Genomic DNA, 54,828 nt, shown 5'->3' on the forward strand with positions numbered 1-54,828 from the left:
CCCCCCCCCCCCCCCCCCCCCGGCCACCCCCCCGCGCCCCACAGGCAAACACACCCCCCGGGGCCCCATTCCACCCCCGCGGGGGCCCCCACCACCCTTTGGGGGGCCGCCTATTGTGTTGGTGCGGGCTCAAAGTCCGCCGCGAGGGAGGTGCGGCGTGACGAAGGTGGTGGAGGAGCGGGTCGCGACGGGGGTGCCGGCTCGGTACGCGTCGTCGGTCGGGCTCGGGACGTTGTTGCAGCCGCTGAACTCCTCGATGATCGCGGTCGCGCTGGTGGCGATCGGCGCGGACTTCCACGCCGGGACGGAGACGCAGTGGCTGGTCTCCGGGCTCTATCTCGCGACTGCAGTGTCGGCGCCGACCGCCGGACGGCTGGCTGATCTGCTCGGGGCCCGGCGCGTGTTCCTCGCTGGGTTGGTGCTGGTCGCGCTGGTGTCCGCGCTGGCGCCGCTGTCGCCGAGCCTCGGCTGGCTGATCGCCGCGCGCGTTCTGCTCGGCATCGGCACCGGCGCGCAGTTCCCGTCCGGCGTTGCGATGATCCGTCGCATCGCCGACCGCCGAAAGGCCTCCGCGGTCGGTGCCCTCGGGCTGCTGTCCGTCTTCGCTCAGACCTCGGCGGCGCTCGGCCCCAGCGTCGGTGGCTTCCTGGTCGGCGCGTTCGACTGGCAGGCGATCTTCCTCGTGAACCTCCCGGTCGCCGCGATCGCAGGCATCGCCGTACTGCGCCTCGTCCCCAAGGATCCGCCGCGGCCCGCGGATGACGACCGGAAGCTCTGGCGTGAGATCGACCTTCTCGGGCTGGTCCTCTTCACACTCGCGATGACCGCGCTGATGCTCGTCCTGCTCTCGCTGACCACGCGTCCGATCTGGTGGTTGCTCGCGCTGGCAGTCCCGCTGACGGCCGTCTTCATCATCTGGGAGCGACGCTCCAGCAGCCCGTTCGTCGACGTACGACTGCTCGCCCGCAGCGCACCACTCTCCCTCGGCTACCTGCGCACGATGCTCACGTACGTCGCCTTCTATGCGATCTTCTACGGTCTGCCCGGGTGGCTCGAGCAGGGCCGTGGTCTCGATCCGACGCAGGTCGGCCTGATCGTCCTCCCGATCGCGACTCTGGGAGCGATCACCGTCGCGATCGCGACCCGGCTCGCCCGCAATCACGGTCCCCGACTGCTCCTCGTCATCGGTTCGGCCGGTCTGTTGATCGGCGGCGCCGCCCTCGCCTTCGGAGTCCACGCCGGTACGCCGATCGTGGTCCTGGTGCTGATCAGCGCGATCCTCGGCGTACCCAACGGATTCAACGGGCTCGGCAACCAACTGGCCGTGTACCGCGCCGCGCCGCCCGAGGTCGCCGGCGCCGCGGCGGGCCTGTTCCGAACCTCGCAGTACGTCGGGGCAAACCTGGCCGCCGCGGCGATCGCGCTCGTGTTCGCCGGGCCTGCGACCGACGGCGGACTGCACCGGCTCGGGCTGCTCGTCGGCGGGATTGCAACGATTCTGCTTCTGGATGTGATCTTCGTGAGAAAATCACAGTGATTCTCTATACGTAACCATCGTTCGGTGATAATTTCACCGGCATGCCCGCAGCCCTGAACCTCCTTGACCTGCGTGAGCTGGCCGTTCGGCTGGCGACCGCAGCGGGTGCGGAGCTCCTGGCTCGTCAACAGAGTCTGTCGATCGATGCGGCCGGTGTCGAAACCAAAAGTTCTGTCAGCGATCCGGTCAGCGCGGCCGATCGTGCATCGGAGAAGCTGATCACCGACGGCATCACCGCGGAACGCCCCGGCGACGGACTGCTCGGCGAGGAAGGTGCTTCCCGCCCCTCGACCACCGGCCTGACCTGGGTGATCGACCCCCTCGACGGCACGGTCAACTATCTGTACGGCCGGCTCGACTGGTGCGTCTCGATCGCCGTCGAGGACGCGGACGGCGCTCTCGCCGGCGTGGTCCACCAACCGCGCACCGGGACGACCTGGTCCGCTACCCGCGACGCCGGCGCCTACCGCGACGGCGAACGGCTGGGTCCGCCGCGGCAGTCCCAGCTGGACACGGCTCTCGTCGGTACGGGCTTCTCGTACCTGCCCCATCGCCGCGCCGAACAGGCCGAGATCCTCTGCCGGCTGCTGCCCTCCGTCCGCGACATCCGCCGCGGTGGATCCGCCGCCCTCGATCTCTGCGCGGTCGCCGACGGTACGGCGGACGCGTATTACGAGCACGTCATCCAGCCGTGGGACGTCGCCGCCGGCGCCCTGATCGCCCGCGAGTCCGGCGCGACCGTCGTCCGCGGACCCGGAACGGCTTTCGAACAAGGCATTCTGGCTGCCGCCCCTTCGGTGGCAGCCCCGCTTCTGGAACTACTGAGGAGGTCGGTGTGACGGTAGTTGACCTGCCGGCCCGGACCCATCCGGACGAACAAAAAATTGCCCAAGGCAATGATCAGCTCAAACGCCGAAGGCGTCGTGAGTACGGGCTGTTCGCGCTGCTGGTGGCGCCGAACCTGCTGGTGATCGCAGTCTTCGCGTACTGGCCGATCATCTACAACGCGTTCCTCAGTCTGACCGACTGGAACATGATCGCCGCACGCCCGAAATTCGTCGGGCTCGCGAACTACGGCCGTACCCTGACCGACCCGGCGTTCCACAAGACGCTGTGGGTGACGGTCGTGTTCACCGGCCTGATCGTGGTCGGCAGTCTGGTGATCGGGCTGGCGCTCGCGTTCCTCTTCAACCTGCCGCTGAAGGGCCGCGGGGCGGTCCGGACGATCGCGTTCGCGCCGCACATCCTGTCCGGCGCGGCGGTCGCGACCATCTGGGCGTTCATCTTCGACCCCGGGTACGGCCTGATGCGGGCGCTGATCGAACCGTTCGGCGCCGAACCGCCGGACTGGATGAACAACTCCGACTGGGCACTGCCGGGTCTCGTCATCGTCTACCTGTGGAAGAACGTCGGCTTCGCCGCGCTGATCTACCTCGCCGGCCTGCAGGGCCTGCCGAAGGAGCTCGACGAGGCGGCGGCGATCGACGGCGCGTCGACCTGGACCCGGTTCCGGTCGATCAAGCTGCCGCTGCTTGCCCCGATCACCTTCTTCCTGTTGATCACCACGGTGATCGGTACGTTCCAGGCGTTCGACGTGATCGCGGTGATGACCGGTGGTGGCCCTGGTGACGCCACCACCACGCTCAGCTGGTCGATCTACAACGAAGGTTTCCAGGCGTTCAACGCGGGCCGCGCGGCGACGCTGTCGATCATCATGTTCGTCATCCTGCTGGTCGTCACCACGGTGCAGGCCCGGGTAATGGAGAGGCGGGTGCACTACCGATGAAGACACGCGCGATCCAGTACGTCGTACTGATCGGTGTGGCGGCCGTGTTCCTCGGACCGCTCTACTGGTTGCTGTCGACGGCGGTCAAACAGCCGACCGAGATCTACCAGTGGCCGCCGGCCTGGTGGCCGCATTTCACCTGGGAGAACTTCAGCCTGGCGTGGAAGGCCGCGCCGTTCGACCGGTTCTTCCTGAACTCCACGATCATCACCGTCGTCGGTACGGCGCTGAAGGTGGTGAACGCGGTCCTGACGGCGTACGCCTTCGCGTACCTGCGGTTCCCGTTCAAGAAGATCCTGTTCTTCCTGGTGCTCGGCGCGATGATGGTGCCCGGTCACGTGACCCTGCTGCCGAACTACCTGACGGTGGCGTCGCTCGGCTGGATCAACACGTACGCCGGGCTGATCATCCCGGGCATCGGGTCCGCGTTCGCGACGTTCCTGATGCGGCAGCACTTCCTGACGCTGCCGACCGAGGTGACGGACGCGGCCGCTGTCGACGGCGCGGGACACCTGCGCACGCTGTGGCGCGTCGTACTGCCGATGTCGCAGCCGATGCTGATCACCGTCGTCGTGATCACCGCGGTGGAGGAGTGGAACAACTTCGTCTGGCCGCTGATCGTCACCAACACCGCGTCGATGCGGACCCTGCCCGTCGGGCTGCTGATCCTCAAGGACGAGGAGGGTCTCGCCGCCTGGGGCACGATCATGGCCGGAACGCTGCTCGTACTGGCGCCGATGCTGCTGATCTTCCTGATCGCCCAGCGCTACATCGTCGGCGGCATCACGGCCGGAGCTCTGAAGGGATGAGCATGCGACGTCGTACTTTCCTCGGAGTCACCGCAGGACTCTCGCTGGCCGGATGTGGCTACCGTTCGGTCGACGCGATCTACTCGCAGCCGGCCGGATCCGTGCCGAAGCAGTACGCGAACCGCACCCGGGTGGTGCTGTGGTCGTCGTACGGCGGCGTGAACGGCAAGGCGGTCGGCAAACTCGTTGACAAGTTCAACGAATCGCAACAGGACGTGTACGCCGAGGTGCAGTTCCAAGGCAGTTACGACGACGTGGCGCAGAAGGTCGCGGCCGCGCTGGTCGCGAAGCAGGCGCCGGATCTCGCCGTACTGTCCGATGTCACCTGGGAACGGTTCTTCCTGAACGACGCGCTCGAGCCGCTCAACGACCACTTCACCGACGGCTTCGGTCCGGGGGTCTACCAGGAGAAGCTGTTCGGCGAGTACGTCGTGAAGGGGCAGAGCTGGGCGGTGCCGTTCGCCCGCAGTACGCCGATCCTCTACTACAACCGCGACGCGTTCGCGAAGGCCGGGCTGCCGGATCGCGCACCGCGGACCTGGAGCGAACTGCGCTCGTGGGTACCCGAGCTCGCGAAGGTGCAGTCGGGTGGACGGTCGATGCGGACGATCGCGTTCGCGAAGATCGACGGCGACTGGCAGTTCCAGGGGAACGTGTGGCAGTTCGGTGGCGCGTACTCCAAGGGGCTGGACGTCACGATCGACGAGGCCGGTGCGGTCGCGGCCGGCGAGTGGCAGCGGTCGATGGTGCACGATCTCGGGGCGGCGTACATGGCGAGCAGCCCGAGCACGGACTTCGCGAACGGGCTGGTCGGCGTGATCCAGGAGTCGACCGGTGGCATGAAGACCATCACCAGCAAGGCGAAGTTCAAGGTCGGCGCCGGGTTCATCCCGTCGGAGGTCGCGGCCGGGATCGCCACCGGTGGCGGCGGGATCGGCATGCTGCGGAACATCTCGACCGAACGCAAGCAGGCCGCGGCGAAGTTCCTGGCGTTCCTCGCGCTGCCCGAGAACTCGGCGTGGTGGACCACGCAGACCGGTTACCTGCCGGTGGTGAACAAGGCCCGCGAGGACGCCGAGCTGAAGAAGCTGATCGCCGAGCAGCCGAACTACGGTGTGGCGATCGCCCAGCTGGCCAACGCGCGCCAGCAGGACGGGATCCGGCTGTACGGGCGGAACGCGAACGTGTCGATCTACACCGGGCTGCAGCAGATCTACGCGGACAACGCAAAGCCCCAGAAGGTCTTCGGTTCGGTCGCGAAGCGGCTCGAGGCGATCGGCGACGAGGTCAAACGGCTCTACGAGGAGAAGGTTCTGTGATCATCACCGGCCACCGGGGCGCACTCGGGACGGCACCGGAGAACACGCTGCGATCGTTCCGGAAGGCGGTCGCCGACGGCTGCGACGAGATCGAGCTCGACCTGCGGGTCAGCGCCGACGGCGAGCTCGTGATCATGCACGACGCGACCGTCGACCGGACGACGTCCGGAACCGGCGAGATCGCGGCGCTGACGCTCGCCGAGATCCGGGCGCTCGACGCGGGCGAGGGCGAGCAGGTGCCGACCTGGTCGGAGGTGGTCGCCGCGGTGGACATCCGGATCCAGGCGGAGGTCAAGGCGGAGGCCGCCGTACCGCTGCTCGCGCAGTCCCTGAAGTCCGACCCGGCTTTGGCCGCGCGGACCGTGGTGACGTCGTTCCACCCGGAGATCCTGGTGGCTGTGCGCGAGCTGTTCCCGGAGGTCGAGACCGGGCACATCTTCGGCCGTACGCCGGAGATCCGCGAGGTGATCGCCCGAACCCGGGCGGCCGGGGCGACCTGGTCGATGTGCGGCCTCGCGGGCCTCACCGCCGAGGGGATCGCGGAGCTGCACACCGCCGGCCTGAGAGCCACCGCCTGGCCGGTCCCCGACGCCGCAACCCTCGCCGAAGCCACCGCCCTAGGCGTCGACGGCGTCACGACCGACAACCCGCATCTGCTCGGCGCGAGCTGACCCCGGATCTCCAGGCCATCACAATCCCGTCTTTCGGACGTCCTCCCGCGGAGCCGACGCCGCGGAGCCCGATGGTGATGGCCTGGCGGTCCGCCGTGTCCTGTGTCACACGAATCAACGTCCGAATATGTTCTTCCGTGGAACATAAATGTGTGATTGCCTTGGCGTCATGGGAATCAGCATCGGTGTGGTCGGAGCCGGCCAGTTCGCCCCCTCCTTCCTGCGGCTGTGGTCCGCGCATCCTGACGTCTCCGAGGTCCGCCTGACCGACGTCGTCCCGGAGCGGACCGCCGAGATGGCCGCCAAGCAAGGCATCACGGTCACGCACGCGTCGTTCGAGGAGATGCTCGAGTCGGACGTGGACGCGGTCGCGATCTTCACCCAGCGCTGGCTGCACGGTGAGATGGCGATCAAGGCCCTCGAGGCCGGGAAGCACGTCTACTCGACGGTCCCGATGGCGATCGAGGCCGACCAGATCGCCCGGATCATCGAGCTCGTCAAGGAGACCGGGCTCACTTACATGATGGGTGAGACCAGCTTCTACTACCCGTCCTCGGTGTACTGCCGGCAGAAGCTCGCCGACGGCGCCTTCGGCCGGGTGTTCTACTCCGAGGGCGACTACGTCCACGACATGGACCTCGGGTTCTACGCGGCGTACCAGTACTCCGGTGGCGAGGACTGGAAGAAGACCGCCTCGTTCCCGCCGCTGCTCTACCCGACGCATGCCGTCGGCAACGTTCTGTCGGTGACCGGTCAGCACGCCACCCACGTGTCGGCGATCGGCGTCAAGGACGACCGCGGCGACGGTGTGTTCGACAAGGACGTCAGCCAGTTCGACAACGACTTCTCGAACGCGACCGCGTTGTTCAAGCTCGCCGACGGCAGCATCATGCGGACCAACGAGATGCGCCGGGTCGGGTACCCGTCGCACATCCGCGAGTCGCGGCTGCGGGTGTTCGGTACCGAGGGCAGCTTCGAGCAGCTCGCGACCACGACCCTGTGGCAGAACAAGGAAGGCGTCGAGGACGTCTCCAACCTGATGGAGACCAAGCCGAGCGGCTCGCACGACGACGCCGACCTGGCGAACGTCGACCCGGCGCTGCGCGACGCGTTCCGGTCCGGCCTGTCGCCGGTCCACGACCGCTCGCGGCTCCCGAAGGAGTTCGCCGGCCTGCACAACGGCCACGAGGGCTCGCACCACTTCCTCGCCGACGACTTCGTCCGCGCGGTCGCCGACAAGGCCCTGCCGCCGATCAACGCCTGGGTCTCGGCCCGCTACACGCTGCCCGGCATCTACGCGCACCAGTCCGCGCTCCAGGGCGGCGTACAGCTGGAGATCCCCGACCACGGCGACGCCCCGGCCTGAACATAAGAACGGGTAGTGGTCGGCTTCGCCGTGACTCGCCGAGCGTGAGCGCCCGCCGAATCCGGCCGAACAGCCGACCACTACCCGTCCTTCGGTACACCTCCTCTGTTTGCCGGGGTTTCTGTCAGCGACTACGACGTGGCGGGGCGCCGTTGGAGTGATGTTCAGGTCCGCGACGCTCACTCGGGTTGCGGCGTACCCGGCGGGACCGTAGGAACGACCTATGACCCTGCGACGCCTGGGCCTGCCCGCCCTCTGTCTGTCCCTGACCCTTGGTGGCACCACCGCGATCGCCACCCCGCCGACCGACCATCTCCCGCTCGGGCCGGCCAACCTCACCGAGACCCGTGACACCCGGACGCTGCAGCCGGGTGTCACGCTCACGACGATCGTCCGCGGCCAGAGCGACAGCTCCGCCGGCTGGACGGTCGAGATCTCGATCCCGTCGTCCTCGCCCGACCCGGACGCACCGGCTGCCGCGTTGTCCGATCGGGTCGGTGCCGACAAGGCCGCCGACAAGCTGCGCGCGGCCGGTCTGGAGCCGCGCGTCGAGGACGTGCCGACACCGAAGCTCGCCGACGCCGGCGGGAACAGCCTGGGGTACCGCGTGCGTGTCGGGCTGTTCGCGACCAAGGCGGAAGCCGACGCACTGCGGACCAAGGTGATCGCGGCCGGGCTGAACGGTTCGAGCCTCTACACGGGCTGGGACGGCGAGCCGGACGACGTGGCGGGTTCGACCGGGCCGTGGCATGTGCAGGTGCTGACGATCGACCCGAAGACGTTCCGCGGCACGCTCGACGCGACGTACGGCCCCGACATCGAGCAGCGCGAGACGACCAGCACCCTCGCGACGCTGACCGGCGCGACGGCCGCGATCAACGCCGGCTTCTTCGTCCTCGACCCGAAGTCCGGTGCGCCTGGTGATCCGGCAGGCGTCGGGGTGTACGACGGCCGACTGGTCAGCGAGCCGACGAACGGCCGGCCCGCACTCGTCCTCGGTCCGAGTGGTACGTCGGTCGACCGCTTCACCTGGCGCGGGACCGTCGGCAAAGACCTGCCGCTCGACGGGCTCAACCGCGTACCGGGCCTGATCCGCAACTGCGGCGGTACGGCGGACGACCTGCCGACCGCGAAGCCGCTGCACGACACCACCTGCACCGACCCCGACGAACTGATCGCGTTCGACCCGTCGTACGGCGTCTCCACCCCGAACGGACCCGGCGCCGAGGCGATCCTCAACCGCCGGGGCATCGTCACCGCCATCCGGACCACTCGCGGTGGCGCGATCCCCGAGGGCGGCCGGACCGTTCAGGCGACCGGGAACCTGGTCGCTCCGCTGCTCGCCGCGGCCACGGTCGGGAAGCCGCTGTCGATCCGGTCGACCCTGCTCAACGATCACGGTCGCCCGGTCCCGCTGACCCGGCGTACGACGATCGTCAACGGCGGACCGGAGTTGGTTCGCGACGGACGGATCCACGCGACCGCGGCGGCGGACGGGATGGTCCAGGCCACCCCGAGCTTCTACTACGGCTGGGTCCACAAGCGGAACCCGCGCACGATCGCCGGCGTCGACGACCACGGCCGCACCGTCCTGATCACCGCCGACGGCCGCAACGTGAACAGCCTCGGCCTGTCCATCTCCGAGGCCGCCGCGGTCGCCAAGTCCTTCCACCTCCGCGAAGCCATCAACCTGGACGGCGGCGGCTCCACCACCATGGTCGCCGACGGCAAAGTCCTCAACACCCCGTCCGACGCCGCCGGCGAACGCCCGGTCGGCGACGCGCTGGTGATCACGAAGTAGGTACCGCGATCAGGTCCAGGTCACGCCACGGGAGCAGACGGACGGCAACCGCGGATCGGTTCTCGAGTTCGGCGTGCAGCAATCGATGGACGCCATCGAGGATCGTGACGCGGTTGTCGAGGCGGGCGAGGGCGTCGAGCGGATGGATCAGATCGGCGGCCAGGGTTCGGTCGTACTGCTCCCGATAGGTCACCGGGTCCGCCGCGACCTGGCGTGGCGTGACCTGGAACGGCTTCCCGGCGTACGCCCAGAACGGGAGGTCGAGATGGTGCCTGAGGGCTTCGACGGGCATCGACACCACGGGCAGATCGAGTGCGTGCAGAAGCTCGAGATCCCACTGGAAGTCGAGGATGTACGCCGACAGTTCCTCGGGCACCGCGAGGGGGAACGGGCGCCGGTTCACTCGTAGATTCGGCGGAGCCGGAGCGTCATCGAGTTCTCGATGTGGTGGGTCATCGCGGCTTCCGCGGCCGTCGGGTCGCCTGAGGTGATGGCGTCGACCAGGGTGCGGTGTTCGGTGAGGACCTCGGGGCCGATGTCGCGGTCGTAGTGCAGACGGAAGATGTGCAGGTGGCAGTGGGTGCGCTCGAACGCGAGCCGGACCTGCTCGCTGCCGGACAACGACGCGATCAGCGAGTGGAACCGGTTGTCGTGGGCGGTCAGTGACTTGTAGCCGGCGTAGTCGATCGACGTGGGCTCGACGGCGTTCGCGAGCTCGGCGCGCAGCCGGGTCTCGCCCTCGGCATCGATGCGTTCGGCGGCGCGGTGCGCGGCCCAGGGCTCGAGCAGCAGCCGGAAGCGGTACAGGTCGTCGAACTCCGCCAGCGTGAGCAGCGGCGTCGCGCGGTACCCCTTCAGCGGCTCCTTGACGGCGAGCCCCTCGGACTCCAGCCGCGCGAGCGCCTCGCGGACGGGCGTCGACGAGACCTGGAACTCTCGCGCCAGCCCGTCGATGGAGATCCGGGCGCCGGGGCGGATGACGTGGTCCATCAGCATTGTCTTGATGGCCTCGTACACGTCGTCGGCCAGCATCTGCCGTCGCAGCAGCCGCCGGTCCACGGGTGCGATCGGCTCCTGCCCCGCCGTCTCAGCCATCAGCTGTCTCCGGATCTGGTCGCGGTCTTGACCCCACCGGTCAGGTTTCGGCAGGGTAACACTGGTAATCATGCATCATGCACGATTCTGGGCCGAGTGAGCTACGGGAAGGCGCGAACGATGGTGAGGTTCGAACAGATCGGCGTCCTGCCCGAGCCGGGTGACAACGTCGCGATCGCGTCCCGCCGGCTGGACGCCGGGACGCAGGTCGAGCTCGACGGTACGACGGTCACGCTGCCGCACACCGTGCTCGAAGGGCACCGCTTCGTGGTCACCCCGGTCGCGACCGGCAACGCCCTGACCTCGTGGAACACCGCATTCGCGCGCGCGTCCCGCGACCTGGTTCCGGGCGACTACGTCTGTACGCCGACCAGCCTCGCCGCGGTCACCGCCCGTGGTGTCGACGGCCTCCCGGAGGAACCGTCCGCGACCAACGAGCCGCTCGACCCGTACGAGCTCGACGAGTCCGCGCTGACCTTCGGTGCCCAGGTGACGAGCGTCGAGCAGCCCGGAACGTTCCTCGGCTACCCGCGTGAGCAGGGCCCGGCGGGCACCCGGAACCACGTCGTACTGCTGGCGACCAGTTCGCGGAGCAGTGGGTTCGTCACCGAGCTCGCGCGGCGCTTCGACGGTGCGGCCGCGGGCGATGGCGTCGTACCGGTGGCGCACACCGAGGGTGGCGAGGACGAAGTACCGAACAACCTGCACTTCCTGCTCGCGACGCTGGCCGGCTTCACGCTGAACCCGAACGTCGGCGCCGTCCTGATCGTCGACACCGAGGGCGACGTGGTCTCGGGCGACGCGATCAAGGAGTTCATGGTCGAGCACGGGTACCCGTCGCTCAAGGTGCCGCACGCGTATTTCACCCGGGAGCACGGTTTCGAGACCGACCTCACGGCCGCCGGCGCGCAGATCGAGCCGTGGCTGCCGATCGTCGACGCGCAGCAGCGCCAGGAAGTCCCGCTCGCGGACCTGAAGATCGCTCTGCAGTGTGGCGGCTCCGACGCGTTCTCCGGTATCTCGGCCAACCCGCTCGCCGGTCAGGTCAGCGCCGAGGTCATCCGGCACGGCGGTACGGCGGTGCTCGCGGAGACCGACGAACTGATCGGTGCCGAGCCGTACGTCCTGCAGAACGTCCGCGACCTCTCGACCGCGAAACGCTTCCTCGCCACCATCAAGTCGTTCAAGGAACGCGTCGGCTGGCACGGCCACACCGCCGAGGGCAACCCGTCCGGCGGCAACGTGTACCGCGGCCTCTACAACATCGTGCTGAAGTCGATCGGCGCCGCGCGCAAACTGCCCCGCGAAGTACGCCTCGACCACGTGATCGATTACGGCGAACCGCTGCCCGGCGACGGCTACATCTTCATGGACAGCCCCGGCAACGACCTGGAGTCGGTGGCCGGCCAGATCGGCAGCGGCTGCAACCTGATCTTCTTCACCACCGGGAACGGCTCGATCACCAACTTCCCGTTCGTCCCGACGCTGAAGTTCGTCACCACCAGCGCGCGGTACAAGCGCCTGCAGGCCGAGATGGACGTCGACGCGGGCAAGTACCTGACCGGTACGTCGATGCCCGATCTGACCGCGGAGACCTTCGACCTCGTGGTCCGGGTCGCGTCCGGCGAGAAGAGCGCAGGCGAACGCGCCGGCCACAGCCAGGTGTCGATCTGGCGGAACTGGAAGCAGACCGGCCCGGTCGAAGGCGTCTCGATCACCACCGACGGCCGGATGAGCCGCAAGCTCGCCGACCTGCCGGCCGAGGACCGCGACGCTCCGCTCGACGGTCGGCCGCACGCGGGTCTGACCTCCGACGGCCGCACTCTCACCGAACTCCTCAGGGTCGACGACCGACTGGTCCCCGAGGCCGTCGGCCTGATCCTGCCGACCAGCCTCTGCTCCGGCCAGATCGCGCTGCGAATCGCGGCCCAGGCGGAGCTGGAGAGGTGGGCCGGCGACTCGGTCACCCGGATGGTCGCCCTGCCGCACACCGAGGGCTGTGGAAGCAGCGGCGGCGCCTCCGAGGAGACGTTCGCGCGGATCATGCTCGGGTACCTGCTGCACCCGAACACCCGGATGGCGCTGCTCCTCGAGCACGGCTGCGAGAAGACGCACAACGACTACTTCCGCTCGCGCCTGGTCGAGGCCGGCGCCGACCCGTCCCGCTTCGGCTGGGCGAGTATCCAGGCCGACGGTGGTCTGGACGCGGTCGGCGGCCGGGTCAAGGACTGGTTCAGCAGCTTCGACATCCCCGCACCGGCCGACGAGGACGGCAACCTCGGCGCGCTGACGATCGGTCTCGAAGCCCGCGGTCCGTTCTCGGACGCGACCGCCGAAGCGCTCGCGCTGATCGGCCGTGAGATCGTCGGCTCCGGCGGTTCGGTCGTCCTCTCGTCACGCGGCGCACTCCTCGCCCACGACGCCTTCCGTACGGCGGCCTTCGGGTCGACCGACCCGGTGGGTCCGACCGTCGCGCACGGGCAGCGCCTCGCCGCACCGGGCTGGCACGTGATGCGGATGCCCGGCACGGACTGGATGGAGACCGCGACCGGGTTCGGCGCGACCGGCGTCCAGCAGATCCTCGCGCATGTGGCCGGCGGTACCTTGTCGGCGCAGCGGTTCGTCCCGGTCGTTGAATTCAGCAACGATCCCGAGACGGTGGCGACGTACGGCGACGACCTGGACGCGGTGGCCACCGGTGACGCGGCCGAACAGGCCCGGATCGGTCTGGACACGATCGCCGCCGTCGCCAGTCGCCGGCTCGTCCCCAAAGCGGTTGCGTCCGGCAACGTTGGTTTCCAGATCACCCGTGGTCTGCTCGGTACCTCGATGTGAAAGGTTCGTCCATGCACCTGGTCCGTTATCTCTCCCCGGTCGACGGTCGCCCTGTCCCTGGTTTGCGCACCGGGGACACGGTGGCTCCACTCGTGGGCGTCAACAGCTTCGCGGAAGTGCTCCAGTTGCCGCTCGACGAGCTGAAGGCCGCCGTCGCCAAGGTCGGCGGCGAGCTGCCGGTCGAGGGGCTGAAATTCCTGCCGCCGCTCGACGGCCGGGGCGAGGTGTGGTGCTCGGGTGTCACGTACGAGCGGTCGCGCGGCGCGCGGATGGAAGAGAGCACCGAGCAGTCGGTGTACGACAAGGTCTACACCGCCGAGCGGCCGGAGCTGTTCCAGAAGGCGCCGGCCTGGCGGGTCGTCGTCGACGGCGAGCCGGTGGGTATCCGCACCGACTCCGGTCACGACGTACCCGAGCCGGAGCTCGCGGTGGTCGCCAACAGTCACGGTGAGATCGTCGGCTTCACGGTCTGCAACGACATGAGCTCGCGATCGATCGAGGGCGTGAACCCGCTGTACGTGCCGCAGGCGAAGCTGTTCGCCGGCGGCTGTGCGCTGGCGTCCGGGATCCGGCCGGCCTGGGAGGTCGCCGATCCGAAGAACCTCGGCATCAAGCTGGTGATCGAGCGCGACGGCGAAGAGGTGTTCGCGGACACCACGTCCACCGCCAAGCTGGTGCGGGAGCTCCAGGACCTGATCGACGTACTGTTCCTGCCGAACGACTTCCCGGACGGCGTGATCCTCGCGACCGGTACGGGCATCGTTCCGGAGCTGGACTTCGCGCTCGCCGAGGGAGACGTGATCACGATCACCATCGACGAGCTCGGCACGCTGACCAACACCGTGGCCACCGGCCGGGAGCCGTTCGCGTTCCTGGCCACCGACAACCTGGAAGGAACGCGATGACGCAGGACACCACCCCCGCCGAGCTGGAGCAGGCACTCGCCGCGGCGGCCGCGGCGGCACCCGCCTTCGGCGCCGCCGAGCCCGTCGTCCGCGCCGGGTGGATCCGCGCCGTCGCGGACGCGCTGGACGCCGCGGCGGGCGAGCTGGTGCCGATCGCGATGCGCGAATCGTCGCTGCCCGAGGCGCGGCTGACGGGCGAGGTCGCCCGCAGTACCGGCCAGCTGCGGATGTTCGCCGACGCGCTCGAAGAAGGCTCGCTGCTCGAGGTCACCATCGACACCAAGGACGCCCAGGCCAAGCCGGTCCCGCGTCCGGATCTTCGGCGCGTACTCGTGCCGCTCGGTCCGGTCCTGGTGTTTGCCGCCAGCAACTTCCCGTTCGCGTTCAGCGTGTGTGGTGGCGACACCGCGTCCGCGCTCGCGGCCGGCTGCCCGGTGATCGTCAAGGCGCACCCGGGCCACCCGGAGCTGTCCGCCCGGACCGCCGAGGTGATGATCGAGGCCCTGAAGGCGGCCGGTGCACCGGACGGAACGTTCGGTCTGATCGCGGGCTTCGACGTCGGCGTCACGGCGCTGAAGGACCCGCGGATCACCGCGGCCGGCTTCACCGGTTCGGTCCCGGCCGGCAAGGCGCTGCACGAGATCGCGGTGACCCGCCCGGAGCCGATCCCGTTCTACGGCGAGCTCGGCAGCCTGAACCCAGTGTTCGTCACGCAGGCCGCGATCGATGCCCGTGGCAACGAGATCGCGAGCGGGTACGTCGGCTCGTTCACGCTCGGCGTCGGTCAGTTCTGCACGAAGCCCGGACTGCTTTTCCTCCCCGCCGGTCACGGTCTGCAGGAGCAGCTCGTGGAGGCGACCGCTGGTGTCGCCGAGGCCCCGATGCTGAACGACCGGATCAGGGACGGTTTCAGCTCCGGTCTCGACCGGCTGGAGAAGGTGGAGGGCGTCCGCGTCTGGTCCGCCGGCCCGGCCACGCTGCTGCAGACCACGGTGAGCGAACTGCTGGCGCGTCGCGACGAGATCCTCGAGGAGTGCTTCGGCCCGGTCTCGATCGTCGTCGAGTACTCCTCGCCCGAGGAACTGAGCGCGGCCATCGAGGCCTTCGAAGGCAACCTCACGGCGACCCTGCACGCGGAGGACTCGGACGCCGAGCTCGCGCGTGAACTGCTCCCGCTGCTGACCGCCCGCGCTGGTCGGGTGCTGTGGAACGGCTGGCCGACCGGCGTCGCCGTGTCCTGGGCCCAGCACCACGGCGGCCCGTTCCCGTCGACGGTCGGCTCGATCCACACCAGCGTAGGGGTGACGGCGGCGCGGCGGTTCCAGCGCCCGGTCGCGTACCAGGACGCTCCCGATGCGGTGCTGCCCGACGTACTCAAGGACTCGAACCCGGCCGGGATCACCCGTCGGGTGAACGGAACCGTGACCACAGGTGAGGTGTCGCGATGACTGACGAACCGACCGTTGACGAACCGGACGAGCCGATCGGCCTGCGGAGTTTCGACCACTGGTTCGGCGAGAAGGGCCGCAACGGGTTCATCCACCGGTCCTGGATGAAGTCGCAGGGCTTCTCCGAGGAGGCCTTCGACGGCCGCCCGGTGATCGGGATCTGCAACACCTGGTCCGAGCTCACGCCGTGCAACGCGCACCTGCGCCGGCTCGCCGACTCGGTCAAGCGCGGCGTGTGGCAGGCCGGCGGGTTCCCGCTGGAGTTCCCGGTGATGTCGCTCGGCGAGACACTGCTGCGGCCGACCGCGATGCTGTTCCGCAACCTGCTCAGCATGGACGTCGAGGAGTCGCTGCGCGGAAACCCGCTCGACGGTGTGGTGCTGCTGACCGGCTGCGACAAGACGACGCCCGGCTCGATCATGGGCGCCGCGAGTGTCGACCTGCCGACGATCGTCGTCACCGGCGGTCCCATGTTGAACGGTAAATTCCGCGGCTGCGACATCGGCTCCGGTACGGCGGTCTGGCGCTTCACGCAGGACCTCAACGCCGGCCGGATGTCGGCCGAGGACTTCGCCGCCGCCGAGGCCGGCCAGTCGCGCAGCAACGGGCACTGCATGACCATGGGCACGGCGTCCACGATGGCTTGTATGGCCGAGGCACTCGGTCTGCAGCTGACCGGGTCCGCGGCGATCCCCGCCGTCGACTCCCGCCGGTACGTCGTCGCGCAGAAGTCCGGGCAGCGGATCGTCGAGATGGTCAAGGAAGACCTGAAGATCAGCGACATCCTCACCCGCGACGCCTTCGCGAACGCGGTCCGGTCGAACGCCGCGATCGGTGGTTCGACCAACTTCGTCATCCACCTGCTCGCAATCGCCGGTCGCGTCGGCGTCGACGTGACGCTGGACGACATCGACCAGTGGGCGCGCGGCGTGCCGTGGCTCGTCGACCTGCAGCCGTCGGGCAAGTACCTGATGGAGGACTTCTACTACGCCGGCGGTTTGCCCGCGGTGCTGAAGGAGATCCTGCCGCTGCTCAAGACCGACGCGATCACGGTCACCGGCAAGACACTCGGCGAGAACGTCGCCAACGCCGAGCGCATCGAGGCGACGTACCCTGGTGCGCCCGCGGGCAGTGAGACGTACGCCGTGATCCGGCCCGTCGGCGACCCGCTGGGCAGTGGCGCGGGAACCGCCGTACTGAAGGGGAATCTCGCGCCGGACGGTGCGGTCATCAAACAGTCGGCCGCGTCCGAGCGGCTGTCGCGGCACCGGGGCAAGGCGCTGGTGTTCAGCAGCATCGAGGACTACGACAAGGCGGTCGAGGACCCGGATCTCGACGTCGACGAGGACACCGTGCTGGTGCTGCAGAACGCGGGTCCGCGCGGGTATCCGGGGATGCCGGAGGTCGGCAACATGACGATCCCGCGGAAGCTCGCGGAGATCGGTGTCGACGACATGGTGCGGATCTCGGACGCGCGGATGAGTGGTACGGCGTACGGGACCGTCGTCCTGCACGTCACGCCGGAGGCCGCTGTGGGTGGGCCGTTGGCGCTGGTGCGGACGGGGGACTGGATCGAGCTCGACGTACCGGCTCGTCGGTTGCATCTGGACGTCTCCGACGAGGAGCTCGAGAAGCGCCGCGCCGACTGGCAGCCACCGACCCCACCGACCGACCGCGGCTGGGCCCGCCTGTACGTCGACCACGTGACCCAGGCGAACCAGGGCTGCGACCTCGACTTCCTGGTAGGCCGCACCGGCTCCGCCGTCGCACGCCAGAGCCACTGATGTCCTGGGGCCCCTTCGAAGCCATCCGTGGGTTGCGGCCCGCGGGTGTGCTTCCGCAGGTCACGCCGATCCGGCGGATCCTCACGGATCTGCCGGTGTCGGCCGACCCGTACGCCGAAGCACAAGCCGTACTCGAACCGCTCCGCTCCCGCATCGTCCCCGACGCCCGGATCGCCGTCACCGCCGGCAGCCGCGGGATCCACGACCTCGTGCCGGTGGTGAAAGCCGTCGTGGACTGGCTCAAGGCAGCCGGCGCGGCGCCGTTCGTGATCCCCGCGATGGGCTCGCACGGCGGCGCCACCGCCGACGGTCAACGCGAGATGCTCGAGGGCCTCGGCATCACTCCGGAGTCCATCGGTTGCCCGATCGAGGCGACGATGGAGACCGTGGTCGTCGGCACGCTGCCCGACGGCACCGAGGTCCACCACGACGCGATCGCCGCCAAAGCAGACGGCGTACTGCTGGTGAACCGCGTCAAACCACACACCGACTTCCGCGGCCCGATCGAGAGCGGGATCGCGAAGATTCTCGCGATCGGTCTCGGCAACCACGCCGGTGCCGCGTCGCTGCACGCCGGTGGCATCCCGGCACTCGGTGGCAACATCGAAGCGGCCGCCCGCATGGTCGTTGCACAAGGCAAGATCCTCGGCGGTCTCGCGATCCTGGAGAACGCCCGCGAGCAGACCGCCGCGGTCGAACTGCTCGAAGCCGACGGGATCGCCGAAGCCGCCGAGAACGGCTTGCTGCAAAGGGCATCCAGCCTGCTCGGGCGGCTGCCGTTCGATCAGCTCGACGTCCTGGTGATCGACGAGCTCGGCAAGGACAAGTCCGGCGCCGGCATGGACACCAACGTGATCGGCCGCTGCTGGGTGCACGGGATCCCGGAGTTCGAGTCGCCGTCGATCGCCGCGATCAGCGTGCACTCGCTGTCGCCGGCGTCGCACGGGAACGCGTCCGGGCTCGGCCTCGCCGATGTCATCCCCGCTCGGTTGCTCGAGCAGATCGACCTGCACGCGAGTTACGTGAACGCGCTGACCTCCGGCGCCGGCGGAGCGCGCCGCTCGCGGCTCCCGATGGTGATGGAGGACGACGCGGCCGCCGTACTCGCGGCCGTGACGATGTCCGGACGGCGGCACTGGTCCGAGCTCCGGCTCGCGCGGATCAAGGACACGCTGTCGCCGAACGAACTGATGGTGACCCCCGCCCTGCTGACCGAGGCGGCCGAACGATTCGACCTGGAGATCACCGGTACGGCGCGGGATCTGGCGCCGACCGGGACGCTCGGAGGATGGAGCGAGAGATGAACCTTCGCGAAGCACGTGCCCTGCTCGCCGACCGCGGTTTCGGTCCCGGGGAGGCGTCCACGAAGACGTTCCCGGACGGATCGCCGTACAAGGTGGAGATCCCGTCGTGTGAGGGGCCGCGGGTGATGACCGCGGTGCTCGAGGAAGCCAAGGAGCGCGGCGTCACTATCGACCGCGTGTCGCAGGGCAGCGGCGTGATGATGCTGACCGACGGCGAGATCGAGGAGATGCTGTCGCTCGGCTCCTCCGCGGGCGTCGAGGTGTGCCTGTTCCTCGGGCCGCGCGGCTCCTGGGACATCGGTGGTCAGGCCAAGGTCTCGGCCGCCGTCGGTGGTGTTGCCCGGGGCAATGACCAGGTCGCGGCGTCGCTGTGTGACGCGTTCCGCGCGGTCGAGCTCGGCGTACGGAGTCTGCTGGTCGGCGACATCGGCGTACTGGAGTTGCTCGGGCAGCTGAAGGTGGACGGCTCGTTGCCGTCGGACCTGGTGCTGAAGACGTCGGTGCTGATGCCGTTGCCGAACGCGCCGACCGCGCACCTGTACGAGCGGCTCGGCGCGACCAGCCTGAACGTGTCGACGGACCTTCCGGTGCCGGTGCTCGCGGAGATCCGCTCGGTGACGACGGTCCCGATCGACATGTACATCGAGGTTCCCGACGACCAGGGCGGGCACGTCAGGTTCTACGACGTACCGGAGATCGTGCGGGTCGCGGCGCCGGTGTACCTGAAGATGGGGCTGCGGAACGCGCCGAACATCTACCCGGTCGGTGCCCACCTCGCCGGTACGGCGGAAGCTCTCGGGCGTGAGCGTGTTCGGCGGGCGGAGTTGATCCTCCGGCTGCTCGCCGAACAGGATGAGGGATGACCGATTCCCTGATCGCGCGGCTGCGGTCCGACCTCGGGGACGCGGCGGTCGTCGACGATCCCGACGTACTGGACAGTCATCGGAACGACCACGCGACGTTCTGCACCGCTGGTCGGCCGCGGGTGCTGGTGCGGCCGTCCAGCACGGCCGAGGTCCAGGCGGTGATGAGGGCGGCATCTGAGTTCCGGGTGCCGGTCGTCACGCAGGGCGCTCGGACCGGACTGTCCGGGGCGGCGAACGCGGTCGACGGCTGCGTGCTGCTGTCGACCTCCCGGCTCGCGCGGATCCTCGAGGTGTCGGTCGAGGACCAGGTCGCTGTCGTGCAGCCGGGAGTGGTGAACGCGGAGCTGTCCCGCGCTGTCCTCGACCAGGGGCTGTTCTACCCGCCTGACCCGTCGTCGTGGGAGATGTCGACGATCGGCGGCAACATCGCGACGAACGCGGGCGGGCTGTGCTGTGTGAAGTACGGCGTGACCTCGGACTTCGTACGCGGGCTGGAAGTGGTGCTCGCCTCCGGTGAGGTCGTCCGGACCGGTCGGCGCGCGGCAAAAGGTGTCGCCGGCTACGACCTGACCCGGTTGATCGTCGGATCCGAAGGAACGCTGGGCGTCGTCACCGAGGCGACGCTCGCGTTGCGGCCCGCGCCCGAAGCGGCGCTGACCGCGGCGGCGACTTTCCTGTCGATCGAGGACGGCATCGCAGCCGCCGCGGCGGTGATGGCCTCGGGACTCCGGCCTTCGTTGCTGGAGTTCCTGGACAAGCCGACGGTGCAGGCGATTCAGAACTACCGCGACATGGGGCTGCCGGCCGAGGCCGCCGCGATGCTGATCGCGCAGTCCGACCGCGGCCCACGGGCGGCAGCGGACGTCGCCCGCATCGCCGAGATCTGTACGGCGCACGGCGCGGTCGACGTCGCCGAGGCGTCGGACGCCGAAGAGTCCCGGATGCTGCTCGAAGCGCGGCGGCTGGTGAACCCCGCGCTGGAGCCGCTCGGCGTGACCTTGATCGACGACGTCTCCGTACCGCGGTCGCAGCTGGTCGCGCTCGTGCGCGGCGTCGCGGAGATCGGTGCGAAGTACCAGGTGCTGATTTGTTGCCCAGGGCACGTAGGTGACGGCAACATGCACCCGACCGTGGTCTTCGACCGCAACGACGCGGCCGCCGAGGTGCGGGCGCTGGAAGCGTTCAGTGCCGTGATGGAACTGGGGCTCCGGCTCGGCGGGACGATCACCGGCGAGCACGGGATCGGCACCCTGAAGGCACGCTGGCTGGAGACCGAACTCGGACCGGTCGGGCTCGAACTGCACCGGCGGATCAAGCAGGCCTTCGACCCCGACAACTTGCTCAACCCTGGAAAGGTACTGCTGTGATCGACGACGTACGGCGGTCCGCATCAGAGGTCCGCCCCTCGCCGCGGCAGGTCGCGTGGCAACGGCAGGAATTGACCGCGTTCGTGCACTTCGGGCCGAACACGTTCACGGACCTGGAATGGGGGACCGGCGTCGACGATCCGGCGGTCTTCGATCCCTCGGCGCTGGACTGCTCGCAGTGGGTGTCGTCGTTGGTGTCCGCCGGGTTCAAGAGCGTGATCCTGACGGCCAAGCATCACGACGGGTTCTGTTTGTGGCCGAGCAAGTTCCTCCCGCATACCGTTGCCGCGTCGCCCTATGAGGGAGACGTGGTCGCTGAGTTGTCGGCTGCTTGCGCGGCGGGCGGACTCGGGTTCGGGGTGTATTTGTCGCCGGCGGATCTCTATCAGGAGAAGGCGCCTGGTGGGTACTACGGGAACGGTAGCCCTGCTGTGCCGTCTGATGTCGGCGGTTCTACCTATGTCGTCGACGAATACAACCGGTTCTATCTGAATCAGTTGCACGAACTTTTGACGGGCTACGGGCCGATCGCCGAGGTGTGGCTGGACGGGGCAAATCCCACTGGCGGTGGGCAGACGTATGCCTATGACGCGTGGTTCGACCTGATCCGGCGGCTGGCTCCGGACGCGACGATCGCGATCGGCGGGCCCGATGTGCGGTGGGTCGGCAACGAGGACGGGTTCGCGCGGGAGACCGAGTGGAGCGTCATTCCCTTTGCGGACGGGCAGATGCTGGCGCAGCAGACCGCCGTTGACGTCGCCGGGCCGGAGCTGCTGGCGCAGGCGGACGAGTTGCGGTGGTACCCGGCGGAGGTCGACGTGTCGATCCGGCCGGGGTGGTTCTACCACTTGAACGAGGACGCCTCGGTGAAGTCGTTGCCGGAGCTACTGGACATTTATCGCCGATCGGTCGGGCGGAACGCCGTACTGCTGCTGAACATCCCGCCGGACCGGCGCGGGCTGTTCGCCGATCCGGACGTCGAGGCGCTGGCCACGTTTGGTGCGGCGGTGCGGTCGTACTACGACGCTGCCGTCGAGCTGCCCGGTGAGATCAACGTGCTCGATCTGCGGGAGGACATCGAAGCGGGTCAGCAGGTAGAGGCGTTCGCGGTCGACGGGTTGATCGACGGGACGTGGACCGAGGTCGCACGCGGTACGACGATCGGCCACCGGCGGTTGCTCACGGTGGATCCGGTCACGCCTGACGACGTCCGTGTCCGAGTGTTGGCTGCTCGGGGCGAAGCGACCGTATCGCTCGCCGTGCACTTCGATCCGACGCTGTAAGTCCCCCTGCCTGGAGTCGAACCAGGGACCGAGCCTTCGGAGGGCCCGGCGAGATTCCGTCACCAGAGGGTCGCCGTACCGAAGGACGGGTAGTGCACCGGCGAAACGCCGTACGCGCTGTCGTGCCCACGCTCAGGTGCTACGCGGCGCGTTGGTACTACCCGTCCTTCTGCACGCTTACTCCTGGACCGAGACCACGCGGATCCAGTCGGAGCATTCCGCGTCGCACCACACGTGATCCCCACGGTGAGCGATCCGGTCGCGCTGCATGTGCCCGCAGGCGAGCAGCACGCGACGCATCGAGTGACCTTGCTGGACCGGAGCACCGGTCCTGCCGCCAGGCACTCGCTTTCTGTTCCTGAGGTCGGCCATGGCCGGTCCTCCTCTCTGTTCCAATCTGTTGTGTCCTACGTGCAGAAGGCAGGATTCGAACCTGCTCAGCCCGAAGGCAACGGATTTACAGCCCGCCCCGCCTCTCCCACGACGGTGCTTCTGCGTACCCCGTACCGGATTCGAACCGGTGATCTCCTGGCTGAGAACCAGGCGTCCTGACCGCTGGACGAACGGGGCGTGGCAGGGTGGCCGGTCGATCCCGGCCACCCAGCGGTGAGAGTGAGATTCGAACTCACGGGCCGACATGTCAGCCGACCGACGGTTTAGCAAACCGCTGCCCCTACCGACAGGCGGATCCCACCTCGCACCGCCCGCCGTCTCCCCTGCCGACGACGGGCGGCTGTGGATAACTTCCGCGCCGACACCCCTGACACTTGTACGCTTAGTGAAAAGGAAGAAGGCGCACGACGGGCAGGCACCTACACGCTCCGCCCGCCGCCTCAACCCTTGACGCAGATGACCTGCTTGAGGTGCGCGACAACCTCGACCAGGTCGGACTGCGCCGCGATGACCGAGTCGATGTCCTTGTACGCCGCCGGGATCTCGTCGACCACGCCCGCGTCCTTGCGAGACTCGACGCCCGCGGTCTGCGCGACCAGGTCGTCGACCGTGAAGCGGCGCTTCGCCTCGTTGCGGCTCATCCGCCGGCCTGCCCCGTGCGAGGCCGAGTAGAACGAACGCTCCGAGCCGAGCCCGCGGACGACGTACGAACCCGTCCCCATCGAGCCCGGGATCAGCCCGAGGTCACCGGCACCCGCCCGGATCGCGCCCTTGCGGGTGACGAGCAGGTCGAGATCGTCGATGTGCTCCTCGGCCACGTAGTTGTGGTGGCACGAGATCGGCTGCTCGAACCGTACGTCGACCTCGAACGAGTCCCGCACCGCCTGCATCACCAGCGCGAGCATCACCGCGCGGTTCCGGGCCGCGTACTCCTGCGCCCACGTGAGGTCCCGGCGGTAGGCGTCCATCTCCGGCGTACCGGACAGGAACACCGCCAGGTCACGGTCCGGGAGGTCCGCGTTGTGCGGCAGGTCCCGGGCGATCCGCATGTGCCGCTCCGCGAGCTCCTTGCCGATGTTCCGGCTGCCGGAGTGCAGCATGAGCCACACGCGGTCCTCGTCGTCGAGGCAGACCTCGATGAAGTGGTTACCACCACCGAGCGACCCCATCTGCTGCTTCGCCTTGCGCTCGCGGTCCTGCACGCCGTCGTGCAGGCTCGAGAACACGCCCCACAGCCGGTCCCACGGACGCGGGTCGAGCCCGAGCCGACGTACCCCGACCGGGTCCTCGTGCGCCCGGAAGCCCACCGGTACGGCGGCCTCGATCCGCGACCGGATCGCCGACAGGTCGTCCGGCAGGTCCGCGGCGGTCAGCGAGGTCAGGACACCTTCCATCCCGCACCCGATGTCGACCCCGACCGCGGCCGGCGACACCGCCTGGTACATCGCGATCACGGACCCGACGGTCGCACCCTTGCCGAGGTGCACGTCCGGCATCACCCGGACCCCGTGCACCCACGGCAGCGCCGCGATGTTCCGCAGCTGCTGGAGCGCCTTGGCGTCCACGTCGTACTCCTGCGCCCACATGAGCGTGGAGCTCTTCGCCCCACTCAGCTCAACCGGAAGCCCCACGTTCATCTCCTCACCTTCCTCGATCATGTGCATGCGGCGGAAGCAGGTCTCGAACCTGCACGCCCGTTGAAGGGCTGACCGTTTTCGAAACGGCTGCCGTTAGGCCGAAACTCGGCTTATTCCGCCAGTGGACAAGCTGCCAGGGCAGGGCTCGAACCTGCGGGACCTCGGGTCAGAACCGAGGGTGGGTCACCGTCGCCCACCTGGCACCGCGCTCGTCGGCGGCACCGGTGGGTGTCGCGTCAGAGCGCCAACTCGGCACGGGAAGGGATCCACGGCTGCCACAGCAGTGGCATGCCGGCCTCTTCCGGTGTGCGCGAGCCCTTCTTCTCGTTGCACCGCGCATGCGCGGCGACAGCGTTCAGCCACTCACCGCGACCACCGCGCGACCGTGGAACCACGTGGTCCATCGTGGTGGCGCCCGGCTGACCGCAGTACGCGCAGGTGTACTTGTCGCGCTTCAGTACGCCGGCCCGCGTGTACTGCAGCCGCCCACCGGCATACCGCCACTTCATCACGACGTAGCGGACCAGTCGCAGCACGCGAGGGAGAGGGAACGGTCCGATGCTGGCGCCGTCGTGGGCCTCCTCGACGACGGCGACCTCGCGGACGAGCATCCGGATGGCGTGCGGGATCGACACGACATGCAGCTGCTCGTACGAGGCATTCAGGACGATCACACCGCTCATGTGGTTCCTCCTCCCTTCCAGTGTGCCCGACCCGCGCTCGGCGAGTCGTGGATGTCGGTGTCGGGTCAACAGATGTTCACTCAGGGTGTCCGACGGGGCTCGAACCCGCTTCCTCCGGGGCCACATCCCGGTGCATCGGCCGCTTCTGCTTCGGACACAGCACGCCCGGCAGGACTCGAACCTGCAACCTCCTGCTTCGTAGGCAGGTGCCCTCTCCAGTTGGGCCACGGGCGTTCGGGTGCCCTGCGCCGGATGTACTGCGGATTTCCGTCACAGGGCACGTTTGGGGCGCCCGCTCGGCCGGTAGCAAGCATCCTGCGGGCGCCTGGTCCAGCTGGAGGGACTCGAACCCCCGATCTCCTCAACCCAAATGAGGTGGCCTCGCCGCTGGCCTACAACTGGTCCTCCCCGGGGCGCGTCGCCGGCCCTGGGGAATTGCGATAAATGTCCAGTTGTCATTGTTCGTGCCGATATCCGTGAATACCGGAAAAGCATCGGTGGAAGGAATCGAACCCTCGTGACGCGGGTTTGGAATCCGGTCCGCAACCTTTGCGCACCGACGTGGCCCGGACTTCCGGGCAAAAGAAAAGAGCCGCCTGCCGCCGGGTACCCGGCTCAGACGGCTCCTGGAGATCTCCCCAGTTCAAGGGATCATCCAGGCGAACCGTCCACGCGCGGGCTCCGCTCACTGCCCAGCTGGTGATAGGTCGTCGGGTCGAGCACGGATCGCAGGCATGCCGACAAAGCCACGCGGCCGAGCCGCCAGGCTTCATTCCGGATGCGCATCCCGTACACGATGTCTCCTCAGTGGTCTAGTTCCTTGCGGGAATTAGTCTCACCCATCCCGCTCAGCAAAGTCAACGCATTTCCCAAAACAACTATTCCGCCAGTTATTTTCCGCCCCCGTCCGACGTACGCCGCCCCACCCAGGTTCCCGCCCCAACGCCAACCCGGCTCTCGCCCACACCGCTTTTCCTGCCGAGCCGGTTCCCGCTCGATGCCGCCAGCTCCGGCTCCAGCGCTCTCGCCGTTCGCACCCGCCTACGCCGGTTCCGGCCGGGGCGGTTTCCCGGCCCGACCCCGGCGCACGCTTCGATACCAAGGCCGGCCGCCCTGGGTACTCCGCGGGTGACCCGGCCCACACCCCGCACACCGCCGTACCCCTCCCGGACCGCCCTGTCAGGATCCGATTCGGAATCCTCCCCTCCCAGCCGCTACACTCTTCGACGGCACCCGCCGCCTTAGCTCAGTCGGCAGAGCGTCTCACTCGTAATGAGAAGGTCGTCGGTTCGATTCCGACAGGCGGCTCCACCAGAACCCCCAGGTCAGAGACCAAATTCTGACTCTGGGGGTCTTGTAGTTTCGGGCTCTGAACCCTTCGAGGCCCCTGAGAGGCCCCGGTGTGCTGGGCGACCTTCTGCGCGGCGTCCCACAGGCTGGCGTCGATCAGGTGGCCGTAGAGGTCCATCGTCATCGCGGCAGTCGCGTGCCCGAGGATGCGCTGAACCACCTTCGGGTCAGCTCCAGCGGCCAACCACATGGATGCAGCAGTGTGCTGCAAATCGTGCACCCGGAAGCCGGGAACCCCCTCCGGTCCGGGCCTGATGAAGCCGAGCCCACATCTGATCGAACGGCCGCCCAGACCCTCGCGGTTGAGCCTGACTCCTGCACCCTGATCGGCGACCAGACCACCGACGTACAGGCAGCCCGGGCGGTCGGAGCCGCGAGCATCGGCCAAGCCAACAAGCCCGGCAAAGCCGACGACCTGGCCGCCGCAGGAGCCGATGCAGTGATCGCTCGTATCGACGAACTCAACCAGGCGATCCGCGCCTACTACGCCGGTCGGCACCATTCCGCGGGGTTGATGCGCCATCAGATCCGCGACACTTCTCCGCTAGCTGATCTGCGACAGCCTAGAACACCGTCCACGTGTCGGAGCAACGCATGGATCTGCCGATCAGCGCGCACCGGCCAGGTCTTCCCTAGCGGAGGTCCTCTGGAGGCTGGAGTCCGAAGCGCTCGCAGAGCACAGCGATATCGTGCCGGTCGATCTCACGCAACTCGTAGCCGGTGTGGTTCTGCAAGGCTAACTCAGGACGTTCGCATTTAACCGAGATGCCGGCAATCTCACCCTCACCCGAGAGATCCTCGCGAGTGAACATGAACGGCGCGTTGAGACTGCCATAGTGAAGTCGGTCGCCGCTCAGAGTCTCGTAGAGGTGGAGATCTACGCGACGACTGTGACCGTCATGCAGGACGAAGTTCCAGGGACGGTCGCCGGGCCAGGGGTAGAGCCGATCGACTCCTTGGTCGGCGAAGGCTGCGACGAGACCTTCGAAGTCAACCGCGTCTACCCAGATGTCGAGATCTAGATGTTCCCGAGTTTGTTGCCCTACCAGCGCATCGACAGCCCAACCTCCGCCGACGCAGGCTGGGACTCCGTGCTCTTGCAGGGCCGTAATCAACGTGCTCGCCGCTTCTGGCGGCATAGCGTATTCCGTCACGCGCTCAGACTCTCACGTCAGCCAAGCTCCACTACTGCAGTCGCACGCCATGGCCGGAGCTGGAAGTCTGCCTGGCAGTGAATCCCGGCAGCGATGCAACGGATCTGCCGCAGACAGTGAGGCGAAGTCATGCCGAGGTTCGCGCGGTCACGCCGATGACGAGCAGTGGCCGAGCAGTCCGTCAGATGCCGGTTGGCCACAGGGATAAGGCGGCTGGCCTAACGGCTACGAACTGTTCGACGGAGCCAATCGGCGGATCCCCATCCACCTCGAGAACAATGAGCGCGTCCCCGACGCGGACCGCAACGAAATCACCCTCGATGTCCTCGATGCGGCCATGCAGGACCTGGCCATGCTCATTTCGTCCGTCGGGGTGAACGATCGCTGGACCGTCATTCCAGACGAGAGGGCCGTCCGTGTCCAGTTCCACGTGCTCGCTCGACCCGGGTGCCGGCCTCGTCGCACCTCGCCACTGGCCGATCAAGGTCCCCACGGGTGTCTCGCACTCAATCACATTGGTCCCCTGAACCAACCCGCGCACTGTGATTATCACGTTGCCGATGCTCGCATGCAGTGCATGCGACATCCTGACTTGCCGCAGACTGGCCGATCAACCCGCCCTTCGATCTCGGCGATCCTGAGTTTGCCGGCATGGAGATCTCTCGGGAGGAGTTTGAGCAGGTTGGGAGCACGCGACCAGCGAAGACCCCGCCTGAAACGAATGCACGGATCTGCCGCGGAGAGTACGCGTGCCCTGGCCGATGAGCGGGGTTAGAACGGGTTCTCCGTTTTCCAGACAGCGTCGAAGGCGTTAGTGTCGATGCCGCGTCTCTCCAAGATGGACAGCGCATCGTCAAGGGACGCGAAGGTCTCCTCGGAGACGACGACGTAGTCCTCCTCGTCCCGAGGCCAGTTGGCCGGGTCGACGCCGACCGGGACCTCGACCTCCAGAAGGCGCACGCCGCCGTCGACTGGGGCGAGCCGGAGCCAACGGCGGTGAGAGTCGCGTCGCTTGGCGACCTCCGCAACAACGGCATTGCCGAGCATCCTGATCTGGTTCTGCACTTCAGTCCGCACCAGCGGAGTCTCCCAGACCGAACGTCCGGATTTGCCGCGATCCGCGCACTGTCATGCCGATGTGCGGACGTGTGGACGGTGACCATCTAGGGTTCCTGCATGAGGGATGACGCCGTTCGCGAGAGACTCCTCCAGGTCGTCTGGAAAGAGATTCGTTCCACAGACGAAACCAACGTCTTGAACATTCCCGCGGCTCGACGCGCCACAGAAGCGGGAGCGTCTCCAGCCGACGTTGCCCGAGCGATGACCGCTGCCTCCTACGAGACGGCGTTCCGATTGCTGTTCCTGTTGTCCGCCGAGCATGCCGAAGAGGCGAATGACCATGCCCATACGGGATGGACGATCGTCGAGACCAGCCTCGATGACTCTGCCGAGCTAGTGTCGCGTGTTTTTAGTTGGTTTACGGTTGATCTTGGTGAGGATGGTGTCGGCGGTTTTGGTCCAGGTGAAGGGTTTGGCGCGGTCGTTGTAGGCGTCGATGAAGTCGCGGATGGCGTCGTGGAGGTCTGTGACGGAGGTGAAGGTGCCGCGGCGGATGGCTTGGCGGGTGATGATGCCGAAGAAGATCTCGACCATGTTGAGCCAGGAGCAGTTGGTGGGGGTGAAGTGCAGCGTGATCCGTGGGTTCTTCGCGAGCCAGGCCTTCACGTTGGGGTGGGTGTGGGTGGCGTAGTTGTCGCAGATGACGTGCAGCTTCACCCGGGGGTGGGCTTTCGCGACGCGCTTGAGGAAGGCGAGGAACTCGGCGTTGCTGTGGCGGGGGTAGCAGGCGTCGGCGCTGATTTTGCCGGTGGCGACCTCGAGGGCTGCGCACAGTGTGGTGGTGCCGTGACGGACGTAGTCGTGGGTTTGCCGGGCGGGCAGGCCGGGGCGCAGTGGCAGCCCGAGTTGGGTGCGGTCGAGGGCCTGGATCTGGGACTTCTCGTCGACCGAGACCACGACGGCGTTGGCGGGCGGGTTCAGGTAGAGCCCGACGACGTCGCGGATCTTGGGTTCGAGTTCGGGGTCGGTGGAGAACTTGAACGTCTCGATCCGGTGTGGCTGGATGTTCCACTTCCGCCAGATCCTGGCCACGGTGGCGAACGAGATCCCCAGCCGGGCCGCGAGCAGCCGCGACGACCAGTGCGTCACCCCGAGCTCGGGCGGCGGTTTCCCCTTGTCTGCCAGGGTTTCGGCCAGCACCTCGATCTCATCGATCTCCGGTGCACGTCCCGGCCGCGGCAGATCACCGAGCCCGTCGATCCCGGCCTCGGCGTAGCGGTTGCGCCACTTCACGACCGTCGGCCGCGACGAGGAGGTCCGCTCCGCGATTTCGGTGTTGGGTACTCCGTCGGCGGCCAGCAGCACGATCCTTGCCCGCTGGACCACGCCGGCAGGAGCCGTCGACGCCCGCGTCACCGCCTCCAACCGCGCACGATCACCATCACGAAGCCGCAAAGCCCGGGCCACATACATGACCCGATTCTCCCGCTAACTCAAACGTAAACTAATCAACGACACGCGACACTAGCGCCCGACACCGGCGCAGACCTGGAGTTCCTTCACGAGGACCTCTTGTCTTCTGATCCGACTGGCGCGGAGGGGCAGGACCTTTTCACCTAGGGTCCAACCGCCCGGACATGCCGCCATCGCGCTTTCGGCTGTCGCAGATCACCTCGCGGACGAGTGTCGCGCATCAGTCGAGGTCGACAGAGGCCCCGGCATCTTGTGATCCGCGATCCGCAATCTGGGCCTGACAAGTTTCTCTACGTCCTCACGACAGGCCACTTCAGGGACCGAAAGCGCGCCGCCACTGCAGGGCGGGACGCCTGCCTCCCGCTTCCCTTCTCTGCGCTTCCGGCTCGTTCATGGGTGAGTGCACGCCACGGCACGCGTCAAGGGCCGCCTTCGGCGTCCCTGCGGATCTTCGACCCTTGATCCGCACTGCACCGAAGGCCGGCAGCTATCGAGGCGATGCGGGGGGACTGCCCGTGTGCTTGACACGTGACCGTCAACTACTCCGAGTCGGCTTGTCGGTGCGGCTCGCCCTCAGATCGTCGGCGTGCCGAAGAGCTGCGACGAAACTTGCGCCTATGGCGCTGAACCAAGCCAGTACCACCCAGCCCGTGAATCGCAGCCAAGAAGTGCTGGCGTCGAGTGCCATGGTGCTCGCCCAGACCAGCCAGACGCCCAGGAATGCGAACAGAAACGCTACTCCCGTCACCTCCAAGGGCCTCCGCTGCCGCCGGACAATGGATCGAGCCAGACCGCGAGGTCGCAGCACAGAGCCAAGCGCAACGAGAGCGACGGCCGCCGCGCAAGCGAGGAGGGGAGGGCCATCTACTGCGATTGCCACTCCGCCCGCCACGCACGCGACGAGCGCTCCACCCAGCAGGGCCAACACCTTGTCTCTCACGCGCAGACCGTACGCAGAAACCATCTCCCAGCACCAGCACCGATGCGATTCCAGGAGGAGATGACCGACATGCGCCTTCCAATGGGCCTTGTGCCTGACCGCTACGCCGAAGCCTCTCGTGCCCGAGCAGAGCTGCTCGATGACGAGCAGAACGCGATGCCTCCGTGTTGCAGTTCGAGTAGCAGTACGCGGGGAGTGGGGGCGTGGTTTGCTGGGGTGGTGACGGCTCAGATTCGGCTGGCGACGCGGGGCGATGTTGGGGAGCTTGTTGGGCTTGAGGCGGGGTTGTTTGCTGCGGATGCCGGCGAGCATGACGAACTTGTCGACACGACTTGGCCGGAGCGGCGTGGAGTTGCGGACTTTGAGGCGTTGCTGGTTAACGAGAAGGCGCTGGTGTTGGTTGCCGTGGATGCGGCCGGAGTGTGCGGGCATCTGGTGGGCTGGGTGAGCGAGGCCAGTGAGGTACGTCGTGGCGTGGCGACGGGGTACCTGCGCAGCCTCTTCGTCGAGGAACGTGCACGCAGGAACGGCGTGGCGAGCGCGCTCGTGGAGCGGTTCGTGGCGTGGGCGGAGGGTGAGCATGGTGCTGTCACGGTTTCAGTCACCGCGTACGCCGAGAACCGGGATGCGCGTGCGTTCTACGCAGACCTCGGCTTCGAGACCCTCAGCGTCGTACTGACCCGCACCACCGGGCTCGGTCAACGGTGAGCGGGACCGCCGCAGCCCTCGACGCGCGATAACTCGGCGACGTCGGTGAGGAACCTCAACATACTGGACGCCCGTGGATGAAGTCAGCGTGGTTGTCGCGCACTCCGAGCGCGCGACTCTGCGTGTAGGCGACGCGTTCCTGAAGGTGGACGCCGACCGGGCGCGGCTCGACCGCGAGGTCGCGAACATGACCGCGGCGCCGGTCCCGACCCCGAGAATCCTGTGGCACAAGGCGCCCGTACTCGCGATCGCGCCCGTTCCGGGAACCGTGCTCGGTCGGCTCGGCCGGCCGTCGACCGCCTCCTCAGCGGCGTGGGTCGCGGCGGGCGCGGCTGTGCGGAGGTTGCACGACGCACCGGTACCGCCCTGGCCTGGCCGAGCGGGTCAAGTCCTGGGCGAGTTGACGGCCGACCTCGATGACGAGTGCGAGCGGTTGGTGGTGGACGGCGTCCTGCCCGCCGACCTGATAGCCCGCAACCGCGAGGTCGCCGAGGCCGCGCTCCGGCCGTGGACTCCGGTATTCACGCACGGGGACCTGCACATCGCGCACGTGTTCGTTGACGGTGACGAACTCACCGGCATCATCGACTGGTCCGAGGCGGGTCAGGGGGATGCCATGTACGACCTCGCGAGCCTGACCGTCGTACACCAGGAACACCTCGGCGATGTCGTCGCAGGGTACGGGGCCGACGTCGACCTCGATGCGATTCGCGGTTGGTGGTCGTTGCGAACCCTGCTAGTAGTCCGCTGGTTGATCAAGCATGGCTACGATCCCTTCGAGCCGGGTGGCGCGGTCGACGTGCTGAGGGCCCAGGTGTGAGAATCAGCGCGTGACTGACGATGTGGGTGACGTCGGTGCGTTCCAGGAACGTCTGGAAGCGGCCGGTCTGGGGAAGTTCACTGATTCGCTGGTGGCGATGGCACGCTCCAGCGTTCGTCTCGTTGCCGACTCCGCTGCGCCGGACATCGAGCGATACTCACGTCTCGGTGGGCTGCCTGACCTGCCGGTGTCCACCACCTGGCCCCGCAACGACGACGTACCTCTGAGCTTCATCGCGCAGGTGAACCTCGCCGAAGTCGCGCCGTACGAGCCGGACGGTCTCTTGCCGCGCGACGGACTGCTGTCGTTCTTCTACGACGCCGTCTCGCAGGGTGCATGGGGTTTCGACCCAGCCGACCATGGTTCGGCTGCGGTCGTGTACACCCCCGACTCGGCCGTGACGGAGCGACGTGATCCGCCCGCGGACCTCTCGGGCGGGGGCGTTTTCGGGGCGCTGGGGTTGCGTCCCCGGGCGGAGCTGACCTTTGCGCCCTGGGAGTCGTACGACGTCGAGCGGCTCGGGATGACCCGCGACGAAGGCTTCGCTTACGCGGAGCTCTTCGAAGGGCAGGGCGACGTGATTCATCGGCTCATCGGCCATCCGGACCCCGTTCAGGGCGACATGCAAGTCGAATGCCAGCTCGTGACCAACGGGCTGTACTGCGGCGACTCAACGGGATACGACGACGCACGGGCAGCGGGTCTGCAGGACGGAGCGGCGGAGTGGCGTCTTCTCCTGCAGGTCGATTCGGAGGACGCGATCGACATGATGTGGGGAGATGTCGGGCGGCTCTACTACTGGATCAGGCGCTCTGATCTGCTCGCACGGGACTGGGAGCGCAGCTGGCTCATTCTTCAGTGCTGTTGAACGCTCGGATCTGGCGGCTCGAGCCGACGAGAGCCTCGATCCATGGGTGGTCGTTGCCCTTCGTCTCGGCAAGTGCTTGCGCTAGCCAGGTCCGGGCCTCGGCACTCAGGAGTGGTACGACGGCGGCGAAATCCGCCTGGTCTTTCGGGCGCGTCTGGAGGCCCTTGAACAGCAGCACCAGTTCTGGACGGAGATACGGGATGCCATCGGTCGTGTGGGCGATGGCCTCGTCGTGCGGACGCTGGATGTTGCGGTCGAGTGCGCAGATCCATTTCGCGCCGTCATCGGGAACACGCATCACGTCCACGCGCCACAGACCGCTCGACGGATCGCGGGCCATGGTCTGTTGGTATTCGAAGTACGCACCGCCGGCGCCGTCGACAGGCCAGAAGCCCTCCCGGCCCGCGACGAAGAACTCGTACGCCGACAGTCGCTCGCGGATGGGGTCGAAATCCCACAGCGGAGTCGCGATCTCGAGGTCCTCGTGGTCGCGAGTCTGGCGTCCCTGGAACAGGTCCAGCGCCCAGCCGCCGACCACGTACCAGCGCGCCGGCACCCCATCGAGAAGCCTCGCGATGGTCGGTGGATCCCACGCATCCCACGCCGTGGGACCCCAATCGAGCCTGACTGGTTCGGCGAGCACCAGCCGATCATAAATCCGGCGACGTCGACCCTGAATCGCGTCACCGCCGCGTATGTCATGATCTGCGGCATCATGCGTGACTGGGATCGGTTTCTTGAGGCGGCTCCCTGGTTTCTCCGGGCCGGAGACGCGGAGGTGGTTGTCGAGGAGCGGGCGTGGGCGCGGGCGGCGGTTGGTGGATTGCCTCGGCTGTCGGCGTTGCTGGAGTCGGCGACTGTTACGCCGGTCTCTGTGTCGGGTACGTCGTATGAGCTGCTGGCCTGGGGTGCGGAGGGCAACCGACGTGGGTGGCTCTGTTATCCGCCGTTGCGCGCTGACAACGGCGACGTACACCCCACCCATCAGAGCTTCTGGGCCGTGTGTGGCGGGATTGTCGAGCGGTTCGCAGAGCCTGAGACCTGGTGGATGAACCAGGATGAGGTCCTCACCGCGGATGCCGCGAGTACGTCGGTCTCCGACGTGCTCGCTGACTACTCGTGGCTCTGGGAAGGTGAGGGACTCACGATCCCCATCCAGCCCGAGGAGTACTACGCCGTTGCCGTCGAGGCGAACGGGAACCTCACCCTCGCTCACCGTCAGAGCGGCGAACTACTGCTGTTCGCGCCGGACCACGCGTTCGCTGGGGTGACTCCGCTGCCGGACTGCCCGCCGTACTCCTTGCTCGCCTTCGACGCCGAGCCGACGCTTCAGGCTTGGATCGAAAACTGCGCGGGCCGCTGGGCGGACTAGATGAGGACCGACGAAGTGGCGCGGTTTCTCGGGGATGATCCGGGGCTTGTGGCCTGGCTGGGGGAGTTAGAAGCGGCCGGGGAGCCTGATGGCGCGCTCGGGGTGCCGACGGTCGAGGTCGCGCTGACGGTGCTGCGGCGACTCGGCGTACCTGAGGAGGATGCGGCCGAGATCGTCGCGGGGTTGTCCAATCTGGAGCGCAGTCCTGCGTTGTCGTGGCTGGTACGGCGTTGTGCTCAGCGGACCGTCGCGGATATGGGCGGGTTTCGGCCGGGTGGGTCGTGGCCGGAGCTGCCGGACGGGTGGGGGCGCTACTTCTACGTGTACGTCTTTCTCGCGGTGCTGCCGTATGTCCGCGCGTACCACGAACAACGCGGCATCCCGGACGACATCTCCTGGGCGACGCTCGGGGCGCTGGGAAGCTCCGTACAGTCGCATCGGCAACGGTCTGGCACGGGCGGGATGGATGCGCCGTTCTGGATCGACCTCCACTTTCGCGGCGGGATCTATCTGCTCGGCCGGTTGGGGTTCAACCGCGGTGACCTGGGGTTTCTCGCCCCGGCGGTGCAGGCCGCCGGGCTTTCGTGCGAGGAGTCCGAGCCGGCGCTGGGTGTGCACGCCGCGCCGACCGGTCCCCTGGACCCGGCCGCCTGCGACGCGTCGTTCGCGCTCGCCCGGGAGTTCTTTGCCCGGCACTTCCCCGAGGAGACATACCGGTTCGTGCGGTGTGGATCGTGGATCCTCGACGTGCAGCTCGCCGAGTACCTGCCGGCCGACTCCAACATCGTCCGCTTCCAACGCCGCTTCCACCTGGCACCCGAGACGCGGGACGGCGACGCCGACATCCTGTCCCGGATCTTCGCGGCGGCACCCGACACCGACCTCGGGACACTGCCCCGCCGTACGACGCTCCAGCGGGCTGTGATCGACCACCTGTCCGCGGGCCGTCACTGGAAGATCGGGTTCGGCTGGCTCGAACTCTGAGGATCAGTCGCTGCGGCCCTTCAGGCGGCGACTCAGGGCGCGCTCGGCCTCGCGGGTTGCTTCGCGTTCGGCGAGGGTCTGGCGCTTGTCCCAGTCCTTCTTGCCGCGGGCCAGAGCGATCTCGACCTTCGCGTGGCCGTCCTTGAAGTACAGCGCGACGGGGACGATCGTCAGCCCGCCCTCGTTGACCTTGCGCTCGATCTTGTCGATCTGGGCGCGATGCAGCAGCAACTTCCGCTTGCGGCGCGAGCCGCCCTCGAACCAGCGGGACTGCGAATACTGCGGGATGTGTACGCCGTGCAACCAGATCTCGCGCTCCTCGACCATCGCGAAACCCCCGACCAGCGACGCCCGCCCGGCACGGAGCGCCTTCACCTCGGGACCCTGCAGTACGAGCCCCGCCTCCCAGGACTCGCCCAGGTGGTACTCGTGGGCAGCCTTGCGGTTACGGGCGATCACCGGGTTCGTGTCGGGCTTCTTCACAGGACGATTCTGCCCCGAGGTCCGCCTCCGGCCCTAGAGCACCGCTACCGTGCGGTGGGTGGAGCTGCGGAGACTGCTGAGCCGGTTCGGTGCCGATGACGGCGAGCCGATTCATGGTGGGCTCTCCGGAGCGACAGTGGTCCGGCTCGTGCGCGGGCGGGAGGTCCTGTACTACAAGCAGGGCGCGATCGTCGACGACGAGGCGGATCGGCTCGAGTGGTTGTCCGCGTCCGGGTTCTCCTGCCCGCGGGTTGTTGACCGAGGCAACGGTTGGATGGTGAGTACGGAGCTTCGCGGGCGGGACGTCTCCGACGACTGGCCGGTCGCCGATCATCCCGCCGTACTGCGTGCTCTCGCGACCGGGCTCCGGGAGCTGCACGCTCTGCCAGCGGCGCCGTTCGGCTCACCGTTTCCAGGTACGCCGGAGGTTGTTACGCACGGGGATTTCGCGGCGCCGAACGTCTTCATCGATCCCGAGACCCTGCAGTTCAGCGGTGTGCTCGACGTCGGCCTGCTCGGTATGGGGGACCGGTACGTCGACCTTGCGCTGATGTACAAGAGCCTCGCGCACGGGCGGAATCCGCAGTACGGGCTGGTGTCTGCGGCGCGGGCGTTTGTTCAGGGGTACGGCGGGGAGCCGGACGACTCGCGGATTCCGTATTACATCGGTCTCGACGACTCCGAGAGTTTTTGGGAGCGGGTTTAGCGGGTGCCGAGCCATTGTTCGGCGCCCCAGGCCTCGTAGCGCTCGAGTTCGGTGAAGCCGAGTTTGGTCGCGAGGCGCAGGGACTGGGTGTTCGCGGTTTGGGTGGTGAGGGCGATGGGCTCGGTCGGGAGCGTGTCGGTGAACCAGCCGAGGGCCGCGGCGCAGGCTTCGGCGGCGTACCCGTGGCCCCAGGAGCTGGGGAGGAACAGGTAGCCGAGCTCGTACCGGCCGGCCTCAGGGCGGCGGTAGTCGGAGCGGTCAGGATCGCGGGGGTCGAGGGTGACGGTGCCGATCATCGCGCCGTCGAGGTCGACGACGAAGAGGCCGGCCCGGCGCGGGGGTTCCGCGGGCAGGGCCTGTTCGACCTCGTCGCGGGAGCGGGAGCCGCCGACGTACGTGCCGACTTCCGGTGACGACATGAGGTCGATGATCGCCGTACGGTCGCGGGCCTCGGGTTCGCGGAGTACGAGGCGCTCGGTCGCGATCGGGGCAGGCGGCCAGGCGACTCGCAGCTCGGTCATGCCGCGCAACCTATCCCACCCGACGGCCCAGCCGGCCGCGCCGCAAACCCACGAGTCGCCCATCCGGTCGGGCCGCCAACCCATGCGTCGGGCCAGGTCAGCCGGGCCGCAGGGGCCGGGCGTGGGTGGTCAGCGTTCGAGGTCGTCCATGAACTTGCGGACGTCCTGGGCGCAGCGGCAGGCGGCGGCGATCTTCGCGGCCCACTGCAGGGCTTTCGCGCGGGTCGGTACGTCGAGGATCATGCCGCCGCCGATGAGTTCCTTGCTCTCCGGGTACGGGCCGTCGGTGACGATGCCGTCGACGGAGACCACCGCCGGGTCCGCGTCACCGTCGGCGTAGCTCAGCCCACCGCCGAACACGTACACGCCGGCGTCCTTCGTCTCCTGCATCACCGCGTGCGCGGCCTTGCCGACGTCCGGGATCTCCTCCTCCGGAATGTGATCCATCGAGCCGTTCTCGAACGAGATCAGGTACATCGCCATGCCAACGCTCCTTGTCCGGGCGCCCATCACCGGCCGCCGCTCACCCCTACTACGAACACCGGACCCGCGATCCGACAGGGCCGCCGACACCACTTTCGATCTAGCTTCTCGACAAGGGTTGATGCGAGTCAACGAGGCCGGCGGCGTGGTTGACTGCGGAGATGGACGTTCACCCCGTCGACCGGGAGCGATGGAGCGATCTGCTCGAGCTGTTCGGGCCCAGCGGCGGGACGCGCGGCTGCTGGTGCATGGCGCGGCGCCTACCGTCCCGCGAGGTCGCCGCGAACGGGAGCGAAGAGAACCGGGCAGCCCTCGAAGGGTTCGTCCAGGCCGGCGTACCGGTCGGGATGATCGGGTACCTCGACACGCGGCCGGCCGCCTGGTGCGCGGTGGCCCCGAGGACGGAGTACGCCGCGATCGTGAACTCGCGGACCCTGCCGATCGACGAGCCCGAGGACGAGACGATCTGGGCCGTCAACTGCCTCTTCGTGAAGGCCGGCTACCGCGGGCGCGGTCTGACGCTGCCGATGGTGCAGGCGGCCGTCGAGTACGCGCGCAGTTCGGGTGCCCGTCTCGTCGAGGCCTATCCCGTGAAGACGATGCCCGGTGATCCGGGCCGCGGCGTACTCAGCACGTTCCTCGACGCGGGCTTCACGCCGTACGCCGCAAACCGAACCTCGGCAAAACGCAATGTGGTGGTCCGACTCTCTTTAACATGAGCCGGGTGAGGGGACTGCAGATCTTGCTCCGGGTGAGTGCGGGCGCTTGTCTGATCGCGGCGATCGGGCTGGCGGTGTCCGGTGATGTGCGGGGTGCCGTCGCGCCGGCGTGTGCCGCGGTGCTCGGGGGCAGCATCGTTTACTGGCAGGCGAAGTACCCGCCCGAGCTGAAACCGTGGAGCCGGACGCGGATCGTCGTGTCCGCGATCGTCGGCGGTGCGGGGACGCTGGCGGTGTTGGGGATGCTGGGTTGGGTCGCGCTCGTCGTCCCGGACTGGCTGACGCGGTTGGTCGCGGTGGGCGGGATGGTGTTCGTCGTGGTGCTCGTGACCTGGGTGGTGCGGACCGTGTGGCGGATGAACCAGCAGGCCGCGGGGTGACACCGGGGATGGGGGAGGATCGACGGTATGGATGGGGTGGATGGGGCGTTGCTGCGGTTGGCTGATGTGCTGACCGGGGTTGAGGCGGATCTTGGCGACTACTGCATGTACTGCTACAGCGAGGAAGAGGCCGCGCTGCTGGCCGGGTCCGTGGGAGCGATTCCTGAGGAGCTGCTCGCGAGTGTGGCTCGTGAGGTGCCGGATCATTGGGGTGACTTCGCGAACCTCTACCGCAAGCTGACGCCGCGCCTCCTCGCGCTCCTGGTCCACGACGACCTGCACGTCGACGAGGAGCTTGTCGCGCTGCGGTTGGTCGACGCCGGGTGTTGGACGACGTGGTCCAGGACCGAGCGGGACGCCGTACTCGGGGTCTGTCGGGAGTGGTGGTCCGCGACGCTGTCGTCGTACCCGGCGAAGCCTGAGGCGCGGGTCGTTCTCAGCTTCCTCGCGACGACCCCGATCCCGCTGACCGAGTGGTTGTCGATCTGGAACACCCGCCCCGACGGGCCGGCCGATCGTCATGCGCAGGACCTGTTCAGCTGGTGGTGGTCCGACCTCGCCGGCAACCAGGTGACGGTCGGCTTCTGGGACACCATCGACATCACCCCGACCCTCAAACCCTGGATCCTCGAAGACGCCCGCCCGCGCATCACCAAAGACCCCGACCTCGCCCACCTCCTGAAAACCCTTTGAGGTCAGACCTCCCAGCTCCAGTTCTCGCCGTCCACCGTGAAGATCCAATCCCGCCCCGGTACGCCGTTGAGCAGGTAATCCACCGCCGGAACCGCGATCGGTGGATACGGCATCCGCTCCAGCGCCCGTACGGCGTCCTGCGCAGCGAACCAGCGCGCGTCGGTCACCGAACCGTCCGGATCATCGATCGCGAACGCGGGGTCCTGCACGTCGACCACGTAGTTCCAGGACCGCGACGTCACGCGTCCGTCAACCAGAACCTGAGTGGTCCACACGAGCTCGAGCTCATCCGCCGAAGCCCGCAACCCCGACTCCTCGAGCAACTCCCGCACACCACCGACCGCCGGCGTCTCCCCGTCCTCGACGGCCCCACTCGGAGGATTCCAGTACGGCGCGTCCCAGGTGTCGTACTGCTCCCGCACCAACGCGATCATCCCACCGTGCCGCGCAATCACTCCCGCATACCGCTGCATCCACGCACCCTAGGCGGGGAGATGGCGCAGAACTTCGTCGTGAGGCCAGGTTCGGGTGAGGACTTCGGTGAGGGCGGGGTCGGGCGAAGCGGTGATGTACGGCGTCTCGTCGGGGCTGCGGACCGTCGCAGTCGCCTGTGTGGGGAAGAGGCCCCACGGTTCGATCGTGTTGGCGAGGATGCCGTCTAGGTGGAGGTCGGCGTACTCCGGCTCCCACCACACCGCGAACGCACGCTGCAGGTCATCGGGACGCACCGCGAGCCACACCCCGAACATCACCTGGTAACCACCGTCGAGCCGAACCGGGAGCAGCGCGCGGACGAACGGCCCGGCGCCGGGGACCTGCATCATCACCGACTCGCGCGGCGTCTGGTGACTCAGCCAGACGCCGGGGGTCAGTTCGCGTTCCGGGAGGTCGAGCACCGGCGTCGGCAGCGTGAAGCGGACGTGGCGGTCATGGACATCCAGTGAGCGGCCGCAGGTGGGGCAATCGGACATGGGTCGAGTATGACGAGCTGGTTCCGGAAGGGGAGTGTCCGGAATGGGGTTTAGCGTGGCGGCATGACTGAGAGCGAGTGGGTATCTCCGTGGTGGGAGCCGCCGCTGGCGGGGGACGAGGCCGGCCATCTGGTCGGTGCCCTGGACCGGTTGCGTACGACGTTCCGCTACAAGGTGGACGAACTCGACGCGGAGGGTTTGAACACCCGGATCGGGGCCTCGTCGATCACGCTGGGCGGACTGATGAAGCACCTCGCGGCGAACGAGGACTACATGTTCACCGTGAAGTTCCGTGGGCTGCCGCTCGACGGGCCGTGGCTGGAGAACGGCTGGCGCGACGACAACGACTGGGAGTTCAACTCCGCCGCCGAGAACACCCCCGAGGAGCTTTATGCCCTCTGGGACGGCGCGGTCGAGCGATCCCGTAAGACGCTGGCCGGGGCGATCGCCGACGGTGGGCTCGGGCAGCCGGCCGACATCAGCTGGCCGAACGGGCAGCACGCGAGCCTGCGTCGTCTGGTGTGCGACCTGATCGAGGAGTACGGCCGCCACACCGGCCACGCCGACCTCATCCGCGAAGCCGTCGACGGTCGCGTCGGCGAAGACCCGCCCCGCGACTGGAAACCCGTCGGCGCGAAGCAGCACTGAACCGCGAAGCAGCGCTGAACCGCGAAGCAGCGCTGAACCGCGAAGCAGCGCTGACCTGAGAGGAAGCGCTGAGCCCGGACCGCCAGCACTACACAATCACCGTTTCCGGCCGTGCCTCACGCTCAGCGTCGGCCGTTCGCGGCGATTGTGGAGTGCTGGCGGTCCGCCTCACCTACTTGATCCGCTGCAGCGTCCCGTCCTGGGAGATCGCGATGACCGTGGTGACCCCATCGACCTTCAGCGTCAGCAGCGTGCGGGAGCCCTGCTCGGTGGTCGTGTAGCTGACGGCCGCGTTCGCGCGGGTCGGGGCGATCACGGACAAGATGCTCGCGCTCCGGCCCGACCGGTTGAACTGCACCACCGGCGCCGGGAGCTTCTTGTCGATGGTCAGGTAGTGCCACCCCTGGATCGGGTCCTGCTCGCCGGTCGCGGTCTCGATCGGCGTGGTCTCCTGCTGGAACGGGATCTGCAGCAGCGTCGTCTTCACCCGATCGCCAGGCTTCTGCGCCACCACCCGGTCGTTGCCGGTAACAACGACCTTCTGATCGGCCGGCAGGTGCCACAGCGTCGAGTAGTTCTGCTCCGTCGCCGACGTACCGCGGTCCAGCACCACCATCAGATCGGGATCCTTCAGCACGAGCACGTCCCGGGTCCGGTCGATGTCGGCCCCGAGCTTGTCCTTCAACTCGTAGTACTCCGACGTGTCGCGAACCGACGACCGCACCAGCTTCGTGTCCGGGTGGTCGGTCGCGGTCGACTGCACGGTCATCTCGTTGTGCGAGAACTGGCTCTTCGCCCAGCTCCGCCAGTCGTCCCACTTGTACCCGGAGTGCCCGCCGTCGATCAGGATGTCCCGCCCGTGCGACGTGTACGTGATCGACGTGTGGTCCTCGTGCCCGTGCAACTTCCGCGACGGCCCGAACCGGATGCTGTACGTCGACTCCTGCGTGAACGCCCGCTCCTCGCCCCACCCGGTCCGCCCGAAGATGTACCCGGCGTCGAAGATCCCGACCCGCTGCGTCGGCCGGATCCCCTGCTTGCCGAGCGTCCCGGCGTACTCGAGGACCGTACCCGGGACCGGAACGGTGCGGACGACCTCGGAGTCGCCGATCTGCGGCAGGTTCCCGAGGGAGTTGGTGGCGAGCGCGAGCCACTTCGCGAGCTCGCGCCGGCGCGCCATGATCGTCGTACCGGGGTCGACGCCGCACTTCTGCAGTACGTCGGCCGCGCGCCCCCAGAGCGCGTAGTTGAACTGCGCGTACGCCGTCGACTGTTCGTTGGTCGAACCCTGGGTGTCGATCGAGGTCTTGATCGCACCGGTCAGCCGATCGACCGCGACCGTCTTCAGATCGTCGCGCATCAGCGTGCACCCGATGCCGAACAGCGCGAGGCTCTCGTCGGTGCCGTGGTTCCAGTCACCGCTCCAGTTCTTCTGCAGGAACCAGGCGTGGTCCAGCAGCGCCTTGTCCAGCCAGGCGTACGTCAGCGGCAGTTGCCCGGTGTGCAGCCCCGACAGCACCGCCTGCCGCAGACAGATCAGCACGTTGGTCCGGTGCATCGTCGACTCGTAAGCGCCGACGTCGGACTTCCACGAGTACGGGTTGTCGTTCACCCAGTCGTGTGCGATCGCGCTGACCCGTTGCAGGGCCTGCTTGTCGCCCTTCGCCGCGGCGTTGATTCCTTGCCCGAGCCAACGTAGCGAGTGCAGCCACATGTACCAGCTCGGGTTCTTGTCCGGGTTCACCCGCCAGTTGATGTTGCCCTTGCCGTCCCCGATCTTGGTCGGCGGCGTCGTACCCCAGGTGTAGGTGTCCCGGTACAGGTTGGCCACGGGGTTCGCCCGGTCGATCCCGCTGTACGCCGGGCAGGTGTAGCTGTTCTTCCGGGCCGGCGTCGGCGGCGCGGTCGGCGGTTCGGGGGTGTGGCTGAGCGTCGGATCCGGGGCCGCTTCGGGCTCGGACCCGCCCCACGGGACCACCAGTGCGACGGCCATCGCGGCGATACTCACGAGCAGGGCGATCGTGAGGCGTAGCGTCGTCGTGGTCGTGCGCAGATGTCTCGCGGGCATCGTGGGTCCTCCCCGCATGCTCCCGAGCATGCCTGATCTGGCCTAGACCTGAATTCGGGCGGGCGATCCCCGGGATTTGGGTCAGGTGGGTTGTGCTGAGTTGCTGTCGTACGTCGGGCAGCGCCGCGGATCGGCGAAGGTTGCGGCCGGCATCGAATGCCGCCGGTCAGACCCCCGTCCAGTACTCCGCCGTCGGTCCCCCCGAGGTCAGAACGGTTCCTCTGCCCTATAGATGTGCGGAACCACCGAAAAAGTTGCTCGGATCGGAAACTTCGCTTCCGTTGCCCTTAAAGGCAACGTCAACCGTGCCGGATCGCTTGCAGGATCAGGGCGTTCCGGGCGTCCTGCCCGGCAGGCACCGTGGTGTGGCGTCCGTCCCGGAGGTCGGTGTGCAGCCGCTCGGGATGCGCCGCGAGGAACTCGGCCCACGGGACGATCCGCAGGTTCGGATGCGCCGCTCGCGCCTGTGCCAGTTGGAGATTGATCCACTCGCTGTTGCGCTGATCGGCGACCTGTACGGCGGCAGGCTCGTCCGTGCGCGACACCTGCACGTCCACCCAGAACACGGTCCGCCGCGGGCCGGCGATCCCGAGCGCACGCTCGACCTGGGCGGCGAACGCGGACGGATCGAAGATGTCGTTGGTCCCCACCGCCATCACGATCCGGCGCGGAAGCCCATAAGTGCGAGCCCAGGCGGCCATCTCGTCGACCGCGGAGGCGGTTGGCTGACCGGCCCAGCTGTACTCCGCGAACGACGTACCGAGCTGTTGTCCGAGGAGTCGTCCGAGCGCGCCACCGTCCTGTACGGCGATGCTGTCGCCGAAGAGGACGACTCCGTTGGTCGCGACGACGTTGCGGACCTGAGCGGCGCTGGAGATCACGCGGTTGTTCGCCTGCCAGGAACCGAGTGTGCCCGAGCCATAGCTTCCTGTGCTGGTATTCGACGTCGTGGCCTTCGCGTGTGCCGTCGGGGCCTCGAAGTGCAGCAGTGCAAGGAGGACCGCGGTCAGGACCACGATGATCGCGGCCGAGGTCGACCAGCCCCGGATGATCGTGCGCGACATGGCTCGCCTTCCCGCGGAAACGGAGTACCCGATCTGTTCACGCGGAAGTCGGCGTACAGGTTGCCATCAACGGCCGGTGCGGAGGGCCTCGGCGATCAGTTCGTTGCGGGCGCTGCGGCCGAGCGGCTCGCTGGTGTGGACGCCGTCGCGGAGGTACTGCGCCGGCCGGTGCGGCTGGGTCTGCAGGAATCCGGCCCAGTCGATGATCTTCAGGTTCGGGTGCCGGGCGGCGGCCTCGGCGAGTTGCTGATTGATCCACGTGCTGTTGGTGAGATCCGCGTCCCGTACGGCGGGCGACACCTTGGTGCGGCTCGCGTACACGTTCACCCAGTACACCGTCCGGTCCGGTCCGGCGATCCGCAGTGCGCGTTCGACCTGCGCTGCGAACGCCGGCGGGTCGAAGATGTCGTTCGTACCGACGGCCATCACGATCCGCTGCGGCAGACCGTAGTCACGTGACCACTCTTCGAGCGCGTCAACTGCCGCGGACGCGGGCTGACCGGACCAGTCATGGAAGGCGATCGAGTCGCCGGTGCGGTCAGTGAGCAGACGTTCGAGCGCGGCACTGTCCTGTACGGCGATGCTGTCGCCGAACATGAAGACGCCGTCGAACGCCAGGACGTCGCGGATCTGGTCCTCGGGCGAGATCCGGCGGACCAGGTTCTGCCAGGGGCCGAGCGAGCCGGACCCGTACAGCCCCGGGCCTTTCGTCGGTGTGCTGTACGCGCCGGTGCCGTCGGCGGTCGTGTCGGCGTTCTTCGTCCGCGGCTCCAGGACGACGAACAGGCCGCCGAGAATCGCCAGCACCACCAGCGTGACGAGGATCGCGGCCAGCGACCCGAAGAACCCACGCGGCCCCCGAGCATCGTTGCCCGAGTGTCTCCGAACTTGTTGCAACATCCTGACGCCCCCCGGCCTCAGTCGTCGTCTGCCTACATACACATGACGCGGTGACCCCCGAATCCGCTGCATGCCCCCATCGGCCCCCGTGCTCCAGACGCCAACCTCAAGCGTTTGGTTGTCACGCTTTTGTCAGTGCTTCAGCGTGTACCCCGTGCTCGTCAGGTGCGCGCGGAGATCCTTGACCTCGTCCCGTCGCACACCCCGGCGCCGCCGCGGTTCCCCCTCCGCGGCAGCCTGCTTCTTCCTCCGCCACCACCACTGCATTCGTCCAGCATCTCCGAAGACTCAAGGAACCGGTAGGTTTTCGGTCTTGCCGGAAAGTGCAAGAGATCCTGAACCGACGAGTCCGCAGTACCGGCGGGGCAGGTACTGCGGACTCGGGCAGGACTCACGTGGGACTCAGCCAGGACTCATGTGGGACTCAGGCCGGGACTCAGATAGGGCTCAGCCGGCGCGCTCCGCTTCGCTGCGTTCGACGCAGAACTCGTTGCCTTCCAGGTCCTTCATCGTGACCCAGCCGCGCCCGTCGGGCACCCGGTGGTCCTCGTGGACGGTGCCGCCGAGGGACAGGATCCGCTCGACCTCGGCGTCCCGCGTGCGCTCGGTCGGGCCCCAGTCCAGGTGCACCCGGTTCTTCACCGATTTGCCCTCCGGGACCTTGATGAACAACAGTCCGGGAACCGGCGCAGGTGCCACCACGAGGACCTCGTCGTCGCCCGGAACGTCCCCGTCGGCGACCGGCCAGCCGGTCACGGTACTCCAGAACTTCGCCAGCGTGTAGGGGTCTGAGGCATCGATGGTGATGTGTCGAAGATTCATGCCGAGACCTTAACCGCGCGGCCGGATCCAGGGGGTCGCGGACTGTCGGCGGGCGGGTCTACTGTGCGCCATGAGGGCTGGTTCAAGGGGGCCGGCCAGGTTTGGGGGAAGGAAGATTCGATGGCATCCCGGCTCAATCCGTACATCCAGTTCAACGGCGACGCCCGTGCTGCGATGGAGTTCTACCAAGGGGTCTTCGGGGGCGAGGTGGCGTCCAACACCTTCAAGGAGTTCGGCGCCAGTCACGGTCCGGAGGACGACAACCTGCTGATGCACAGTCAGCTCGAGACGCCGAGCGGCTTCACGCTGATGGCCGCCGACACGCCGCAGGGCATGCCGTACAACCCGGGTGAGAACATCGCGATCAGCCTCAGCGGCGACGGCGACGAACTGCGTGGGTACTACGAGAAGCTGTCCGCCGACGGCGGCAAGGTGACGGTCCCGCTCGAGAAGCAGGCGTGGGGCGACGAGTTCGGCATGGTGACTGACCGGTTCGGGATCAACTGGATGGTCAACATCGCCGGAAGCTGACGCGAACGGGCCTTCCCCCGGGGAAAATCGGTACCCCTGGGGAAGGCCCGCGCGGCATGCTTGACCGGTATGGCACTCAATGACGTGTTGTACGACCCCATCCGGCACAACAACTGGGCGACGGGGAGTCTGATCGACTTCTGCCGCGCCCAGAACCTCACGGCCGACCAGCTGGAGATCACCGGCGTCGGCACGTACGGCGGAATTCTCGCGACCCTCGATCACATCGTGCGCTGCGACGGCAGCTACCTGCGGCGGATCGTCGACCGGCCCCTCGAGTACGTCGACGCCGAGCCGGCCACCGACCTCGAGACGCTCGGCCGGTGGAACGCCGAGGCCGGCGCGCTGTGGGAGGTCTTCCTCACCGAACCGATCGACGTCGAACGCGTGATCATCGTCGACGACAACACCCGCGGTACCCGCGTCGGCATCTTCATCGCCCAGGCGATCAACCACGCCAACCACCACCGCGAGCAGGTCTGCGCCATCCTCACCGGCCTCGGCATCGAGCCGCCCGACATCCAGGCCTGGGAGTACGCGTGGGAGACCGAACGCATCTGGGACCTCCCCGCCGCGGACGAGACCCCCGCCTGACCCGGCCTTCACGCGGGGCTTGGGACAGGTAATGGTGGCGTGGGACCTGAAATAACCTGTCTCCACCCACTACAACCTGTCCCGGATCCCGGCTACTGACCGACCGCGGCCGTCATCAGGCCCACCTCGTACGAGCCGCCGAGCTGGTTCAGGGTGACGGCGAGACGGTTGGTGGCGTTGATCATCGCGATCAGCGTCACCAGTGCGATCAGCTGATCCTCGTCGTAGTACTTCGCGGCCCGCGCCCACGTCTCGTCCGAGACGCCCTCGGACGCGTCGGCGAGCCGGGTCGCCTCCTCGGTCAGCGCGAGCGCCGCCTGCTCCTCCTCGGTGAAGACCGTCGAGTGCCGCCAGCCCGCGACCAGGTTCAGCCGGGTGGCCGTCTCGCCTGCGGCCGCCGCTTCCTTCGCGTGGATGTCGATGCAGTTGCCGCAGCCGTTGATCTGGCTGGCGCGCAGCATCACCAGGTTCTGCGTGCTGTGCGAGAGGCCGGTCTGCTGCAGCAGACCGTGGACGGCGAACAGGCGCTTCGCCAGCTTGGTGCCGAGCTCGTTCTGCATGATGTCGATACGGGGTTCCATCGTCGTCGTCCTCACTCATGGGATCTACTGGACGAACACGAGATGCCGCGGCCCGCGCCGCCGTGACAATCCTGGGACGTGACGAGCGCCATACCGGCCGAACTGTCACAGCAGCCGGCCGGGCGGCATCTGGTGGGTGACACACGCGCGCACAAGGAGCCAGCCATGACCGGTACGGACCGAGCCACCGAGGCTTTCGTTGCCCACCGCAACCTCCTGTTCACCGTCGCCTACGAACTCCTCGGCTCCGCCGCCGACGCGGAGGACGTCCTCCAGGAGACCTGGCTGCGCTGGGTGAAGGTGGATCTCGACATGATCCAGGACCAGCGCGCGTACCTGGTCCGCATCGCCAGCCGCCAGGCCCTCCAGCGCCTCCGCACCCTGGGCCGCCGCAAGGAGTCGTACGTCGGCCCGTGGCTCCCCGAACCGCTGCTCACCGCGCCCGACGTCGCCGAGGACGTCGAACTGGCCGACAGCGTCTCGATGGCGATGCTGCTCGTCCTCGAAACCCTCAAACCGACCGAGCGCGCGGTCTTCGTCCTCCGCGAGGTCTTCGGCCTCGACTACGACGAGATCGCCGAGGCGGTTGACAAGAAACCCGACGCCGTCCGCCAGATCGCCCACCGGGCCCGTTCCCACGTCGCTGCCCGGCGCCCGCGCGGGGTCGTCTCCGCCGACGAGACCCGGGACGCCCTCGAAGCCTTCCAACGAGCCGTCAACACCGGCGACATCCAGGGCCTGGTCGACATCCTCGCCCCGGACGTCGTCTTCCTCGGCGACGGCGGCGGCGTGGTCCAGGCCCTCCCACGCCCGGTTTTCGGCGCCGAAAAGGTGGCCCGCATCCTCGCCCTGGCAGTGGACCGCCTGGCCGAAGGCAACCTCGAGATCACCCACATCAACGGCCAGCCCGCGATGCTCCTCCGCTTCACCGACGAGGTCGACACCGTCACCGTCCTCCACGTCAACAACGGCCTCATCGCCGGCCTCTACGCCGTCCGCAACCCCACCAAACTCACCCACCTCACCGAAGAGATCACCCTCACCCGCTGACCCCACCCGAAGCCAACGACTCCAAGCCGGAAGCTTCCAGGAGTGATGCGTCGGCGCGTATGTTCGAAGCGTGGCGTTGAGGTCATTGCCGCAGCGTGTCGTTCGGGTCGTCGGCGAAAGCCCGGTCTCCGAACGGGTGGCCCACGCCCAGGAGCTGGTGTACGGGCCGTTGATCGAATGGGCACGACGTACTCCGCTGCACACGGACGTGCTCGGTCATTCGTTGCACCCGTCGCTGACCGACGTGACCGCCGGGTGCTGGCTCGCCACGTCCGTTCTCGACGTCGCCGGCGGCTCCGAGTCGCGCCGCGGGGCGACGATCCTGACCGGGTTCGGCCTGCTGGCGTCTCTGCCGACCGCTCTCGCAGGCGCCGGCGACTGGGCCGAACTGTCCGGCGCCGAACGCAGGATCGGCGCAGTCCACGCGCTCGGCATGGACACCGCAACGTTCCTCTTCGCAGGGTCCCTCGTCGCGCGTCTCCGCGGCAGGCACTCCCTCGCCACGAAGCTCGCCGTGGCAGGCAACCTGGTTGTCGCGGGCGCGGGCTTCCTCGGCGGGCACCTTGCTCTACACCGCGGAACCGCCCGGCGAACCCCGATGAGCGATTAGCCAGATCCCCCGGCCACGGACTTCGCAGCTAACTGCTGAGCTATTTCAGGAGTGGGGCTGACTCGGGGACGGGGGTGAGGGGGGTGCCGGTGGTTAGCCAGTGGCGGAGGTTGTTGGCTACCAGGTTGGCCATGGCGGTGCGGGTGGGTTGGGTGGCGGAGCCTACGTGGGGGAGGAGGACGGCGTTGGGGAGGGTGAGGAGGTCGGGGTGGACCTTGGGTTCGTGTTCGAAGACGTCGAGGCCGGCGGACAGGATGGTGTTGGTGCGGAGGGCGTCGACGAGGGCTTGTTCGTCGACGACGGTGCCGCGGGCGACGTTGATCAGGATGCCGTCGGGGCCGAGGGCCTTGAGGACGTCGGCGTCGACGAGGTGGCGGGTGCTGTCGCCGCCGGGGATCACGATCATCAGCGTGTCGACGGCGGCGGCCATCTCGAGCAGTGACGGGTAGTACTCGTACTCGACGTCCTTCGGGCTTCTGTTGTGGTAGGCAACGGTGATGCCGAACGGCCGCACCCGGTCGGCGATCGCCTGACCGATCCGGCCGAGGCCGAGGATGCCCATCCGGCGCCCGTGCATCGTTGCGTGGGTCAACGGGTACGGCGTCCCGTCGGCCCACTCGCCGTCGCGGAGGTACCGCTCCGCGCGGGACAGTTCGCGGACCGTCATCAGCAGCAGCCCGAGCGCGGTGTCGGCGACCTCGTCGTCCAGGACGCCCGGCGTGTTCGTGACGACGACGCCACGCTCGGCCGCGGCGGTCGCGTCGATGCGGTCGTACCCGACGCCGAAGCTTGCCACCAGCCGGACGGCGGGCAGCCGGTCCAGGAACGGGCCGTCGATGGCGGTGCCGCCGGTGGCGACGGCAACGATCTCGTCGCGGCGGGCCGCGAGCACGGCGTCCGGGTCACGCTCCTCCCAGAGCCGGATCAGCTCGCAGTGACCGTCCAACCCGGCGGCGACGGCTTCGTTCATCGGTCCTGGCATCAGCACGACTGGTAGTCCCATGCGTTCATCCTCATCGACCGTCGCGGGCCGGACCAGGAACTTGACCAGCATTTCTCAGGCCCTGGACAGGAACTCTGCCGACCCGGCGAAGTTCACCGCGGCTTTCCCGCCGGAACCTGTTGCCTCCGCGGCCGGAACGGCGACGATCAGAACAGGAGGCCACCATGATCATCGACTGCGCTTACTACCGGGACGGACGCCGCCAGCACGTCGAGGCGATGTCCGTCGCCGATGCCGCCGCGAGCTGCCGGGCGGGCGGGTTCGTCTGGTTGGGGATGTACGAGCCCAGCGCCGAGGAGCTCGCCGAGGTCCGGGAGAGTTTCGGTCTGCACGAGCTGGCCGTCGAGGACGCGCAAACGTTCCACCTCCGCCCGAAGGTCGAGCCCTACGAGGGCGACGTCCGGCTGGTCATCCTGCGCACCGCGCGGTACGACGACGAGCGTGAGGAGGTGGACTTCGGGGAAGTCAGCGTGTTCGTCGGGCAGGCGTTCGTGATCACCGTCCGTCAGGGGGTGGCCAGCGATCTGCACGGTGCCCGGCTCCGGCTCGAGCAGCGCCCCGAACTGCTCGAGTGCGGGACCAGTTCGGTGCTGTGGGCGATCCTCGACCAGGTGGTGGACGGGTACACCCCGGTCGTCGCCGAATTGGAGCGCGATATCGAGGAGGTCGAGCGGACGGTGTTCGCCGGCACCGTCGCCCCGACCGAGCGGATCTACTTCCTGCGCCGCGAGGTGACCGATTTCTATCGCGCGGTCCACCCGCTGATCGCCGTACTCGCGACGCTGGAGCGTGATGCCCGGGACACCTCACTGCTGCCGTACTTCCGGGACGTGCACGACCACCTGGTCCTGGTGAACGAAGAGGTCGCTGCGCAGCGTGACCTGCTGGCCACGGTGCTAGAGGCGAACATGGCGGTGATCGGTGTCGAGCAGACGAAGGTCAGCGTGCGGCAGAACGCGACGATCGAGCAGTTGACCGTCCTCGCCACGGTGTTCCTGCCGTTGACCTTCGTCACCGGCTTCTTCGGGCAGAACTTCGCCTGGCTGGTCGATCGCCTGGGCTCCGCGTGGGACTTCTTCGTTCTCGGCATCGGCGGACTCGTCGTACCGGCTGTCCTGCTGCTCCTCTGGGTCCGTCGCCAGCGAGCCGCCAGACGGCAAGTCGCCTGAGGTAGCGGCCAGCCCCCGTCCGCTACCCGGCCGATGCTGGAGACATGACGAACACAGCAACTCTGCACGCGTACTTCGCCTACCGGGACGCGGTCGCCGCGCTCCGCTGGCTTGAGAAGGCCTTCGGCTTCGAGACGACCATGGAGGTCCCCGACGGCAACGGCGGCATCATGCACGCCGAGATGCGGTACGACGGGGTCGCGTTCACCCTGTTCACCGACCAGGAGGGCTACGACCGCCCGGCCCGCAAGGGCGAGACCGTCGGGCACGGGATGTACGTCGTCCTCGACACCCAGGAAGCGATCGACGCGATGCACGCGAAGGCGATCGCGGCCGGCGCGGAGCCGGTCTGGGCGCCGGAACTCTCCAAGTGGGGCAACTACCGCTGCCGCGTCGCGGACCCCGAGGGCTACGAATGGACCTTCGGTACCCATCGCCCGGGCCTCCCCGCGGACTGGTAGTACAGTCCGACCCGTGGCCCTTGGACCCATCGCTCCGGCGGACGGCCGGGAGATCGAGAACCTCATCCTCCGGTACGCCGAACTCGTCGACGACGGTGATTTCGCCGGCGTGGGCGAGCTGCTGGCCGATGCGACGTACTGCGGAAGTGGTGCCCCGCTCGTCGGGCGCGCGGAGATCGAGCAGTGGTTCCGGGACACGCTGATCGTCTACCCGGACGGTACACCGCGGACGCAGCACGTGACGACCAACATCGCGATCGAGTGGGACGACTCCAGCTCCGACGAGGCGTTCGCGCGGTCGTACGTGACGGTCCTGCAGGCGGTGCCGGACGACGTACCGGAGCTGATCGCGGCCGGTCGCTACCGGGACCGCTTCGTCCGGCGGGACGGTTCGTGGCACTGGGCGGAGCGGGTCGTCAACATCCGCCTGGTCGGCGACATCAGCAAGCACCTCCGGTCTGCGACCGACTAGACCATCACGGATGGAACCCCGCCTGATCGTCGTCCGCGGAAACTCCGGCTCCGGCAAGAGCTCGATCGTGGAAGGAATCCGCGCCGCGTACGGGCGCGGCATCGCCTACATCGAGCAGGACTACGTACGCCGGATCATCTTCCAGGAGCTGGACGATCCGCACGGCGCCAACATCGAGGCGATCGGCCAACTCGCCAGGCATGCGCTCGACCGCGGCTTCCACACCGTGGTCGAGGGCATCCTGCCGACGATCCGGTACGGCGCGATGCTGGCCGAGCTCGCCCGTGACCACGCGGACCACTTCTTCTACTACTTGGACATCCCGTTCGACGAGACGGTCCGCCGGCACGCGACGCGCGACAAGGCGAACGCCTTCACCGCCACGGACATGGCCGACTGGTACCGGCCGAAGGACCTGCTGGAACAGCCACGCGAAACGGTCATCGACGAGACGAGCACGCTCGACGCCACCGTCCAGCAGATCCTCACGGCAACCGGACTACGACTTCCAGCCGCCGAGGTTCAGGTCGGCGACGACGATCGGCTGGCCGGTCGCGAGTGACTGGTTGGCGGCGATCCCGACCGCGACCGCGCGGACGCCGTCGTTGACGTCGGCGGCGCGGCCCAGCGGATCGTTGCCCGGACCAACGAACAGGTCCTGGTAGATCAGTCGGTCGCCACCACCGTGACCGCCTTCACCACGGGGGATCTCGACCTCGACCGCGGTGGCCCAGTGCTTCTGCAGCACCAGTCGTTCACCGTTGGCGCGGACGTCGCCGGCGATCACCCGGTCGGACGGGTAGCTCGGGTCGATCTGGTCGTCGACGACCGCGGCGCGCTCGATCACCTCGAGCTCGGCGCGACCCTCGGTGCCGTTGACCGAGACGCGGTACCCCTCCCACGGCGAGTGCGCGTTCAGCGAGTAGCTCAGCCGCGCACCGTTCGCGTACTCCGCGATCACGGACATGTTGTCCTCGATCGTGATCCCCGGCGCGAACACGTCCTGGTCGCGCAGGTACCCGTCGTACTTCTCGCTCTCGTAGTAGAGCTGACGGTTCGCGTCGTCGGTACGCAGGTCGAGGAGCCACGGGTCGTTGGAGGAACCATCGATCGTGCCGCGCGCCGGACGCTCGCCGAGGCCGCGGGCGGCCGCGTTCTCGTCGCCGTAGAAGGCGAGTCCACCGGACGCGAACACGCGCGTCGGCGAGGAGGCGATCCACCAGTTCACCAGGTCGAAGTGGTGGGACGCCTTGTGGATCAGCAGGCCGCCGGAGTTCTTCTTCTCGCGGTGCCAGCGGCGGAAGTAGTCCGCGCCGTGCCGGGTGTCCAGCACCCACTGGAACTCGACGCTGGTGACCTGACCGATCTCGCCGTCCTGGATCAGCTGCCGGAGCGCGCTGTTCCGCGGCGAGTAGCGGTAGTTGAACGTGACGACCACGGACTTGCCGGACTCGTTCATCGCGTCGACGATCTGGCGAGTGCCCTCGGCGTCGATCGTCAGCGGCTTCTCGACGATCACGTCGGCGCCGGCGCGCAGCAGCCGCGCCATCACCGTGGCGTGCGTGTAGTCCGGGCTGGTCACCACCACGCGGTCGACGGACTGCTCCTTGACCATCCGCTCCAGGTCGTCGGCGCCGTACTGCGGGAGCTCGGGAGCGCCGAGGTCCGCGAGCTTCCGCTGGTGGAAGGCGAGGCGGCCCGGGTTCGGGTCGAGGAGGGCGACGAGCTGGGCGTCGTCGGGGCGCTCGAGAATCGCGCGGACGTAGGACTGCGCCCGCGATCCGGTTCCGGCGACTGCATAACGTCTGGGCACGGCAGACTCCTTCTACTCGTGTAGATCCAGAACGCTAGCAATCGCTTTCCGCGGGGTCAACCGTCGTACCATCGCTTCCATGTCCAAGGAGCCGGTGACGCGCAACGACGTGGCGGAGTACGCCGGGGTCAGTACCGCTGTGGTCAGCTACGTGGTGAACGCGGGGCCGCGGAAGGTCGCGCCGGAGACCCGCGAGCGGGTGCTCGAGGCGATCCGCGTGCTCGGGTACCGGCCGAACGCGACCGCGCGGGCGCTCCGGATGGGGACCACGCGGACGTTCGGCGTGATCACGCCGGACGGCGGGAACCCGTTGTTCGCGGAGCTCGCGAAGGCGATCGACAAGGAGGCGGCGGCCCGCGGGTACGTCGTACTGCAGACCAGCGCGGACGGGGATCCGGAGATCGAGCGCGCCAAGATCGGCGAACTGCTCGCGCGGCAGGTCAGCGGGCTGGTCCTGGTCGCGCCGAGT

General features: G+C 67.9%; 56 protein-coding genes, 9 tRNA genes and 2 pseudogenes (1 of these 67 cut by a window edge). 37 read left to right on the forward strand and 30 right to left on the reverse strand.

Features of this window, described 5'->3' with window-relative positions; translation table 11 throughout:
- Window positions 1–157 precede the first annotated feature (157 nt).
- The 8 genes from ACWGID_RS00300 to ACWGID_RS00335 all read left to right on the forward strand — a co-directional run bounded on the left by ACWGID_RS00300 (window position 158) and on the right by ACWGID_RS00335 (window position 9,289).
- Window positions 158–1,537 (forward strand): MFS transporter, encoded by a 1,380-nt coding sequence (locus tag ACWGID_RS00300; RefSeq protein WP_452192967.1) that lies wholly within the window; start codon window positions 158–160, stop codon window positions 1,535–1,537.
- 41 nt (window positions 1,538–1,578) lie between these two features.
- Complete coding sequence (locus ACWGID_RS00305) at window positions 1,579–2,376, forward strand: inositol monophosphatase family protein (RefSeq protein WP_452192969.1); 798 nt, start codon at window positions 1,579–1,581, stop codon at window positions 2,374–2,376.
- Window positions 2,373–3,323: a carbohydrate ABC transporter permease gene (locus ACWGID_RS00310; RefSeq protein ID WP_452192971.1), complete on the forward strand. Its 951-nt coding sequence runs from the start codon at window positions 2,373–2,375 to the stop codon at window positions 3,321–3,323. Before ACWGID_RS00305 ends, ACWGID_RS00310 begins: the two co-directional genes overlap by 4 nt.
- Window positions 3,320–4,132 (forward strand): carbohydrate ABC transporter permease, encoded by an 813-nt coding sequence (locus ACWGID_RS00315; protein ID WP_452192973.1) that lies wholly within the window; start codon window positions 3,320–3,322, stop codon window positions 4,130–4,132. Before ACWGID_RS00310 ends, ACWGID_RS00315 begins: the two co-directional genes overlap by 4 nt.
- Window positions 4,133–4,134: 2 nt before the next feature.
- The gene (locus ACWGID_RS00320) at window positions 4,135–5,451 is read left to right on the forward strand and encodes an ABC transporter substrate-binding protein (RefSeq protein WP_452192975.1); all 1,317 of its coding nucleotides are present in this window, start codon (window positions 4,135–4,137) and stop codon (window positions 5,449–5,451) included.
- A complete protein-coding gene (locus ACWGID_RS00325) occupies window positions 5,448–6,122 on the forward strand; it encodes a glycerophosphodiester phosphodiesterase (protein ID WP_452192977.1) in 675 nt (224 codons plus the stop codon). Before ACWGID_RS00320 ends, ACWGID_RS00325 begins: the two co-directional genes overlap by 4 nt.
- 169 nt (window positions 6,123–6,291) lie before the next feature.
- Window positions 6,292–7,488, forward strand: a complete 1,197-nt coding sequence (locus tag ACWGID_RS00330) for a Gfo/Idh/MocA family protein (RefSeq protein ID WP_452192979.1) — start codon at window positions 6,292–6,294, stop codon at window positions 7,486–7,488.
- 223 nt (window positions 7,489–7,711) lie between these two features.
- Window positions 7,712–9,289 carry a phosphodiester glycosidase family protein gene (locus ACWGID_RS00335; RefSeq protein WP_452192981.1) on the forward strand — a complete coding sequence of 526 codons (1,578 nt, stop codon included), beginning with the start codon at window positions 7,712–7,714 and terminating at the stop codon, window positions 9,287–9,289.
- On the opposite strand, the gene ACWGID_RS00340 is transcribed toward ACWGID_RS00335, so the two are convergent.
- Both ACWGID_RS00340 and ACWGID_RS00345 read right to left on the reverse strand, forming a co-directional pair.
- Window positions 9,279–9,692: a hypothetical protein gene (locus ACWGID_RS00340; RefSeq protein ID WP_452192983.1), complete on the reverse strand. Its 414-nt coding sequence runs from the start codon at window positions 9,690–9,692 to the stop codon at window positions 9,279–9,281. The two genes, ACWGID_RS00335 and ACWGID_RS00340, sit on opposite strands and share 11 nt — an antisense overlap.
- Window positions 9,689–10,384, reverse strand: a complete 696-nt coding sequence (locus tag ACWGID_RS00345; RefSeq protein WP_452192985.1) for a GntR family transcriptional regulator — start codon at window positions 10,382–10,384, stop codon at window positions 9,689–9,691. The genes ACWGID_RS00340 and ACWGID_RS00345 overlap by 4 nt, the downstream gene beginning before the upstream one ends.
- Before the next feature lie 120 nt (window positions 10,385–10,504).
- On the opposite strand from ACWGID_RS00345, the gene ACWGID_RS00350 reads away from it, so the two are divergent.
- The 8 genes from ACWGID_RS00350 (at window position 10,505) to ACWGID_RS00385 (ending at window position 22,176) form a co-directional block, all read left to right on the forward strand.
- Window positions 10,505–13,219, forward strand: a complete 2,715-nt coding sequence (locus ACWGID_RS00350; protein ID WP_452192987.1) for a UxaA family hydrolase — start codon at window positions 10,505–10,507, stop codon at window positions 13,217–13,219.
- An 80-nt stretch (window positions 13,220–13,299) separates the two neighbouring features.
- Window positions 13,300–14,124 (forward strand): fumarylacetoacetate hydrolase family protein, encoded by an 825-nt coding sequence (locus tag ACWGID_RS00355; protein ID WP_452192988.1) that lies wholly within the window; start codon window positions 13,300–13,302, stop codon window positions 14,122–14,124.
- Window positions 14,121–15,572, forward strand: coding sequence for an aldehyde dehydrogenase (NADP(+)) (locus ACWGID_RS00360; protein ID WP_452192989.1), 1,452 nt, complete (start codon window positions 14,121–14,123; stop codon window positions 15,570–15,572). The genes ACWGID_RS00355 and ACWGID_RS00360 overlap by 4 nt, the downstream gene beginning before the upstream one ends.
- On the forward strand, window positions 15,569–17,356 hold the full coding sequence (locus ACWGID_RS00365) for an IlvD/Edd family dehydratase (protein ID WP_452192991.1): 1,788 nt from the start codon (window positions 15,569–15,571) through the stop codon (window positions 17,354–17,356). The genes ACWGID_RS00360 and ACWGID_RS00365 overlap by 4 nt, the downstream gene beginning before the upstream one ends.
- Window positions 17,356–18,660, forward strand: coding sequence for a DUF2088 domain-containing protein (locus ACWGID_RS00370; protein WP_452192992.1), 1,305 nt, complete (start codon window positions 17,356–17,358; stop codon window positions 18,658–18,660). The genes ACWGID_RS00365 and ACWGID_RS00370 overlap by 1 nt, the downstream gene beginning before the upstream one ends.
- On the forward strand, window positions 18,657–19,523 hold the full coding sequence (locus ACWGID_RS00375) for a hypothetical protein (RefSeq protein ID WP_452192996.1): 867 nt from the start codon (window positions 18,657–18,659) through the stop codon (window positions 19,521–19,523). The genes ACWGID_RS00370 and ACWGID_RS00375 overlap by 4 nt, the downstream gene beginning before the upstream one ends.
- Window positions 19,520–20,893, forward strand: coding sequence for an FAD-binding oxidoreductase (locus ACWGID_RS00380; RefSeq protein WP_452192997.1), 1,374 nt, complete (start codon window positions 19,520–19,522; stop codon window positions 20,891–20,893). The genes ACWGID_RS00375 and ACWGID_RS00380 overlap by 4 nt, the downstream gene beginning before the upstream one ends.
- Window positions 20,890–22,176, forward strand: a complete 1,287-nt coding sequence (locus tag ACWGID_RS00385) for an alpha-L-fucosidase (protein WP_452192998.1) — start codon at window positions 20,890–20,892, stop codon at window positions 22,174–22,176. Before ACWGID_RS00380 ends, ACWGID_RS00385 begins: the two co-directional genes overlap by 4 nt.
- A 177-nt stretch (window positions 22,177–22,353) precedes the next feature.
- Here the strand turns inward: ACWGID_RS00385 and ACWGID_RS00390 are convergent, their stop codons facing one another.
- The 11 genes from ACWGID_RS00390 to ACWGID_RS00440 all read right to left on the reverse strand — a co-directional run bounded on the left by ACWGID_RS00390 (window position 22,354) and on the right by ACWGID_RS00440 (window position 25,291).
- The gene (locus tag ACWGID_RS00390) at window positions 22,354–22,476 is read right to left on the reverse strand and encodes a hypothetical protein (RefSeq protein WP_452193000.1); all 123 of its coding nucleotides are present in this window, start codon (window positions 22,474–22,476) and stop codon (window positions 22,354–22,356) included.
- Between the two features lie 112 nt (window positions 22,477–22,588).
- Window positions 22,589–22,672: transfer RNA gene (locus ACWGID_RS00395), tRNA-Tyr, on the reverse strand.
- Window position 22,673: 1 nt separating this feature from the next.
- Window positions 22,674–22,746: transfer RNA gene (locus ACWGID_RS00400), tRNA-Glu, on the reverse strand.
- A gap of 34 nt (window positions 22,747–22,780) precedes the next feature.
- Window positions 22,781–22,871, reverse strand: a tRNA-Ser gene (locus tag ACWGID_RS00405).
- Between the two features lie 138 nt (window positions 22,872–23,009).
- Window positions 23,010–24,206 (reverse strand): RtcB family protein, encoded by a 1,197-nt coding sequence (locus tag ACWGID_RS00410; protein ID WP_452193002.1) that lies wholly within the window; start codon window positions 24,204–24,206, stop codon window positions 23,010–23,012.
- A gap of 28 nt (window positions 24,207–24,234) precedes the next feature.
- Window positions 24,235–24,326, reverse strand: a tRNA-Ser gene (locus tag ACWGID_RS00415).
- Window positions 24,327–24,336: 10 nt separating this feature from the next.
- Window positions 24,337–24,409 (reverse strand) — tRNA-Gln (locus tag ACWGID_RS00420).
- A gap of 33 nt (window positions 24,410–24,442) precedes the next feature.
- Complete coding sequence (locus ACWGID_RS00425; protein ID WP_452193004.1) at window positions 24,443–24,889, reverse strand: HNH endonuclease; 447 nt, start codon at window positions 24,887–24,889, stop codon at window positions 24,443–24,445.
- Window positions 24,890–24,973: 84 nt separating this feature from the next.
- Window positions 24,974–25,047: transfer RNA gene (locus tag ACWGID_RS00430), tRNA-His, on the reverse strand.
- A 2-nt stretch (window positions 25,048–25,049) separates the two neighbouring features.
- Window positions 25,050–25,123: transfer RNA gene (locus ACWGID_RS00435), tRNA-Arg, on the reverse strand.
- 92 nt (window positions 25,124–25,215) lie between these two features.
- Window positions 25,216–25,291 (reverse strand) — tRNA-Pro (locus ACWGID_RS00440).
- Between the two features lie 833 nt (window positions 25,292–26,124).
- On the opposite strand from ACWGID_RS00440, the gene ACWGID_RS00445 reads away from it, so the two are divergent.
- A tRNA-Thr gene (locus ACWGID_RS00445) sits at window positions 26,125–26,200 on the forward strand.
- A 148-nt stretch (window positions 26,201–26,348) separates the two neighbouring features.
- Here the strand turns inward: ACWGID_RS00445 and ACWGID_RS00450 are convergent.
- Window positions 26,349–26,459, reverse strand: a pseudogene (locus ACWGID_RS00450) (tyrosine-type recombinase/integrase); the annotation flags it as partial.
- Between ACWGID_RS00450 and ACWGID_RS00455 the strand changes: the two are divergent.
- A pseudogene (locus tag ACWGID_RS00455) lies at window positions 26,454–26,687 on the forward strand (HAD hydrolase-like protein); the annotation flags it as partial. The pseudogenes ACWGID_RS00450 and ACWGID_RS00455 overlap by 6 nt on opposite strands.
- 184 nt (window positions 26,688–26,871) lie before the next feature.
- On the opposite strand, the gene ACWGID_RS00460 reads toward ACWGID_RS00455, so the two are convergent.
- The 3 genes from ACWGID_RS00460 to ACWGID_RS00470 form a co-directional block, all read right to left on the reverse strand.
- Window positions 26,872–27,393: a nucleotidyltransferase domain-containing protein gene (locus ACWGID_RS00460; protein ID WP_452193005.1), complete on the reverse strand. Its 522-nt coding sequence runs from the start codon at window positions 27,391–27,393 to the stop codon at window positions 26,872–26,874.
- Between the two features lie 771 nt (window positions 27,394–28,164).
- Window positions 28,165–28,470: a hypothetical protein gene (locus tag ACWGID_RS00465; protein ID WP_452193007.1), complete on the reverse strand. Its 306-nt coding sequence runs from the start codon at window positions 28,468–28,470 to the stop codon at window positions 28,165–28,167.
- Between the two features lie 375 nt (window positions 28,471–28,845).
- On the reverse strand, window positions 28,846–29,925 hold the full coding sequence (locus tag ACWGID_RS00470; protein ID WP_452193008.1) for an IS630 family transposase: 1,080 nt from the start codon (window positions 29,923–29,925) through the stop codon (window positions 28,846–28,848).
- A gap of 1,000 nt (window positions 29,926–30,925) precedes the next feature.
- On the opposite strand from ACWGID_RS00470, the gene ACWGID_RS00475 reads away from it, so the two are divergent.
- The 3 genes from ACWGID_RS00475 to ACWGID_RS00485 all read left to right on the forward strand — a co-directional run bounded on the left by ACWGID_RS00475 (window position 30,926) and on the right by ACWGID_RS00485 (window position 33,261).
- Window positions 30,926–31,573 (forward strand): N-acetyltransferase family protein, encoded by a 648-nt coding sequence (locus tag ACWGID_RS00475; RefSeq protein ID WP_452193010.1) that lies wholly within the window; start codon window positions 30,926–30,928, stop codon window positions 31,571–31,573.
- 73 nt (window positions 31,574–31,646) lie between these two features.
- Complete coding sequence (locus tag ACWGID_RS00480; protein WP_452193011.1) at window positions 31,647–32,393, forward strand: phosphotransferase family protein; 747 nt, start codon at window positions 31,647–31,649, stop codon at window positions 32,391–32,393.
- A gap of 10 nt (window positions 32,394–32,403) precedes the next feature.
- The gene (locus ACWGID_RS00485) at window positions 32,404–33,261 is read left to right on the forward strand and encodes a YwqG family protein (RefSeq protein ID WP_452193012.1); all 858 of its coding nucleotides are present in this window, start codon (window positions 32,404–32,406) and stop codon (window positions 33,259–33,261) included.
- On the opposite strand, the gene ACWGID_RS00490 is transcribed toward ACWGID_RS00485, so the two are convergent.
- Entirely contained in the window at window positions 33,242–33,904 is a 663-nt protein-coding gene (locus ACWGID_RS00490) for a nucleotidyltransferase domain-containing protein (protein WP_452193014.1), read from the reverse strand. The genes ACWGID_RS00485 and ACWGID_RS00490 overlap by 20 nt on opposite strands.
- 72 nt (window positions 33,905–33,976) lie before the next feature.
- Here ACWGID_RS00490 and ACWGID_RS00495 point away from each other — a divergent pair, with 72 nt between their 5' ends.
- Together ACWGID_RS00495 and ACWGID_RS00500 are read left to right on the forward strand one after the other, a co-directional pair.
- Complete coding sequence (locus tag ACWGID_RS00495; RefSeq protein ID WP_452193016.1) at window positions 33,977–34,633, forward strand: hypothetical protein; 657 nt, start codon at window positions 33,977–33,979, stop codon at window positions 34,631–34,633.
- Window positions 34,634–35,617, forward strand: a complete 984-nt coding sequence (locus tag ACWGID_RS00500; RefSeq protein ID WP_452193017.1) for an acyltransferase domain-containing protein — start codon at window positions 34,634–34,636, stop codon at window positions 35,615–35,617.
- Between the two features lie 3 nt (window positions 35,618–35,620).
- Here ACWGID_RS00500 and smpB read toward each other — a convergent pair whose 3' ends face one another.
- Entirely contained in the window at window positions 35,621–36,100 is a 480-nt protein-coding gene (gene smpB, locus ACWGID_RS00505; protein ID WP_452193018.1) for an SsrA-binding protein SmpB, read from the reverse strand.
- 58 nt (window positions 36,101–36,158) lie between these two features.
- On the opposite strand from smpB, the gene ACWGID_RS00510 reads away from it, so the two are divergent.
- The gene (locus ACWGID_RS00510) at window positions 36,159–36,806 is read left to right on the forward strand and encodes a phosphotransferase (protein WP_452193019.1); all 648 of its coding nucleotides are present in this window, start codon (window positions 36,159–36,161) and stop codon (window positions 36,804–36,806) included.
- Here the strand turns inward: ACWGID_RS00510 and ACWGID_RS00515 are convergent.
- Together ACWGID_RS00515 and ACWGID_RS00520 are read right to left on the reverse strand one after the other, a co-directional pair.
- A complete protein-coding gene (locus tag ACWGID_RS00515; RefSeq protein WP_452193021.1) occupies window positions 36,803–37,327 on the reverse strand; it encodes a GNAT family N-acetyltransferase in 525 nt (174 codons plus the stop codon). The two genes, ACWGID_RS00510 and ACWGID_RS00515, sit on opposite strands and share 4 nt — an antisense overlap.
- 129 nt (window positions 37,328–37,456) lie before the next feature.
- Window positions 37,457–37,810: a YciI family protein gene (locus ACWGID_RS00520; RefSeq protein ID WP_452193023.1), complete on the reverse strand. Its 354-nt coding sequence runs from the start codon at window positions 37,808–37,810 to the stop codon at window positions 37,457–37,459.
- 161 nt (window positions 37,811–37,971) lie between these two features.
- Between ACWGID_RS00520 and ACWGID_RS00525 the strand changes: the two genes are divergently transcribed.
- Genes ACWGID_RS00525 through ACWGID_RS00535 form a run of 3 tightly spaced genes read left to right on the forward strand, consistent with a single transcriptional unit; the run spans window position 37,972 to window position 39,602 of the window.
- A complete protein-coding gene (locus tag ACWGID_RS00525; RefSeq protein WP_452193024.1) occupies window positions 37,972–38,529 on the forward strand; it encodes a GNAT family N-acetyltransferase in 558 nt (185 codons plus the stop codon).
- On the forward strand, window positions 38,526–38,909 hold the full coding sequence (locus ACWGID_RS00530; protein WP_452193026.1) for a hypothetical protein: 384 nt from the start codon (window positions 38,526–38,528) through the stop codon (window positions 38,907–38,909). The genes ACWGID_RS00525 and ACWGID_RS00530 overlap by 4 nt, the downstream gene beginning before the upstream one ends.
- Window positions 38,910–38,936: 27 nt before the next feature.
- Window positions 38,937–39,602 (forward strand): hypothetical protein, encoded by a 666-nt coding sequence (locus tag ACWGID_RS00535; RefSeq protein ID WP_452193027.1) that lies wholly within the window; start codon window positions 38,937–38,939, stop codon window positions 39,600–39,602.
- Between the two features lie 2 nt (window positions 39,603–39,604).
- Here ACWGID_RS00535 and ACWGID_RS00540 read toward each other — a convergent pair whose 3' ends face one another.
- Both ACWGID_RS00540 and ACWGID_RS00545 read right to left on the reverse strand, forming a co-directional pair.
- A complete protein-coding gene (locus tag ACWGID_RS00540; RefSeq protein WP_452193029.1) occupies window positions 39,605–40,075 on the reverse strand; it encodes an NUDIX hydrolase in 471 nt (156 codons plus the stop codon).
- A 9-nt stretch (window positions 40,076–40,084) separates the two neighbouring features.
- Window positions 40,085–40,573 carry a DUF2199 domain-containing protein gene (locus ACWGID_RS00545; protein ID WP_452193030.1) on the reverse strand — a complete coding sequence of 163 codons (489 nt, stop codon included), beginning with the start codon at window positions 40,571–40,573 and terminating at the stop codon, window positions 40,085–40,087.
- A 63-nt stretch (window positions 40,574–40,636) separates the two neighbouring features.
- On the opposite strand from ACWGID_RS00545, the gene ACWGID_RS00550 reads away from it, so the two are divergent.
- A complete protein-coding gene (locus ACWGID_RS00550) occupies window positions 40,637–41,221 on the forward strand; it encodes a mycothiol transferase (RefSeq protein WP_452193032.1) in 585 nt (194 codons plus the stop codon).
- A 172-nt stretch (window positions 41,222–41,393) separates the two neighbouring features.
- Here the strand turns inward: ACWGID_RS00550 and ACWGID_RS00555 are convergent, their stop codons facing one another.
- The 4 genes from ACWGID_RS00555 to ACWGID_RS00570 all read right to left on the reverse strand — a co-directional run bounded on the left by ACWGID_RS00555 (window position 41,394) and on the right by ACWGID_RS00570 (window position 46,075).
- Window positions 41,394–43,289: a heparinase II/III domain-containing protein gene (locus ACWGID_RS00555; protein WP_452193033.1), complete on the reverse strand. Its 1,896-nt coding sequence runs from the start codon at window positions 43,287–43,289 to the stop codon at window positions 41,394–41,396.
- A 299-nt stretch (window positions 43,290–43,588) separates the two neighbouring features.
- Window positions 43,589–44,353: a hypothetical protein gene (locus ACWGID_RS00560; protein WP_452193034.1), complete on the reverse strand. Its 765-nt coding sequence runs from the start codon at window positions 44,351–44,353 to the stop codon at window positions 43,589–43,591.
- Between the two features lie 66 nt (window positions 44,354–44,419).
- Window positions 44,420–45,253 (reverse strand): hypothetical protein, encoded by an 834-nt coding sequence (locus ACWGID_RS00565; RefSeq protein WP_452193036.1) that lies wholly within the window; start codon window positions 45,251–45,253, stop codon window positions 44,420–44,422.
- Window positions 45,254–45,700: 447 nt separating this feature from the next.
- Window positions 45,701–46,075 carry a VOC family protein gene (locus ACWGID_RS00570; protein WP_387769979.1) on the reverse strand — a complete coding sequence of 125 codons (375 nt, stop codon included), beginning with the start codon at window positions 46,073–46,075 and terminating at the stop codon, window positions 45,701–45,703.
- Window positions 46,076–46,195: 120 nt separating this feature from the next.
- Between ACWGID_RS00570 and ACWGID_RS00575 the strand changes: the two genes are divergently transcribed.
- Both ACWGID_RS00575 and ACWGID_RS00580 read left to right on the forward strand, forming a co-directional pair.
- The gene (locus ACWGID_RS00575) at window positions 46,196–46,606 is read left to right on the forward strand and encodes a VOC family protein (protein WP_452193038.1); all 411 of its coding nucleotides are present in this window, start codon (window positions 46,196–46,198) and stop codon (window positions 46,604–46,606) included.
- Between the two features lie 69 nt (window positions 46,607–46,675).
- A complete protein-coding gene (locus tag ACWGID_RS00580) occupies window positions 46,676–47,200 on the forward strand; it encodes a DinB family protein (protein WP_452193039.1) in 525 nt (174 codons plus the stop codon).
- 92 nt (window positions 47,201–47,292) lie between these two features.
- Here the strand turns inward: ACWGID_RS00580 and ACWGID_RS00585 are convergent, their stop codons facing one another.
- Complete coding sequence (locus ACWGID_RS00585; protein WP_452193041.1) at window positions 47,293–47,781, reverse strand: carboxymuconolactone decarboxylase family protein; 489 nt, start codon at window positions 47,779–47,781, stop codon at window positions 47,293–47,295.
- Between the two features lie 165 nt (window positions 47,782–47,946).
- Here ACWGID_RS00585 and ACWGID_RS00590 point away from each other — a divergent pair, with 165 nt between their 5' ends.
- Together ACWGID_RS00590 and ACWGID_RS00595 are read left to right on the forward strand one after the other, a co-directional pair.
- The gene (locus ACWGID_RS00590; protein WP_452193043.1) at window positions 47,947–48,831 is read left to right on the forward strand and encodes an RNA polymerase sigma-70 factor; all 885 of its coding nucleotides are present in this window, start codon (window positions 47,947–47,949) and stop codon (window positions 48,829–48,831) included.
- Between the two features lie 70 nt (window positions 48,832–48,901).
- Window positions 48,902–49,441 (forward strand): DUF2231 domain-containing protein, encoded by a 540-nt coding sequence (locus tag ACWGID_RS00595; protein ID WP_452193044.1) that lies wholly within the window; start codon window positions 48,902–48,904, stop codon window positions 49,439–49,441.
- A 40-nt stretch (window positions 49,442–49,481) separates the two neighbouring features.
- Here ACWGID_RS00595 and ACWGID_RS00600 read toward each other — a convergent pair whose 3' ends face one another.
- The gene (locus tag ACWGID_RS00600) at window positions 49,482–50,444 is read right to left on the reverse strand and encodes a 2-hydroxyacid dehydrogenase (RefSeq protein ID WP_452193045.1); all 963 of its coding nucleotides are present in this window, start codon (window positions 50,442–50,444) and stop codon (window positions 49,482–49,484) included.
- A 164-nt stretch (window positions 50,445–50,608) separates the two neighbouring features.
- Here ACWGID_RS00600 and ACWGID_RS00605 point away from each other — a divergent pair, with 164 nt between their 5' ends.
- The 4 genes from ACWGID_RS00605 to ACWGID_RS00620 are packed head-to-tail and all read left to right on the forward strand — an operon-like array spanning window position 50,609 to window position 53,108.
- Entirely contained in the window at window positions 50,609–51,613 is a 1,005-nt protein-coding gene (locus ACWGID_RS00605) for a magnesium and cobalt transport protein CorA (RefSeq protein WP_452193047.1), read from the forward strand.
- Between the two features lie 44 nt (window positions 51,614–51,657).
- A complete protein-coding gene (locus tag ACWGID_RS00610; protein WP_452193049.1) occupies window positions 51,658–52,074 on the forward strand; it encodes a VOC family protein in 417 nt (138 codons plus the stop codon).
- Window positions 52,075–52,087: 13 nt separating this feature from the next.
- The gene (locus ACWGID_RS00615; protein WP_452193050.1) at window positions 52,088–52,546 is read left to right on the forward strand and encodes a nuclear transport factor 2 family protein; all 459 of its coding nucleotides are present in this window, start codon (window positions 52,088–52,090) and stop codon (window positions 52,544–52,546) included.
- Between the two features lie 10 nt (window positions 52,547–52,556).
- The gene (locus ACWGID_RS00620) at window positions 52,557–53,108 is read left to right on the forward strand and encodes an AAA family ATPase (RefSeq protein WP_452193051.1); all 552 of its coding nucleotides are present in this window, start codon (window positions 52,557–52,559) and stop codon (window positions 53,106–53,108) included.
- Here the strand turns inward: ACWGID_RS00620 and ACWGID_RS00625 are convergent.
- Complete coding sequence (locus ACWGID_RS00625; protein WP_452193053.1) at window positions 53,046–54,359, reverse strand: Gfo/Idh/MocA family protein; 1,314 nt, start codon at window positions 54,357–54,359, stop codon at window positions 53,046–53,048. The two genes, ACWGID_RS00620 and ACWGID_RS00625, sit on opposite strands and share 63 nt — an antisense overlap.
- Before the next feature lie 79 nt (window positions 54,360–54,438).
- Between ACWGID_RS00625 and ACWGID_RS00630 the strand changes: the two genes are divergently transcribed.
- On the forward strand, window positions 54,439–54,828 hold the beginning of the coding sequence (locus ACWGID_RS00630) for a LacI family DNA-binding transcriptional regulator (protein ID WP_452193055.1). Its footprint extends 564 nt past the window's final position; the window shows 390 of its 954 coding nt (coding positions 1–390); the start codon lies at window positions 54,439–54,441; the stop codon falls past the right edge of the window.

The organism is Kribbella sp. NPDC054772 (genome assembly GCF_053611945.1).

Coding starts and splice junctions, on each gene's coding strand:
- ACWGID_RS00605 (WP_452193047.1), top strand. CDS start 50,609: ATGATCATCGACTGCGCTTACTACCGGGACGGACGCCGCCAGCACGTC.
- ACWGID_RS00470 (WP_452193008.1), bottom strand. CDS start 29,925: ATGTATGTGGCCCGGGCTTTGCGGCTTCGTGATGGTGATCGTGCGCGG.
- ACWGID_RS00345 (WP_452192985.1), bottom strand. CDS start 10,384: ATGGCTGAGACGGCGGGGCAGGAGCCGATCGCACCCGTGGACCGGCGG.
- ACWGID_RS00545 (WP_452193030.1), bottom strand. CDS start 40,573: ATGTCCGATTGCCCCACCTGCGGCCGCTCACTGGATGTCCATGACCGC.
- ACWGID_RS00540 (WP_452193029.1), bottom strand. CDS start 40,075: ATGCAGCGGTATGCGGGAGTGATTGCGCGGCACGGTGGGATGATCGCG.
- ACWGID_RS00495 (WP_452193016.1), top strand. CDS start 33,977: ATGCGTGACTGGGATCGGTTTCTTGAGGCGGCTCCCTGGTTTCTCCGG.
- ACWGID_RS00535 (WP_452193027.1), top strand. CDS start 38,937: ATGGATGGGGTGGATGGGGCGTTGCTGCGGTTGGCTGATGTGCTGACC.
- ACWGID_RS00515 (WP_452193021.1), bottom strand. CDS start 37,327: ATGACCGAGCTGCGAGTCGCCTGGCCGCCTGCCCCGATCGCGACCGAG.
- ACWGID_RS00375 (WP_452192996.1), top strand. CDS start 18,657: ATGAACCTTCGCGAAGCACGTGCCCTGCTCGCCGACCGCGGTTTCGGT.
- ACWGID_RS00305 (WP_452192969.1), top strand. CDS start 1,579: ATGCCCGCAGCCCTGAACCTCCTTGACCTGCGTGAGCTGGCCGTTCGG.
- ACWGID_RS00370 (WP_452192992.1), top strand. CDS start 17,356: ATGTCCTGGGGCCCCTTCGAAGCCATCCGTGGGTTGCGGCCCGCGGGT.
- ACWGID_RS00580 (WP_452193039.1), top strand. CDS start 46,676: ATGGCACTCAATGACGTGTTGTACGACCCCATCCGGCACAACAACTGG.
- ACWGID_RS00330 (WP_452192979.1), top strand. CDS start 6,292: ATGGGAATCAGCATCGGTGTGGTCGGAGCCGGCCAGTTCGCCCCCTCC.
- ACWGID_RS00585 (WP_452193041.1), bottom strand. CDS start 47,781: ATGGAACCCCGTATCGACATCATGCAGAACGAGCTCGGCACCAAGCTG.
- ACWGID_RS00410 (WP_452193002.1), bottom strand. CDS start 24,206: ATGAACGTGGGGCTTCCGGTTGAGCTGAGTGGGGCGAAGAGCTCCACG.
- ACWGID_RS00560 (WP_452193034.1), bottom strand. CDS start 44,353: ATGTCGCGCACGATCATCCGGGGCTGGTCGACCTCGGCCGCGATCATC.
- ACWGID_RS00620 (WP_452193051.1), top strand. CDS start 52,557: ATGGAACCCCGCCTGATCGTCGTCCGCGGAAACTCCGGCTCCGGCAAG.
- ACWGID_RS00360 (WP_452192989.1), top strand. CDS start 14,121: ATGACGCAGGACACCACCCCCGCCGAGCTGGAGCAGGCACTCGCCGCG.
- ACWGID_RS00590 (WP_452193043.1), top strand. CDS start 47,947: ATGACCGGTACGGACCGAGCCACCGAGGCTTTCGTTGCCCACCGCAAC.
- ACWGID_RS00530 (WP_452193026.1), top strand. CDS start 38,526: ATGAGCCGGGTGAGGGGACTGCAGATCTTGCTCCGGGTGAGTGCGGGC.
- ACWGID_RS00565 (WP_452193036.1), bottom strand. CDS start 45,253: ATGTTGCAACAAGTTCGGAGACACTCGGGCAACGATGCTCGGGGGCCG.
- ACWGID_RS00610 (WP_452193049.1), top strand. CDS start 51,658: ATGACGAACACAGCAACTCTGCACGCGTACTTCGCCTACCGGGACGCG.
- ACWGID_RS00475 (WP_452193010.1), top strand. CDS start 30,926: ATGACCGACATGCGCCTTCCAATGGGCCTTGTGCCTGACCGCTACGCC.
- ACWGID_RS00425 (WP_452193004.1), bottom strand. CDS start 24,889: ATGAGCGGTGTGATCGTCCTGAATGCCTCGTACGAGCAGCTGCATGTC.
- ACWGID_RS00555 (WP_452193033.1), bottom strand. CDS start 43,289: ATGCCCGCGAGACATCTGCGCACGACCACGACGACGCTACGCCTCACG.
- ACWGID_RS00320 (WP_452192975.1), top strand. CDS start 4,135: ATGCGACGTCGTACTTTCCTCGGAGTCACCGCAGGACTCTCGCTGGCC.
- ACWGID_RS00500 (WP_452193017.1), top strand. CDS start 34,634: ATGAGGACCGACGAAGTGGCGCGGTTTCTCGGGGATGATCCGGGGCTT.
- ACWGID_RS00570 (WP_387769979.1), bottom strand. CDS start 46,075: ATGAATCTTCGACACATCACCATCGATGCCTCAGACCCCTACACGCTG.
- ACWGID_RS00350 (WP_452192987.1), top strand. CDS start 10,505: ATGGTGAGGTTCGAACAGATCGGCGTCCTGCCCGAGCCGGGTGACAAC.
- ACWGID_RS00335 (WP_452192981.1), top strand. CDS start 7,712: ATGACCCTGCGACGCCTGGGCCTGCCCGCCCTCTGTCTGTCCCTGACC.
- ACWGID_RS00380 (WP_452192997.1), top strand. CDS start 19,520: ATGACCGATTCCCTGATCGCGCGGCTGCGGTCCGACCTCGGGGACGCG.
- ACWGID_RS00575 (WP_452193038.1), top strand. CDS start 46,196: ATGGCATCCCGGCTCAATCCGTACATCCAGTTCAACGGCGACGCCCGT.
- ACWGID_RS00315 (WP_452192973.1), top strand. CDS start 3,320: ATGAAGACACGCGCGATCCAGTACGTCGTACTGATCGGTGTGGCGGCC.
- ACWGID_RS00600 (WP_452193045.1), bottom strand. CDS start 50,444: ATGGGACTACCAGTCGTGCTGATGCCAGGACCGATGAACGAAGCCGTC.
- ACWGID_RS00390 (WP_452193000.1), bottom strand. CDS start 22,476: ATGCGTCGCGTGCTGCTCGCCTGCGGGCACATGCAGCGCGACCGGATC.
- ACWGID_RS00520 (WP_452193023.1), bottom strand. CDS start 37,810: ATGGCGATGTACCTGATCTCGTTCGAGAACGGCTCGATGGATCACATT.
- ACWGID_RS00525 (WP_452193024.1), top strand. CDS start 37,972: ATGGACGTTCACCCCGTCGACCGGGAGCGATGGAGCGATCTGCTCGAG.
- ACWGID_RS00365 (WP_452192991.1), top strand. CDS start 15,569: ATGACTGACGAACCGACCGTTGACGAACCGGACGAGCCGATCGGCCTG.
- ACWGID_RS00550 (WP_452193032.1), top strand. CDS start 40,637: ATGACTGAGAGCGAGTGGGTATCTCCGTGGTGGGAGCCGCCGCTGGCG.